The sequence below is a fragment of the Stappia sp. genome (genome assembly GCF_048268045.1).
Taxonomy (GTDB): domain Bacteria; phylum Pseudomonadota; class Alphaproteobacteria; order Rhizobiales; family Stappiaceae; genus Stappia.
Window position 1 is genome coordinate 1 of the sequence record NZ_JBLWWG010000006.1, and the last position, 55741, is coordinate 55741.

Genomic DNA, 55741 nt, shown 5'->3' on the forward strand with positions numbered 1-55741 from the left:
GCGCCAATGGTACTGCGTCTTAAGACGTGGGAGAGTCGGTCGCCGCCAGGCCCGCAAAACGCAATCGAATGTCTATGGTAAGACACTACATATCTTTCCGCGGGGTGGAGCAGCCCGGTAGCTCGTCAGGCTCATAACCTGAAGGTCGTAGGTTCAAATCCTACCCCCGCAACCAAAATCAAACGGCGATTTCAGATCGCACATAAAAGCCGCCCTTCGGGGCGGCTTTTTGCGTTTGGAGCTTGGTTGTTTGTGCTCTCGTGCTCTGATTTTCCCTCCGGCCGCTTAGGGGGGCTGTTACTGGATGTCGGCGGCACCTTCGCTTTCGATCGGGTAGAAGATGCGATGGAAGCGAGCCAGACGCGCCGGGCCGCGCCGGCAAGGTGATGCTGAAGCCTTGGTCGTGGGCTTGCCAGATCCGTTCGAATTCTCGTGGCTGCAGGTCTGGCGGCTGCGAGAATCTGTTCTCGGTCTTGTCGTGGCTTATGCAGTGCTTCTGACCTGATGGAGCTTGATGCGGCAGCGCTCTATCGGATGGCGCAGGCGTTGGATACCCCCGTTCGTTTCGCGGCCCATACCCCCGGGGCCGGTTATACCAGGGGCCTCAGCGCCATCTGAGCCCCCAAAAGCAGCAGGCAGATCAAGAAGATACGTCTGAAGGCGATCGGGCTGATGCGGTTGCGCAGGCGCTGGCCTGCCCACATGCCGACCAGTGCGGGGCCAAGCGCCAGCAGCGACAGGCCGGACGCCTCGACAGTAAATGCGCCCGTTGCGCCCAGTCCGATGGCCAGCGCGACGGTCGATACTGTGAAAGACAATCCCAGAGCCTGCACCAGTTCGTCGCGGGAGAGGCCGAGTGCCTGAAGGTAGGGCACGGCCGGAATGACGAAGACGCCGGTGCAGCCCGTGACAATCCCCGTTGCCCCGCCGATCAGCGGCGAAAGCCACCATTGTGCGCGTGCCGGCACGCGGAGCTGCCCGGCGAACAGGGTGTATCCCGCATAAAGGACGAGCGTTCCCCCGAGGGCGGCCGTTGTCAGATCGGTATCACCGCCCACCAGCCAGGATACACCCGTCACCGTGCCCGCGCAGATCGCCAGCATCATCGGCCACAGCTTGCGGAGCAGCGAGGAGACAGCCGGTCCCGCCAGCAGTTGCCAGAGGTTGGTGACGAAGGAGGGGACGAGCAGAAGGCTGGCGGCGGTCAGGGGAGAGATCAGCGCGCCGAGCACCCCCATGGCCACGGTGGGAAGCCCCATGCCCGTTACGCCCTTGACGATGCCGGCGAGTAAGAAGGTCGCGCAGATGACACTGGCGATAACCGGATCAATCATGATGCGCTCCCTCCTGCGTGTCCCATGCCGTAGTTACCCGCTCCGCTTCCGCGTGGCGGTCGCAGATCAGGATCAGCCGGTTCTGGTGGTCGGAATACTGGGTCACGATGTTGATGCCTGCATCCGCCAGCACCCGCGCGATGGCGCCGAGCTGGCCGGGCGTGCCTTGCTTCAGTTTTCGGATCAGCGGACGCTGCATGGCGACAACGCGGATGCCAGCCGCCTCGGCGGCCCGCCTTGCTCCAGCCCCGTCCTGGAACAGGAAGTGGGCGACGGCGCGCTCGCCCTGCCCGAAGACCGCACCTCCCTCGAAGGGGAGGCCCGCGCGGCCCATGGCCTCGCCCAGGTCCGCCAATGCCCCGGGGCGGCCGGCCAGGTCGAACTCAAGATCAAACATGCGCGATCCTTTCAGTGTGAACGCTGCGGCTGTCGGCCGGGGCTTCCTCGCGGGAGGTCATGCCGTAGTCGCGCTGGACGTCCGCGATCCGCAGGCGGTAGCCGGTAAAGACGCGATTGCGCCCCGCAGCCTGCACCTTGCGGTGCTCCGGCAGGTTGCGCCACTGCGTGATGGCTGCCTCGTCGCGCCAGAAGGACAGCGACAGGACCTTGCCCGGTGCGGTCAGGCTCTGGAACCGCTCGATGGAGAGAAAGCCGTCGATCTCCGCCAGCAGCGGCCGGAGCTCCGCGGCAAGATCCAGGTACTCGGCCCGGGCCTGCTCCGAGGTTTCCGCCTCGAAAATCACCGCGATCATGCGAGTACCTCGTGTGGCGCAGAGGCAAGCTTGACGAACAGGCGACTCTCGCGGCGGATAAACCCTTCCCGTCTGGCGAATTCGTAATTCTCGCGCCCCAGAGGGTCGGCCGCGAGGCGGGCGCGATAGGTCTCGTAATGGGCAAGCGAGGGTAGGGAGTAGATCCCATAGGCGGTGCTCGTCGTTCCCTCATGCGGGGCGAAATAGCCGATGAGGTCGGCGCTGCAACGCGGGCTGCACTGGCCCCAGTTGCGAGCATATTCCTCGAACAGCTCACGCCGGTTCGGGTCGATGTCATAGGTGATGATGCAGGTAATCATGCCGGATCCTTTCCTTCCGGCTTTCCCGATAGCCGATTGGTCCGAGCCGATGGTTCGGTTACAACCGAACCATGAGAGAAGGTCCCGACATTGCCCGTATCGCCGCATTGGTTGCCGATCCTGCCCGCAGTTCCATGCTGCTGGCGCTGATGGACGGGCGTGCCCTGACCGCGACCGAACTGGCAGGGGTTGGCGGGATCACAAAGCAGACGGCCAGTGGCCATCTGGCGAAGCTGGTCGAAGGAGAGGTGCTCTGCGTCGAAGCGCAGGGGCGACACCGCTATTTCCGGCTGGCGGGACCGCATGTCGCGTCGCTGCTCGAGGCACTGATGGTGTTTTCCAGCGATGCGGTGCCGCCCTTGCGTACCGGCCCGAAGGATCCGGCGTTGCGAAAGGCCCGCGTTTGCTATGACCATCTCGCCGGCGAGATGGGCGTCCTGATCTTTGATCGTGCGAAAAAGGGTGGCTGGCTGTCGGGTGACCTGACACGTCCGGATCTGAGCGTGAGGGATGACGGCTGGGCGAGGTTGGCGGAAATCGGCGTGACGCCCGATGATCTGTCCCGCAGCAATCGCCCTGTCTGCCGCGCCTGTCTGGACTGGAGCCAGCGGCGGCACCACCTGGCCGGACAGATTGGCAAGGCGATGCTCGACCGCTTGCTCGCGCTTTCCTGGGCGCGGCGGTTGCCGTCCTCGCGCGTGGTGAGTTTCTCGCCGGAGGGGGAGAGGCGGTTCAGGGACTGGCTGCGATAGGCTGTCTGCCCTTCCCGGGGCTGACTACACCAGCCCGCGCAGCAACCAGACGCCGCCCACTCCGGCCAGCATGGTCAGCGGCAGGTTGCGCGACCCCAGCGCCACGGTGAGGGCCAGCGCTGCGGCGCCCCATTCGGCAGGTCCGGCCTGCACGAGGATTACCGCCAGCAGCGCTGCGATCAGGCAACCCGGCAGGGCCTGCAGCGTGCGTGCCCAGGGGCCGCTCGAAGGCAGGGTCGAGCCCAGCAGATAGCCCCCGAAGCGTATTGCGAAGGTGCCGAATGCCAGTCCGGCTATGACGGGCAGATGTTCACCCATGGCGCCGCATCCCAGCAAAGCCGGCGCCCGCCACGGCTCCGGCGATCAGGCCCCAGGACGGGTCCAGCGGGAGCAGCAGCGCGCAGCCCCCCGCAATCACGGCCGAGACCACCCAGGGCGGCAGGCTGTCGTGCCCCTGCCAGAGGCTTGTCAACAGCAGGATGAAGGCGGCGGTGAAGGCGAAGTCCATCCCGCCCGCCGCCAGGTCGGGCAGGGTCCGGGCAAACGTGGCGCCCAAAGCCGTCGAGACGATCCAGACCGCGATCAGGCTGGTGCCGCCGCCGACCAGATACCAGTATCCGGCGGGCTGGCCCTTGTTGCGGGTCGCGTGCATCAGCACCCAGTTCTCATCTGAAGTCAGATGGACGCCCAGCACAATCTGCCAGAGTGGACGCCCGGCAAGCTCGCCGCGCAGGGACGCCGTCATCAGCAGGATGCGGAGGTTCAGCGCCAGCCCGGCAATGATCGCCATCAACGCGCTGGCACCGGCGGCCAGACGCTCGAGCGCGACGATCTGCGACGAACCGGCGAAAACGAGTGCCCCCATGAGGCCGGTCGCAAGGCCCCCCATTCCCTGTTGCGCGGCCAGCAATCCGAAAGCGAGGCCATAAACGGCGACGCCGAAGGAAAGCGGCGTGATGTCGCGCAGACCGTGCCGGAATTCATCGGCGCGCGTGCGGGCAGCGTCAGGGGAACTGGCGGACATGGGGCGGTACTGGCCTCGAAGAACAACGTTCGTTATAATGGACGCAGTGAGATCGTTCGTCAATTCGAACGATAGTTTATTGAAACGAACGAAATGACGCCGAACAGCATCATCGCCTCAGCCATCAGACGCGAGAGGGAGCTTGCGCAGATCAGCCTTTCCGCGCTGGCGGCAAGGGCGGGCCTTTCCAAGTCCACCCTGTCTCAGCTTGAGGCCGGCAAGGGCAATCCGAATGTCGAAACGCTCTGGGCCATTGCAACGGCGCTCGACATTCCGTTCAGCTCGCTGTTTGAGAACGCCTCCTCGCACAGCGCGCTTGTCCGTGCGACCGAGGGGGTTAGCCTGTCTTCGCAGACGTCGGGTTTCGCGGCGGTGCTTCTGGACAAATGTCCGCCCGACCGGCGGCGCGACCTTTACCGCATCTCGCTGAAACCAGGGTCCGCGCGGCAATCCGAGCCACACCCCAGGGGGACAGTCGAACATGCGTTCCTGTGCAGCGGGAGAGTAAGGCTCGGGCCGGTCGACGCGCCTGTCGAGATCGGGCCGGGAGACTATTTCCGTTGCTTCGGCGATGTGGCGCACTTCTACGAGGCGTTTGGCGAGGAGGCGCTGCTTCTGCTTGTCATGGACAGCCCCCGTTAGGCAGCGAACTCTGGCGGCGACTTCGTCGGGTGTGGGACACGCGCATGTTTCCTCAGGTCGCCGAATAGGGGGCGAACGAACTCCGCTCGTCATCGATGACGAGTTTCTTTGCAAGCGGAGGGAAGGCACGCTGGGCGCAGGCCGAGCGCTCGCAGACCTTGCAGCCGGCGCCGATCAGGGTTCTTGACGAAGGGGCATTCAGTGCGATGCCCTCGGAGTAGACCAGCCGCTCGGCGTGCAGCAGGTCGCAGCCCAGGCCGATCGCGAATGTCTTGGTCGGAGCTCCATAGCCGCCGCGCGAACTTTCGACCCTGCGTGCGATCCACAGATACGCCCGTCCATCCGGCATTTCCGCAACCTGGGTCAGTGTCTTTCCGGGATTGGAAAAGGCGTCGTAGACATTCCACAGGGGGCAAGTCCCGCCGACGCGGGAGAAATGAAAGTCCGTGGCCGACTGGCGCTTGGAGATATTGCCGGCCCTGTCGACGCGGACGAAGAAGAAGGGAACGCCGCGCGCGCCGGAACGCTGGAGTGTGCTGAGCCGGTGGCAGACCGTTTCGAAGCCCGTGCCGAATTCACTGCCCAGGAGGTCGATGTCGTAGCGCAGGCGTTCCGCCGACTGCAGAAAGGGCGTGTAGGGCAGAATGAGCGCGCCGGCGAAATAGCTGGCCAGGCCGATGCGCGCCAGCGACCGGGCTTCGTCGGTGGAGAAGGATCCGCCCGCGGCGAGTGTGTCGATCAGGTTGCGTTGTTCCAGAAACGCCAGTTGCGTCGCCATCTGGAAGGCGCGCTGACCCGGCCCGAGTCGAGGCGACAGGTGAAGGGTGCGACTTTGCGCATCGAACCGTCGCTGCATGCCGTATCCGTCTTCCTCGCGTAGCTCGGCGAGCCTAAGACCGTGCCGCGCCTCCAGCCTGTCGGCGATTGCCGGCGCCATGCGGCCGGGCGGCATGCCCATTTCCCGCGCTGCCGCCTCTGCTTGCCGGTCCAGATCGTCGATGTAATTGTGGTTGGCGTAGAAGAAGTCGCGCACCTCCTCGAACGGCGTCGACGGCAGGGCAGGGGAAGCGCCCTGGCGGTCTTCGCCGAGGCGGACCGCATAGGCGGCGATCTCGTCGGCCGCCTGCTTCAGCCTGCGGCTCTGGGACAGGAACGCGCGGGCGAGTGCCGGCATGTTGCCGGCCAGTTCCCGCATCTCGGCAAGCGAGATGGCCTCGCCGAAGGCCGGATCGGAGAGCGTCTCGCGCAGTTCGGCCAGCAGGCGCGCCTCGTCATTGTCCGAGAAGACCTGGACATCCGTGCCGAAGGCGGCGTTGAGTTTCAGCAGCACCGGGACGGTCAGCGGACGCTGGTTGTTCTCGATCTGGTTGAGATAGCTGAGCGAGATGCCAAGCGCATTGGCCAGCGCCTGCTGGGTCAGTCGCCGCTCCTCTCGCAACCGCTTGATCCGTACCCCCATAAAGGCCTTTTTCACGCCGCACCTATCGCTTTGATGACTTTGCAAAGTTTGCAAATTCACCGCCGGGTCTTCACAAAACTATTCAATTTCAGTCGTTTATCAATTTCATCATATGCGGATAATGCGAAATTGAAAAGGCGAAGGGGCTTGTGGGTGACGATGCCGGCAATCAAATCGGATCGAGGCGAAACGCACTTCCTGGAGGTGGTTCTGCCCGAGCAGGCCAACCACTACGGCACCCTCTATGGAGCCAATGCGCTGCACATGATGGGAAAGGCCGCCTTCGTTTGCGCCACGCGCCACGCCGGCTGCGCGGTCGTCATGGCCAAGGCTGACAACATCGAGTTCGCCCGCCCGGTCCGGCTCGGCGCGATTGTCGATGTTCGTGCCAGGGTGGTCTTTCAGGGGCGTTCGTCGATGACGGTCCTCGTCGAGGTCTCGCCTGAGGAATGGCGTGACGACGGCGACGGGGCACCTTCCATTTCCGGCCGGTTCATGATGGTCGCGGTCGACCAGAACGGCGTCCCGCGCGCCATCTCCGTTTCCGATCAACAGTGTTCAGGAGGAACGACTTCGTGAAATCGCACCGCGTTCGCACACACAAGTCCGTGGAGCACCTCGCCCGCGAGGATCAGCTCGCCTGGAAGCTCGCCTCGGTCGCCGTCGATGACGTGGCGCTCGAGCCGGAGGTGCCCGAGATGATCGGCAACCGGATCCTCGACAACGCCGCGGTGGCTGCGGCCTCGCTGGCGCGGCGGCCGGTCGCCAATGCCAGGTCCCAGGCGCTGGCCCATCCCTTTCAGCCCGGAGCGACCGTTTTCGGTGTTGGGCCGCAGCGGCGGGTCTCGCCCGAATGGGCGGCCTGGGCCAATGGCGTGGCGGTGCGCGAGCTCGACTTTCACGACACCTTTCTGGCGGCCGACTACTCGCATCCGGGAGACAATATTCCGCCGATCCTCGCCGTGGCGCAGCATTGCGGCCTGTCGGGAGCGGCGCTGGCGAAGGGGATCGCCGCCGGCTACGAGATCCAGGTCAATCTGGTGAAAGGCATCTGCCTGCACGAGCACAAGATCGACCACATTGCGCATCTTGGCCCATCGGCGGCGGCGGGCATCGGCGCTGCGCTCGGTCTGCCGGTCGAGACGGTCTATCAGGCCGTGCAGCAGGCGCTGCATGTGACGACCACGACGCGGCAATCGCGCAAGGGTGAGATTTCGAGTTGGAAGGCCTATGCGCCGGCCTTCGCCGGCAAGATGGCCGTGGAGGCCGTCGACCGGGTCATGCGGGGTGAGGGCGCGCCGTCGCCGGCGTGGGAGGGGGAGGACGGGTTCATCGCCTATCTGCTCGGCGGCCCCGGGAGCGAATACACGGTGCCCTTGCCGGAAAAGGGTGAAGCCAAACGGGCGATCCTGGATACCTACACGAAGGAGCATTCGGCCGAGTACCAGAGCCAGGCGCTGATCGACCTGGCCCGCCGCATGCGTGGACGGATCCGTGACCTTTCCAGTGTGAAGAGCATCGTCATCCACACAAGCCACCACACCCATAATGTGATCGGCACCGGTGCCAATGATCCGCAGAAGATGGATCCCGGGGCGAGCCGCGAAACGCTCGACCATTCGATCATGTACATCTTCGCGGTCGCTCTCGAAGACGGCGGCTGGCACCACGAGCGTTCCTATGCGCCCGAGCGGGCGGGGCGCGCGGAGACGATCGCGCTCTGGCACAGGATCTCGACCGTCGAGGATCCCGAGTGGACGCGGCGCTATCACAGCCGCGATCCCGGGGAGAAGGCGTTCGGCGGGCGCGTGGTCGTGACCTTGCAGGACGGGACGACGATCGAGGACGAACTGGCGGTTGCCGATGCGCATCCGCTCGGCGCGCGCCCCTTCACCCGTCCCGACTACATCAACAAGTTCCGCAGCCTTTGCGACGGCATTGTCGCCGAGGCCGAGCAGGCACGCTTCATCGCCACCGTCGAGCGCCTGGTCGAGCTTCGCCCGGATGAGCTTGCGGGGCTCACCTTCACGGTCGCCCCCGAGCGACTGGGCGAGGTGGCCGCTTTTGGCATATTCGACTGGAACCGTGGGTCAGGGGGGATGTCATGACCGCGCCAAAGCCCAAGAAGTCCGTTGCCCTGTCGGGCGTCATCGCCGGTAACACTGCCTTGTGCACAGTGGGGCGCACCGGTAACGACCTGCATTATCGTGGCTACGACATTGTCGATCTGGCCGAAGCCTGCGAGTTCGAGGAGATCGCGCATCTCCTCATTCACGGCACGCTGCCGACCTTGTCCGAGCTGGCCGCCTACAAGGCAAAACTGCGGGCCTTGCGCGGCTTGCCGCAGGCGGTGAAGCGGACGCTGGAACTGCTACCGGCCGCAACCCACCCGATGGATGTGATGCGATCCGGGGTTTCGGCGCTCGGATGCGTGCTGCCGGAAGCGGCGGACCACAATCACGCTGGCGCACGCGATGTCGCCGACCGGCTGCTCGCCTCGCTCGGCTCGATGCTGCTCTACTGGCATCACTTCGCCCACAACGGCCGACGCATCGAGGTGGAGACGGACGATGAAACCATCGGCGGTCATTTCCTGCATCTCCTTCACGGCGGCGTGCCCCGGGGCTCGCATGTGAGGGCGATGCACATTTCGCTCATCCTCTATGCCGAGCATGAGTTCAATGCCTCGACTTTCACCGCGCGCTCGATCGCGGGAACCGGTTCGGACATCTATTCCGCGATCACGGGAGCCATCGGCGCGCTGCGCGGTCCCAGGCACGGCGGCGCCAATGAGGTCGCCCTTGAGATCCAGAAACGTTATGCGTGGCCGGATGAGGCGGAAGCCGATATCAGGCGGCGTGTCGGGGCGAAGGAAGTCGTGATCGGCTTCGGCCATCCGGTCTACACGCTCGCCGACCCGCGCAACGCGGTGATCAAGAAAGTGGCCCGCGAGCTGTCGGTCGAAGCCGGTTCGACCCGGATGTTCGACATTGCCGAGCGCATCGAGGCGACCATGGCCGACGCGAAGCAGATGTTCCCCAATCTCGACTGGTTCAGTGCCGTCTCCTATCACATGATGGGGGTGCCGACGGCGATGTTCACGCCGCTTTTCGTCATTGCTCGGACAGCCGGCTGGGCGGCGCACATCGTTGAGCAACGACAGGACGACAAGATCATCCGCCCTTCGGCCAACTACATTGGCCCGGAAAATCTCGTATTCACGCCGATCAGGCACCGCGGCGGGGCCGCGGACGCCAACAAAGCCGCATAAGGAACGCCGCCATGTCCTATCTCGTTGCTTCCGATCTTCCCCAAGGGGCCGCCGGCGAGCGCTTCCGCGCGCTCGTCGAGCGCGGTGGCATCCTGGCGCTTCCGGGGGCGCACAACGGCATGGCGGCCTTGCAGGCAAAGGCTGCGGGCTTCGAGGCGCTGTATCTGTCCGGCGCGGCGATGACCGCATCGATGGGGCTGCCGGATCTCGGCATCATCACCGTCGACGAAGTCTCCTTCTTCATCCGCCAGATCGCGCGGGCGTCGGGCCTGCCGCTGCTCGTCGATGGCGACACCGGCTATGGTGAGGCGCTCAACGTGATGCACATGGTGCGCGCGTTCGAGGATGCGGGAGCGGGGGCTGTTCATATCGAGGACCAGCTCCTGCCGAAGAAGTGCGGCCACCTCAACGACAAGAAGCTCGCCGATGCGCGAGATATGGCGGCGAAGGTCGCGGCGGCGGCGAAGGCGCGGCGCCATCTCTATCTCGTTGCCCGTACCGATGCGGCCGCAAGCGAGGGGCTCGACGGCGCTGTTGCGCGCGCCAAGCTCTACATGGAGGCCGGAGCCGATGCCATCTTCCCGGAGGCACTGACATCGGCCGAGATGTTCCGCGAGTTCGCCGCGCGCATGCCCGGGGTTCCGCTGCTGGCCAACATGACCGAGTTCGGACGAACCCCGTTCTTCACGGCGAACGCGTTCGAGGAGATGGGCTATCGCATGGTCATCTGGCCCGTCTCGTCGCTGCGTGTGGCGAACCGGGCCCAGCAGAAGCTTTACGAGACGCTCCGGCGCGACGGCGCGACGCAAGCCATGGTCGGCGACATGCAGACCCGCGCCGAACTCTACGAGACCATCGGACTGGCCGCCTACGAGGCGCTCGATGCCTCGATCGTGAAAACCGTCGTGCCGGGGCAGGAGCGGGAAACAGACGCGACCTGAGCGGGGGGCGTGTCGTCCCGGCTGTTCGGGTCCTTGACGAGTTCTGCTGCGCCCGGTGCCGCGACATCTTCCGCCGCGCCTAAGGCGAAGGCTGACCGTGGTCATCGCGCCGTTGAAGACAGTCAGATAGACGGCGCCCGCGATGGTCGTTACCGGAAAGAGTTTAGAGAAGCTGCTTTCGTCAGGTAATTCGCACTTGGGACGGTACCTATCGCCCGAGGCGGAGTTGCCCGCGCGGCAAGCAGTTTGCGCGCGCAACTCCGCCGCTCTTGTTTTCGCCGCGCTCTAGCTCGCCCGTAACGGCGCGGCCATGTCGAAGAGCAGGACCTGGCCGTCGGTGGCCCACGACAGGTCGGGTACTTCCTCCCTGCCGAGTTGCAGGCCGTCGCCGGCGACCAGCCGCTCGTCGTCCATTGTCGCGATGCCTTCCACGACATGGACATAGAGGAGCCGGTCGTCGGATCGGGGCAGGCCGATCGCGTGTCCCGCACGCGGGTGGGCGATGGAGATCCGCGTTGGTGAGAGCAGGCGCAGAGGTGCTTCGCCCGGGTTTCCGCTTGCCAGCAATGTCCAGCCCTGCGCGTCCTCGCGCGCCGGCAAGGCGGCTTGCTGATACGTCGGCTCGCCGTCGAAGGTGTCCGGGATCAGCCAGATTTGCAGGAAGCGGGCCGCTTCCGTCGTCGAGGCGTTCATCTCCGAATGACGGACGCCCCGACCGGCGGACATCAGTTGCAGAGTACCCGGGGCGATTGTGGTCTCATTGCCGATTGTGTCCCGGTGGCGGAGTTTTCCCGAAAGCACCAATGTGAGGATGTCCATGTTGTCGTGATCGTGCTCGGAGAAGCCAGAACCTGGAATGATACGGTCCTCATTGATCACCCGGAGCGCGCCGAAACCCATCCGCGTCGGGTCCTGGAAGCCGCCGAACGAGAAGGTGTGGTAGCTGTCGAGCCAGCCGTTGCGCGTGTGGCCGCGGCTCATGTTCTCGTGGATCAGGGGCATTTTTCCATCTCCATGCCTGTGTCGGTCAGGAAGCCTCGCAAGGCGTCGATCTCGCCCTGACGCAACTCGTGTCCGCCGTTGTGCAACACCAGTTCGAGCCGCGCGTCCTGCGCGCGGAAATAGTCGAGAAGCGCGCCGGTCTGCTCCGGCGGGCAGATCGGATCGCGCCGGCCGCCGGTGACCAGAACCCGCTTTCGCGAAAGCCCGGCGCTGGGCTCTGGCGTCCAGGGGATCAGCGGATGCAGAAGGGCGATCCGGTCGAAGAGGTAGGGGTGGCGAAAGGCTACGGCGGCGAGGATGTTGGCGCCGTTGGAATAGCCGAACCCGTAGACCGGGCGGTCTGGGTTTTCGGCTCTGTGGGCCGCGACGAACTCCGCCATCTTCCGCGTGCGCAGCGCGAGGTCCTCCATGTCGTAGATGCCTTCGCCGGTGCGGCGGAAGAATCTCAGCGCGCCATGTTCGCAGACGTCTCCGCGCGGGGCCACGAAACCGGCTGCGGGCAGGATGTCGGCCGCAAGGGCGGAAAACTGGTGCTCGTCGCCGCCGGTGCCGTGGAAGGCGAAAACCAGAGGCGCGCCGCCTGAGGGCGCGCGGGTCAGGGCGTGGTAGGATGCAACGGTCATATTCGGTCTCCCTGGAGAAGCCGGTTGTGCGCGACGGGGCGGTCTTGCGCGCAACCGCGCCGGTCAGTCGGCGATCGGGGTCAGGATCCGCTCGATCTGCGACCTGTACGGCTCGTAGCGGGACGGCAACTTCAGAGCTTCGCCGAGGTGGGCGGTATCCTCGTCGCGGTCAAAGCCCGGCTCGTTGGTGGCGATCTCGAACAGGATGCCTCCGGGGGTACGGAAGTAGATCGCCCAGAAATAGTCGCGGTCGATCACCGGAGTGACCTGATACCCGGTGTCGAGCAGTGCCTGGCGAACCTCGAGCTGTGCCGAGCGGTTCTCCACGGCAAAGGCGATGTGGTGGACGGAGCCGGAGCCCTGTCGGGCCGGATCGGCGGAAGAAAGCGTCTCGATGTCGATGAAGTCGGCGCCGTTGCCGCCCGCGACGGCGAAGCGCACCCAATTGTCCTTCCGCTCGACCTGCTGGTAATTCATGAAGGCCAGCAGTTCCGCCGTCGCCCCGGCGTCCCGCAGGCGCAGGCTCGCACCGCGGAAGCCCTGGATCGCCTGCGACGATCCGATGCCCTCGCCCGTCCAGCCCTTGCGGTCGTCGTTTGCGGTCTCGACAAGGGAGAAGCCGTCCTGGTCCGGCCCCTCGAAGCGCAAATGCTTCTCGCCGAACAGATCTCGCTCGCGAAGGTCGCGGAGCCCGAGGCCGGAGAGGCGCTCCTTCCAGTAGCCGAGCGATCCGTCAGGCACGGCGAAATAGGTCTCGCCGACCTCGCCCGTTCCCTTTCGCCCGGGAGCAATATGGGGGAAGGGAAAATAGGTCATGACCGAGCCCGGAGTTCCAGCTTCGTCGCCATAATAGAGGTGGTAGACCTCCGGATCGTCGAAGTTGACCGTCTTTTTCACCCGCCTCAGGCCAAGGACCTTCGTGAAGAAGTCGCTGTTTTCCTGAGCGCTGGCCGCCATGGACGTCACATGGTGCAGACCCTTGATCTGTTTCAGCATGGTGGGTTCCTTTCCCGAAGTCCGCTGGTGTCTGTCTGGACAGAAAAATGGGCTTGCGAACTGCAAAAGAGAATTGAATTAGTTTGTCGGATATTATTGCGATTTGTGAAATAGTGAGGTCATGATCAATCTCGACCATGTCCGGATTTTCCTGAGCGTCGCGGAGCATCGCAGCTTCGTCGCCGCCGCGCGGCATCTGTCCATGACCGCACCGACGGTGACGCGGGCGGTCGGCAGCCTGGAAAGCCAACTCGGCATCCAGCTGCTTCTGAGGACGACCCGCCATGTGTCTCTGACATCGGCGGGGGCCGTCTACGCGGCGCGGATCGCGCCGCTTGTCGACGAGTTCCAGCGGGCAAGCGACGAACTGCGCGAGCAGCATGGCGACGTGGCAGGCTCGATCAGGATCAACGCGCCGATGTCGCTGGGCCAGCAGATCCTGCCGGATGTCGTCTCGGGCTTTCGCACGCAGTTTCCGGCGACGGTTCTGTCGCTGACGCTGACCGACAGGTTCATCGACATTGTGTCCGATGACTTCGATCTCGCGATCAGGATCTCGGAGGCGCCGAAGGATAAGTCGACAATCTGGCGCAAGATCTGCCTGGTGCGGCGGGTGATGGTTGCCTCGCCTGCCTATCTCGCCATCCACGGGGAACCGGAAACGCCCGACGATCTGGCGTCGCACAGCTGCCTGGCCTACGACGAGCGCTCGCTCAACGAGACATGGGAGCTTCGCAGCGAGGGCAGGGCGCGCAAGGTCCGGGCCGGGCAGACGCTTGCGGGAAACAACGGAGACCTGATGGCGCGGCTTGCCGACAATGGCGAGGGCATTGCGCTGCTGCCGCATTTCATTGTCGAGGACGGCCTCGAGGACGGGCGCCTGCGACAGGTCCTGCCGGCCTGGGAGCCGCCGGATATCTGGCTGACGCTCTATTATCCGCCCTACGAGCGGTTACCCATGCGGGTAGCGAAATTCTCCGACTTCTTCGAGAAATACGTCACGCAGACGCGGCCGCTATAGTGGGTTCCGGGCCTACTTCGGAGGGTACCAAGGGCGAGCGGCTTCCGCGCCACGCTCGATGAGAACGGCCTGATTGGCGAAGACGCGGTAGCCGTGGCTCCAGGATCCGTCCGGCCAGCGCACCCGGATGACGGCACGTTCGGCGACCCCGAGGCCGATGTGGACGAAGCCTGCCTGGCCCGAGGCATGACCGCCTCCGACGGCAATGTCCCGTGTCAGGCTGCGCGCGCCGACGCGGATGCTGAGCCTGGCCCCGACCGCATTGCGGTTCGCGCCGTCCTGGGCGAGCCCAACCGCCAGCCAGTTGCCGAGCGGCACGGCGGGGCGGTCGTCCGCATGCGCGCCACCGAGATTGCGGAACAGGCTTGTCGGCGCGGCGCGGTTGACGACGACGAGATCGAGCAGACCATCCATGTTGAAATCGGCGAGGCCGGCGCCGCGTCCGCGCCGGTCGAGCCCGATGCCGGCGTCCTTGCCGGCTTCGGCGAAACGGCCCGACCATTGCCGGATCAGCAGGTTGTCGGGATCGAAGGCGGCGAAGTCCGGCATCGCCTCGACATTTCCCTTGGCGATGAAGAGGTCCGTCAGCGTGTCGTTGTTGACGTCCTGAAACTCCGCGTGCCAGCCGGTGGAGGGGCGCATGTCGGTGCCGGTGTAGGGGCGATGCGCCGTCGCGCCGAGGTCGAAGGCGATGTCGCGATAGACCGGCAGCAGATCGTCGCCTTCCTGGTCGATGGTCTGGATCTTCGTGTCGCCCATGCTGGTGAGGGCGAACTCGGGCAGGCCATCGCCGTCGAGGTCGGTGCTGGCGATGCCCATGCCCCAGATCTTGAGGTGTCGCCATCCGTCGGCGCGGCGATAGGGGCGGGGCGGACGCCCGGGCGGCAGCGCCCAGAGCTGTTCCTCGCCGCCGCGATAATAGTGGCGGTCGTTGGAGACGCGCAGCGCCGGCTCGCCCGAACGGTTCCAGTCGGTGAAGAGCATGGACAGCGCGCAATAGCCGGGCGTCAGGCGGTTGGTCTGGGAATAGTCCGGCCTGTCTGCACCTTGCGGGCGGTGAAGCACGTTGTCGTCGCAGGTGCCCCAGGGCGAGCCCGGGGCGGAGCGGTCGACATAGTTTCCAAAGGCAAGCGTTGGAAAGGTGGAGCCTGGTTCGAAGATCGCGGCGAAGCTTGTGGTCCAGCCGCGTCCGCCATCGAAGGAGAAGCGCCGGTTCGCCGCTTCGAAGCGACACTGCCCGGTGCCGCGCAGAAGGATGTTCTCGCCGACGCGCAGCAGCACGAGATCCATCAGACCGTCGTTGTCGATGTCGAGCGGATAGGCGCCGGTCACCTTCGTGAGCAGCTTTTCCGAAACACCGGGGTCGCGGCGCTCGAAGGCGAGTGGCCCGCCGGCGTGCGCGGTGTTGCGGAAAAGGGCGGCCGGCCCCGCGCCGCCGGCCAGGAAGAGGTCCGGCATGCGGTCGCCGTCGCAGTCGAGGATCGCCGCGCCACCGCCGACGAAATACTCCCAGGGGCCGTCGTAGCGATGCGAAACGCCGGCCTGTTCCGCCTCCTCCGCGAAGCGGGGGACAGGTGCGCGCGCCGGCTCCGACGCTTCTTCCGCCGCGCCTGCGGGGAGCGGTGCACCGGAAAGCGCGAGCAGGGCTGCGAGAAGCAGGAAGCGGCGCGCCGTCATCGGGCGATCTCCAGGCTGCGGAGGAAGGCGATGATCGCCTGCCGCTCCTTGTCGGCGCGCCCGACATAGGCGGAGCGCGCCTCCGACGCCTCGCCGCCATGAGCGCGGATTGCCTCGTCAAGCGTCGTCAGGTCGCCGCGATGGCCGTAGGGCGCAGTTGAGCCAATGCCCCACAGCTCGGCGGTGATGAACACATCCCTGTCAACGAAACGCTGGCCGAGCAATTCGTTGCCGAAGGCCGGGTTGCGCGTATCGGCGATCCGGTGGCGCTTGAGATCGCCGAAGAGCGGCACAAGGATGGCTCCGCTCTCGTCGCGCGGCAGCGCCTTGACGAAGGCGAGGCGCGACAGGTCGATGGAAAGCGGTTTTCCGACATCGACGCCGCGCAGGGTTCCTGCCGTCTCGAAGGGTGCCGGATCCTGAAACACCGCCGAATTGAGCGGCAGGGCCGGCTTGTGGCAGGTGGCGCAGCCGATCTCGGCGAAGAGGCGCTCGCCCCTGCCGGCCGCCTCTCTCCAGCTTGCCGGCAGGTCCGTCTTGCGGGTTGGTGCGGGCAGGGTCGCCTGCCAGACAACGAGCGCGGAGACATCGCCCGCGCCGATTTCGTCCGGGAAGCCATCGGCATCGAAATCGTCGGTTCCCGTCCATTGTGCGCCGAAACGCTCGACGGGCTGGATGCCGTGATGCTGGTTGAGCGCGTTGACCGTGAACTGGCGCAGCGACCCGAAGACACCCTTTTGCGAAAAGGGGCGCAGAACCAGATCCGGGTCGATGCCCTCGATCCCGGCAATGTCGAGGCTGCCGTCGGGATGAGCGGTGATCGCGCCGAAGGAGACGCCCTTGCTGGCAAGCGCGCGCTCGACCGGCCGGCCGGAGGCGCGCGCCCGGGCGAGGGCGTCATCGCGGGTATCCTGAAGCTCGACGGTCATCTCGCGCGCCAGCAGTTCGATCAGCCCGGAGCCCTGAAGCGCGTTGGTGCCGCGTTCGTTGGAGAATTGCGGGTCGATGGTGTCGAAGTCGGCGCTTTCAAATCCTTCCGAGACGAAGACATTGGCGGTGAAGGCGCCGGCGCCGCCGGCAACAGGCTCGTTGTGGCAGGATGCGCAGGCGTTGGCGTCGGGGCCGGCGAGGCGCTGGAACTCCAGCGCGGCCGGCCGGCGGCGTCTGGTCGGCACGATCGCCTGCGTGGCCTCGGGCCGACCGACCCCGTCCTCGCGCACGAACTTGCCGACGAAGAGCTTTTCACCCCGCTCCGTCAGGCGGGCGCGTGCCTTGTCCTGTGGCAGGCGGGCGATCTCCTCGAGCGAAAGCGGGGTTTCCAGAAGCCGCTCGCTCCAGGGGAGCGGGTCGTCGGCGCGCAGCGGCCCGGCAAAGGCTGTGAGAGCCAGGGCGCAGGCCATGACCTGCATCCTCGTCGGCCCCCCCGCCTCGCACCGCGCCCGCGTCATGCCGTTCCCTCCAGCGTCGCCGCCGTCGTCGCGGCAGCCGGTTCGGCAAAGACCCGGGTATCGAGTTCGTGCAGGCCGCGCGCCACCGTGCCGCGCAGGGCGAGGTCCTCCTCCCAGTCGACGGGCTCGATGATCACATGGCAGCGCAGGTCCTCCACCAGCGCTTCGCGAAGGGCGGCGTGCACGGAGGCTTGTATCAGCGGCCAGGCGGGTATCGCGCCGCCGGTGACGACGATCCGCCCGGGGTCGAGGCTGGCGACGAGGCGTGCGATGGCATAGCCGAGCGCCTCTCCGGCCGCGGCAAACGCCTGGCGTGCACGGGCATTGCCGCGTTCCGCCTCGTCGATCAGCCGTGCGATGGTGTCGGGGGGCATGGGAATGTCGGCCGGCGGTGTGGCCGGGTCGAGCCCCAGGGCATGGCGCTGGATGGCGTAATCGGCGAGATAGGCCTCCAGGCAGCCCCGTCGTCCGCAGCGGCACAAGGCCCCGCCGGGCATGTGGTTAGCATGGCCGATTTCCGCCGCCGCTCCCGTCTCGCCGACGAACAGGCGGTCGTTGACGAAAAGGCCCATGCCTACGCCATAGTCCATGAAGATGACCGCGAAGGTGCCGCCATAGCGCGCCGGGTCGCTGCGATGAAGTGCCTCGGCGATCATGTTGGTGTCGTTCGACAGCCGGCAGGCAACGCCGAGCGCGGCGACCAGTGGCCCGACCACCGGGACGTGGCGTACGACGAAGGCCGGAGACCATGTGACGGTGCCGGCGGCGTCGTCGACCACGCCTTGCGCGGCGACGGAGACGATGGCCGGACGCGCGCGGCGCGCGTCTTCGTCCAGAAAGCGCAGTGTCGCGGCGACAAGCGTGCGGCCGAAATCCTCGGCGGTCGCCGTCGCGCTGTCGAAGAGCGCACGGGCGCGAGCGATGCGCAGGCCGCGATAGTCAACGAGAGCCAGGTCGATGGTGTTGACGGAAATCTTGATCGCCAGCACGCAGGCCGCGTCGGCGTTGAGGCTGAGCAATGCACGCGGCCGTCCACGCGCCGCCTTTGTCTTCTGGCCAGTGTCCTCGACGCCGGTGACGATGTTCTCGGCGATCAGGTCGGAGGTGATGGACGTGACGGTGGCCGGGCTCAGGTGCGTCTGGCGGCCGAGGTCGATGCGGGCGCGTGTCCCGGTGCGCCGCAGCGCCTGCAAGATGATCGACCGGTTTTGCCGCCGGATCTGGTCGCGATCAGCCTTCTGGTGCATGAAAATCCCGCGCTTTGGCGTCCTCCTCGCCATCCACCCGGATCGCTCGCGCTGCCAGGCGACGGCACGCCCGGGTCTTGGTGGCGATTATCGTTTCTCACACGAAAGTTCAAGAAACGGTGCCGCCCGGTGTCGCGAAACCATGTTGACAGTGCAGTCCGATTGGAGCAACTTTTTTTCGGACGTCAAAAAAAATAACAATAGGACGTTTGCACGACTGGTGTGAGAGGGCGCTGGTCAGCAACAGATTGCCGTCCTTCGTTCGCGCTGCCGCTGAACGGGGATGAACGGGAGGAGAGACACATGCGCAGCTATTTTCCGCTTTTTGCCGGGGCGATGTTCGCCGCGATGACCTTGTCCGCGTCTGTCCAGGCGCAGGACATCACCGTCGGCGTGAGCTGGTCCAACTTCCAGGAGGAGCGCTGGAAGACGGATGAGGCCGCTATCAAGTCCGCCCTTGAGGCCGCCGGCGCCAAATACGTTTCCGCCGATGCGCAGAGTTCGTCGGCCAAGCAGCTCTCCGACGTCGAGGCGCTGATCGCCCAGGGCGTCGATGCGCTGATCATCCTGGCGCAGGATTCCCAGGCCATCGGCCCCGCCATCCAGGCGGCGGCCAACGAGGGCATCCCGGTCGTCGGCTATGATCGTCTGATCGAGGACGGGCGCGCCTTCTACCTGACGTTTGACAACGTCGAGGTCGGCCGCATGCAGGCCCGAGAGGTGCTGAAGGCCGCTCCCGAGGGCAACTACGTGATGATCAAGGGATCGCCTACGGATCCCAACGCCGACTTCCTGCGCGGCGGTCAGCAGGAGATCCTGCAGCCGGCCATCGACGCGGGCAAGGTCAAGATCGTCGGCGAGGCCTATACCGACGGCTGGCTGCCGGCGAACGCGCAGCGGAACATGGAGCAGATCCTGACCGCCAGCAACAATGCGGTCGACGCGGTTGTCGCCTCCAATGACGGTACCGCCGGCGGCGTCGTCGCGGCGCTGACCGCGCAGGGCATGGAAGGCATCCCGGTGTCCGGCCAGGACGGCGATCATGCCGCGCTCAACCGCGTTGCCAAGGGCACGCAGACCGTGTCCGTGTGGAAGGACGCCCGCGAACTCGGCAAGGTGGCCGGCGAGATCGCCGTGTCTCTGGCCAAGGGCGGAACGATGGACAGCGTCGAAGGCGCGGGCAAGTGGACATCGCCCGCCGGCACGGAGCTGACCGCGCGCTTCCTGAAGCCGATCCCGGTCACCAAGGACAACCTCTCGGTGGTCGTCGATGCCGGTTGGATCACGAAGGACGCGCTGTGCCAGGGCGTCACCGAGGGTCCGGCACCCTGCAACTGAGCCAGAACCGGATGAAAAGCGCTGCTCCGGCCCTCGCCGGGGCAGCGCCCACGCGCTGGCGGACGATGTCCGCCGCTCCGGTGTGAGCGTCGACAGGCGTGATTGCCTCCAGGCAGGAGCTTCCCATGTCAGATACCGCGGTGCCCGAGCCGAAGGCCCCGACGCGCAGATCCCTTTTCTCCGCGCTTCAGATCGACACCCGTCTGCTCGGGATGATCGGCGCGTTCGTCGTCCTGTGCCTGGTGTTCAACGTGTTCACAGGCGGAAATTTCCTGACGCCGCGCAACATCTTCAACCTGACGATCCAGACCGTGTCCGTCGCCATCATGGCAACGGGCATGGTCTTTGTCATCGTCACCCGCCACATCGACCTGTCGGTGGGCTCGCTGCTGGCAACCGTCGCGGCGGTGATGGCGATGGTGCAGACCCAGGTGCTGCCCAATGTGTTCGGTCTCGGCCTTGGCCATCCTGCGATCTGGATCCTCGCCATTCTGGCCGGCGTCGCGGTCGGCGTCGTGATCGGCGCCTTCCAGGGCTATCTGATTGGCTACCTGGGCATTCCCGCGTTCATCGTGACCCTCGGCGGCCTGCTGGTATGGCGCAACGCCGCCTGGTTCATCACCGACGGCCAGACCATCGGCCCGCTCGATGCGCGGTTCACCATGATCGGCGGCATCGGCGGCACGCTGGGCGCGGCCTGGTCATGGACCTTCGCCGCTGTCGCCGTCGCCGCCGCGCTTGCCATGCAGATCGCCTCGCGCCGGCGCAAGGCCCGGCACGGGTTTCCGGTCAAGCCGGTGTGGGCGGAGACGACGCTGGCGGCGATCGTGGCCGCTTCAATCGTCGGTTTCATCGCCGTTCTCAACGCCTATGAAGTGCCCTCCCGGGTGCTCAGGCGCGACTTTGCCGCGCGCGGGCTCGAGGTGCCGGAAGGCTACACGGCGGCCTATGGTCTGCCCTATTCGGTGCTGCTGCTCATTCTCGTCGCCGTGTGCATGTCGGTGGTGGCGCGGCGCACCCGGCTTGGCCGCTATATCTTCGCCGCCGGCGGCAATCCGGATGCGGCCGAGCTTTCGGGCATCAACACCCGGCTGCTGACGGTGAAGATCTTCGCCATCATGGGCGGGTTGTGCGCGCTCTCGGCCGCCGTCGCGGCCGCGCGTCTCGGCTTTTCGACAAACGACATCGGCACGCTGGACGAATTGCGCGTCATCGCCGCGGCGGTGATCGGCGGTACGGCGCTGTCGGGCGGCCTCGGCACGATCTACGGGGCCATTCTCGGCGCGCTGATCATGCAGTCGCTCCAGTCCGGCATGGCGATGGTCGGCGTCGATGCGCCGCTGCAGAACATCGTCGTCGGCGTGGTGCTGGTTGTGGCGGTGCTCGTCGATATCCTCTACCGCAAGCGCACGGGAGACTGAGCCATGGCGACCCCCCTCGTGCAGATGAAGGACATCTGCATTTCCTTCGGCGGCGTGCATGCGGTCGACAACGTCAGCATCGACCTTTTTCCCGGAGAGGTGGTCGGGTTGCTCGGCCACAATGGCGCCGGCAAATCGACCTTGATCAAGGTTCTCTCGGGGGCCTATCGCGCCGACAGTGGCGAGATCCTGATCGACGGCGCGCGGGTGACGATCCAGAGCCCGCGCGACGCGCGCCAGCACAACATCGAGACGATCTACCAGACGCTGGCGCTGGCGGACAATCTTGATGCTGCCTCCAACCTCTTCCTGGGCCGGGAGCTCGTCTCGCCGCTCGGCTTCGTCGATGACGATGCGATGGAGGCCGAGACCCGCAAGATCATGGGCAGGCTCAATCCGAATTTCAGGAAGTTCCAGGCGCCGGTGAAGGCGCTGTCGGGCGGCCAGCGGCAGTCGGTGGCCATCGCGCGGGCCGTCTATTTCAACGCGCGCATCCTCATCATGGACGAGCCGACGGCCGCGCTCGGGGTCCAGGAGACCCAGATGGTCTCCGAACTGATCCAGGAGCTCAAGAAGCAGGGCCTCGGTATCTTCCTGATCAGTCACGATATTCACGATGTGTTCGACCTCGCCGACCGGGTTGCGGTGATGAAGAACGGCCAGCTTGTCGGCTCGGCGCGCACGCAGGACGTGACCAAGGACGAGGTGCTCGGCATGATCATCCTTGGAAAGTGTCCCGAGGGCGCGACGCCGGGGCCAGGCGCCTTCGTCGAGCGCTCCGTTGCATGACGCGGTGCGGGATCGTGCTCAGCTAGCGTGACTTTTTTCTTCATGGGTTCTCATCCTGCATGAGTTCCCCTAAGCTTGAGGTCATGAACGCGCCGCCACCCGTCTCCGACGATTTCGCGTTGTTCCTCGATTTCGACGGAACGCTGGTGGAGATCGCCCCGACGCCGGATGCGGTTTCTCCCTCACCGTCGATGATTGGCCATCTCCGGCACCTGATCGACCACCTGGACGGCGCGGTGGCCATCGTCAGCGGGCGTCCCATCCACGAGATCGACGCGTTTCTCGCGCCGCTGCGGCTGCCCTGCGCCGGGCTGCACGGGCTCGAGACCCGGTTCCTTCCCGACGACGAGGTCGTGCGCACGCCGGTGGGGCCGGAGCTGGCCACGCTCAAGGCCGCACTCGAGGGTAGCGGCCTGCTCGGTCGTGGCGTTTCCATCGAGGACAAGGGCGCGGCGCTGGCCGTTCACTACCGCATTGCGCCAGACTGCGAACGGGCGGTCGTGGAGGTGATGGAGGAGGCGGTGGGTGCCTTGCCCGACCTTCACCTCATCCACGGCAAGATGGTCGTCGAGGCCAAGCCCGCTCATCGCGACAAGGGATGGGCTGTGTCCCGCTTCATGGAGTTGGCCCCGTTTCGCGGGCGGACGCCGGTCTTCATTGGCGACGATGTGACCGACGAGGACGGATTGCGCGCGGTCGAGGCCGTGGGCGGCTTCGGCATCAAGGTCGGCGAGGCCGACAGTTGCGCGCGCTTCCGCATCTCCGACGTCGCCGGGGTACATGACTGGCTGGCGCTCGACATCTCCTCCCACGTTCATCGCCGGAGCCCGTCCGAATGACCGACACCGCCGCAATGTCCGCCGGATCCCAGTCGCTCGATCTGGCGATGATCGGCAATTGTTCTTTCGCCGCGTTGATCGACAAGATGGCGCGGATCGTCTGGTGCTGCCTGCCGCGTTTCGACGGCGACCCGGTGTTCCACGCGCTGCTCGGCACGCGCGGGGAGCCCGGCGACGGGGCCTTCGCCATCGAGCTTCCGGGGACGGTCCGCAGCGAACAGGAATACCTGGAAAACACCGCCGTCGTCGTGACGCGCCTGTTCGACGAGGCCGGCAACGGCATCGAGATTTCAGATTTCGCGCCGCGGTTCCAGACCAAGGGGCGGATGTTTCGTCCCAACGCCATCGTGCGCCGGGTGCGCCCGATCGCCGGCCACCCGCGCGTTCGCGTGCGCTGCCGGCCGCGGTTCGGCTACGGCACGCGCGATCCGGAGATGACCTTCGGCTCGAACCACATGCGCTTCGTCGGCAACGGCATGGCGTTGCGGCTGACGACCAATGCCTCGATCACCTATGTGCGCGACGAGACGGCCTTCCTTCTCGATGCTCCCGTTTCATTCTATCTCGGCCCGGATGAAAGCCTGACGCATCACCCGGAGGCGATATGCCGGGAGTTCGAGGACGAGACGGTGCACCACTGGCGTGCATGGACGCGCCGGCTTGGCCTGCCGCTCGAGTATCAGGAAGCGGTGATACGCGCGGCGATCACGCTGAAGCTCTGCACCTTCGAGGAAACCGGGGCGATTGTCGCCGCCGTCACCACGTCCATCCCGGAGGCCGCGAACACGCAGCGCAACTGGGACTACCGCTACTGCTGGCTGCGCGATGCGTTCTTTGTCGTGCGGGCGCTGAATTCGCTCTCCGAAATGGAGACGATGGAGAATTATCTCCGTTACATCAATAATATCGCTTCCATGACAAACGGCAGCCACGTTCAGCCGCTGTGGGGCATCGCGCTGGAAAAGACGCTGGTGGAAACGACCGTCGACCTGCCGGGGTATCGTGACATGGGGCCGGTGCGCGTCGGCAATCAGGCCTATGAGCATTTCCAGCACGACGTCTACGGCAACATCGTGCTCGGCGCCTCCCAGGCGTTTTTCGACAAGCGACTGCTGCATCAACCGGGCATCGACGACTTCGAGCGGCTCGAGGTGATCGGCGAGCGGGCCTTTGCCATGCATGACCAGCCGGACGCCGGATTGTGGGAGCTGCGCACGCGCGCGCGCATCCACACTTCGTCGTCGCTGATGTGCTGGGCCGCTTGCGACAGGCTTGCCAAGATCGCGCTGCAGTTCGGGCTGACGGAGCGGGCCGCGCGCTGGCGGGCACGCGCCGACGAGATCCACGCAACGATCCTCGCGCGCGGTTGGAACGACAAGGTCGGCGCCTTCGTGGAGAGTTTCGAGGGGCACGATCTCGACGCCAGCCTGCTGCTCATCGCCGAGGTCGGCTTTCTGCCACCGAAGGACCCGCGCTTCGTCGCAACGGTCGAGCGGATCGGCGAAAGCCTGCGGCGCGGCAACCACCTGTTCCGCTACCACGCCGCCGATGATTTCGGAGCGCCGGAGAACGCCTTCAACATCTGCACCTTCTGGTACATCGATGCGCTGGCGCGGATCGGTCGCAAGGAGGAAGCGCGAGAGATCTACGAGACGATGTTGTCCTGTCGCAACCATGTCGGGCTGCTGTCGGAGGACACCTCGCCCGCCACGGGCGAAATGTGGGGCAACTTTCCGCAGACCTATTCGATGGTCGGCATCATCAATGGCGCGGTCCGGCTCTCGCGGCGCTGGGAAGATCTCGTCTGAGGCACGGGACCCGCGCCCGGGAAGCGGCGCGCTGGAACCGGAGCCTCGGTGTCGACGTTGTTGCCACGAAGCGGTCTGCGCCGCACCGCAGGCGTGCGGTCCGCCGTCGCCATGACGAGTGCGTCCGATCCCGCCCTCCGTCCCGCGGGGGCGTGAGCGGCCGCAGCCCGCCCGCATCAGCCCGTCTGGAGGAACCAGCATGTCGCGTCTTGTCGTCGTCTCGAACCGTGTCGGCCCGCTGAAGGATACAGGCCGGGCGGGAGGGCTGGCGGTGGCGCTGGTCGACGCGCTGACCGAGACGGGAGGGCTCTGGTTCGGCTGGAGCGGAGAGATCTCCGAGGAAGGCACCTTCGCCAACCTCAAGGAGGGCGGCACCCGCAAGGTGGCGATGCGCACCGTCGACATGACCCAGGCGGACTACGATGAGTTCTACGTCGGGTTCGCCAACAAGACGCTCTGGCCGGTGCTGCACTACCGTCTCGATCTTGCGGTGTTCGACCGGCGGGCGGAGGAGGGCTATCGGCGGGTGAACGAGCGTTTCGCGGTGCGCCTGCGGCCGCTGCTCAAGCCGGACGACATGATCTGGGTGCACGACTATCACTTCATGACGCTTGCCGCCGAACTCAGGGCAATGGACCTGGCCAATCCGATCGGTTTCTTCCTGCACATTCCCTTTCCCGCACCCGAAGTGCTCGCCGGCTTGCCGAGTGCCGCAACGCTTGTCCGCCGGATGCTTGCCTATGACGTGATCGGCTTTCAGTCGAAGCGGGACGCGTCCAACTTCCGGCGGTTCGCGGCGGAGGAACTGGGCGCGGTCGAAAGCGGCGACGGCGAGCTTGCCATCGGCGGGCGCAAGGTCATCGCCCGGGCCTTCCCGATCGGTATCGACGCGGCCGGCTTTGCCCGCATGGCGACGACACCAGACGCGCGTCGTGCGGTGTCGCGCACCGAAAAGCTGCTCAACGGCCGCTCGCAGATCATCGGCGTCGACCGGATTGACTATTCGAAGGGGCTGCCGGAGCGCTTCCGTGCGTTCGAGCGGCTGCTGGAGGACTACCCCGAGAACCGCGGGCGGGTGAGCCTGATGCAGGTCGCCCCGCCGTCACGTTCGGAGCTCGACGCCTATGCCGACATCCGCCGCGAACTGGAGGAGCTGACCGGCCACATCAATGGCCGCTTCGCCGATCTCGACTGGGTGCCGATCCGCTACATGACCCGCTCCTTCACGCGGCGTTCGCTCGCTGGCGTCTACCGCGCAAGCAAGGTCGCGCTGGTCACCCCCTTGCGCGACGGCATGAACCTTGTCGCCAAGGAATATGTCGCCGCACAGCGGGCGGAGGATCCGGGCGTTGTGGTGCTGTCGCGCTTTGCCGGCGCGGCCGAGGGCATGCCGGAAGCGTTGATCGTCAATCCGCATTCGGCCGAAGGCGTCGCCTCGAGCCTGCAGACCGCGCTCAACATGCCGCTCGACGAGCGCCGCCATCGCTGGCAGGCGATCTTCGACCGGCTTTGCCGGGAAGATGCCGCCGCATGGTCGCGAAGCTTCATCGCGACGCTGGGCGGCGTCGAGCGGCAGGCGGTGAAGGCCGTGTGAGAAGGCCGGCCGGTCCCGGCGGGTCAATGAAAGCCGGGTGATAAAAAATGCCCCGCCGCGGCTTCGCGACGGGGCACCGTGCCGCAAGCGGGCGGTGAAGGACCTATTCGGCCGCGTCGGTCTTGAGGACACCGCGACGGATCTGGTCTTCCTCGATGGATTCGAACAGGGCGCGGAAGTTGCCTTCGCCGAAGCCCTCGTCGCCCTTGCGCTGGATGAACTCGAAGAAGATCGGGCCGATGACGGTCTTGGAGAAGATCTGCAGCAGGATCTTGGTCATGCCGCCGTTCACCACGCCCTCGCCGTCGATCAGGATGCCGTGCTTCTTCATCCGCTCGATGGGCTCGTCGTGGCCGTGCACCCGGTCGCGGGACATCTCGTAGTAGGTGTCCGGCGGACCGGGCATGAACTTCAGGCCGTTGTCGGCGAGAAGATCGGTGGCATTGTAGATGTCGTCGGTGCCAACGGCGATGTGCTGGATGCCTTCGCCCTTGTACTTCCTGAGGTATTCCTCGATCTGGCTGGTGTCGTCCTTGGACTCGTTCAGCGGGATGCGGATCTTGCCGCACGGCGAGGTGATGGCGCGGCTGACGAGGCCGGTAATGCGCCCGTCGATGTCGAAATAATGGATCTGCGAGAAGTTGAAGAGATCCCGGTAGAAGTCCCACCACTTGTCCATGTTGCCGCGAAAGACGTTGTGGGTCAGGTGGTCGAGATAATAGAAGCCGACGCCCTTCGGCGTCGGGTTGCGCTCGCCCGTCCACTCGAAGTCTGCGTCATAGGCCGAACCCGCCGCGCCGTAGGTTTCGACGAAATAGATCAGCGAACCGCCGATGCCGACGATGGCGGGGACATCGAGGACCTTGTCCTCTCCCTCATAGGGCGACGCGCCGAGCGAGACCGCGTGGTCAAAGGCGTGTTTCGCGTCGACGACGCGCCAGGCCATGGAGGGGGCGCAGGGGCCGTGCTCGTCGACGAAGCGCATGCCGTGCGAACCGGGCTCGGCGTTGAGCACATAGGTCACATCTCCCTGGCGGTAGAGCGTGATCGCCTTGTCGCGATGACGGGCGACGGGCACGTAGCCCATGCGGCGGAACAGCGCGTCGAGCTTCTCCGGCTCGGGGTGGGCGAACTCGACGAACTCGAAGCCGTCGGTGCCGGCCGGGTTCTCCTGCGTGATCTTTGCCGGCGGTGCGTCGTGCGGAAACGGTCCCATGAAGTCCTCCTCGAATGCTGTCGCATGTGTCTGCGGCGATGACCGGGCGTTGCCCGGTCCGTGAGGACCAGTATGCGCCCGCCCGCATGCAAGGTGTGTGCAAAGTGCGAGCTTCAGTGATAGGACTTGCAAGAAACGTGCATGGTAGATGGGTTGGGTGCGTGCGATGAGTGATCTGGATCAGTTCGATACAAGGCTTCTGACATTCCTGCAGGATGATGCCGGTCTGACCAACCAGCAGCTTGGCGAGCGTATCGGGCTTTCGGCTTCCCAGGTGTCGCGCCGGCGACAACGGCTCGAGCAGGCCGGCGTCATCCGTCGCTACAGGGCCGACCTCGACGCGGGCGCGGTCGGCTTCTCGGTCATCGCCTATGTCGGCGTCGCGCTCCAGGCGCACAGCCGGCAGAACGCGCGCCGCTTTCGCGAGCTCGTGCGCGCGCTGCCCGAGGTTCAGGAGGCGCACGCCCTGACCGGCGATGTCGATTACATGCTGAAGGTTGCTGTCACCGACCTCCCGGCGCTGTCGCGCTTCATCAATGATGAGCTGTTGCCGCATGACTCCGTGCGCAACGTGCGTTCCTCTATCGCCATGGAAACTCTGAAGGACGACAACCGCCTGCCATTTCGCACGGCTGACGGCTAGGACCACCCCGGGCAGGTGCCGCGTGCGGGCGCTTGCGCCGGAGCCCGGCTCTCCCCATCTCCCTTGCGAGCCATTCGACGCAAGATCCAGGAGCGTGCCAGATGTTCGATGCGAAATCCCTTCTCGACCAGTTTCTCGGCGCCGGCGCACAGGCGCGCGGCTCGGGGCAGGGCGCAGCCTCCGGCCGCGCGTCGGACGACCTGATGGGACGTGGGCGGGATTTCCTCTCATCGCAGGGCGGCGGTCTGGCGCTGGGCGGCCTCGCAGGCCTCCTGCTCGGCTCCAAGACGGGCCGCAAGGTCGGCAAGAAGGCGCTGACCTATGGCAGCATGGCGCTTGTCGCCGGCCTTGCCTACAAGGCCTATCAGGGTTATCGCGCCAATCAGGACGGAGGTGCGCGTCCGGCCTATCCGGCGGATGCGCCGGAGGCGCTGGAGGCTCCGCGCGGCACGTCTTTCGACCCAGCGCGGGCGCCAGGCGGCGAGCACGGTTTCGCCGTTTCGCTGCTGACGGCGATGATCGCGGCCGCCAAGGCGGACGGGCACATCGACGCCGAGGAACAGGCGCGCATCTTCGACAAGATCGACGAGGCGGGGCTCGATTCCGACGCCAAGGCCTTCCTGATGGACGAATTGCGCGCGCCGCTCGATATCGACAAGGTGGTGGCCGCTGCCCGCACGCCCGAGACCGCGCTCGAGATCTACGCCGCCTCGCGTCTGGCGGTCGACCCGGACCATCCGGCGGAAAAGGCCTATCTCGACATGCTCGCCGCGCGTCTTGGCATCGAGCCCGACCTCGTCGCGGAGGTGGATTTGGCCGTGCGCGAGGCGCAGGCCTGAGGCAGGTTTCCGCCCCGCTCTTGCCATGAGGCGATGCGCGGGGCATCGTTCCGTCAAAAAGGCCCCCTTGTTGGGGCGGCGGAGGAACGATGCAGGATCTGGGCGAGTGGGACTACGTGATCGTTGGCGCCGGTTCGGCAGGCTGTGTGCTGGCCAACCGGCTGTCCGCGGATCCGGACATGAAGGTGCTGCTGCTGGAAGCTGGCGGCAAGGACGACTACCTGTGGATTCACATCCCGGTCGGTTATCTCTACTGCATGGGCAACCCGCGCACCGACTGGGGTTTCAAGACGGCGCCCGAGCCGGGGCTTAACGGCCGGTCGCTGTCCTATCCGCGCGGCCGGGTACTCGGCGGCTGCTCGGCGATCAACGGCATGATCTACATGCGCGGCCAGGCGCGCGATTACGACGGCTGGCGCCAGATGGGGCTTGCGGGCTGGGGCTGGGACGATGTGCTGCCGCTGTTCCGCAAGGCGGAGGATCACTACAGCCTCGATGACGGCGTTCATGCGCGCGGCGGCGAATGCCGGGTGGAGGAGCAGCGGCTCTCTTGGGACATCCTTGATGCGGTGCGCGATGCCTGCGAGGAAATCGGCATTCCCAAGATCCCCGATTTCAACCGGGGCGACAATTTCGGGTCCTCCTATTTCCAGGTGACGCAGCGCGGCGGCGTGCGCTGGACGGCGGCCAAGGGCTTTCTGAAGCCGGTCGCCGACCGTCCCAACCTGCGGATCGTGACCAAGGCGGAAGCGCACCGCATCGTGCTGGAAGGCGGGCGTGCGCGTGCCGTCGAGCTTGCCGTCGACGGTGTGCCCTCGGTGGCGCGGGCGCGCGGCGAGATCGTGCTTGCAGCCGGGGCCATCGGATCGCCGCAGCTTCTCGAGCACTCCGGTATCGGCGACCCGAAGGTGCTTTCGAAACACGGCATCGACGTTCGCGTCGAGGCCGCCGGCGTCGGCGCCAATCTTCAGGATCACTTGCAGATCCGTACCGTCTTCAAGGTGGAGAACGCGGTGACGCTCAACGAGCGCGCCGGCTCGCTTGTCGGCAAGGCGCGCATCGCGCTCGAATATGCGTTGACCCGCTCGGGGCCGATGTCGATGGCGCCCTCCCAGCTCGGTGTCTTCGCCAGATCCGATCCGGCCTTCGAGACGGCAAACGTGGAGTTTCATGTCCAGCCGCTGTCTCTCGACAAGTTCGGCGACCCCCTCCATCCGTTCCCGGCGATCACGCTCAGCGTCTGCAACCTGAGGCCGGAAAGCCGTGGCAGCGTCCATGTCACGGGCCCGGGACCGGAGATCCGCCCGGAGATCAGGCCGAACTATCTGGCGACCGAGGGCGACCGCAAGGTTGCCGCCGACAGCATCCGTCTTGCGCGGCAGGTGATGGCGAGCGAGGCCATGCGCCCCTTCTCGCCGGTCGAGCATCTGCCCGGTCCGCTCGTGCGGAGCGAGGAGGATCTGGCGCGGGCCGCCGGCGACATCGGCACGACAATCTTCCATCCCGTGGGCACCTGCCGGATGGGCATCGACGATGCCTCGGTGGTCGACGAGCGGCTGCGGCTGCGCGGCGTCGCCGGTCTTCGCGTCGCCGATGCCTCGGTGATGCCGACGATCACCTCCGGCAACACGGCCGCGCCGACCATGATGATCGCCGAGAAGGCCGCCGCCATGATCCGCGCCGACAGGATTGCCGGCGACGCGTCGCTCAAGGTTGCCGCAGGCGATTGAGGCGGGAGCCGGCGTCGGCTCCCAGCACCCGGGCGGGACGAAAGGGGCAGGGCGGTGAAAGCCAGGCTGATGCGCAAAGCGCGCCGCAACGTGGCCCATGTGCTGGTGGTCTGCATCGCTCTGCCGGCGACGGTGCTGGTCGGCTGGATCACCTGGGCGGTGACCGGCCGGCTGTTTGGGGCCGAAGTCGCGACCCGTGCCGAGGCGATCCTTTCCGTCCAGTCCGCGACGCTCGAGCGACAGCTTGACAAGTTCCGCCTGCTGCCGCCGATCCTGGCGCTGCGGCCGGATGTGCGCGCGCTTATCGTCGAGCGTGATGGGGCCTCGGGCGAGCGCACCGCGGCCATCGCCGCCGGCATGGCGGGCGCCGGCGAGGTCGCTTTCTTCGACCGGGACGGCGGGCTCATCGCCTCCAGCCACCTGGTGCCGCGTCTTGCCCTCGATTATCCGCATGACATCGGCCTCGTGCCCTTCGCGGAGGCACTGCAGGGGCGGCTCGGCCGGGCGTACAAGTCCGGCACCGCCAGCATGCCGGGAAGCTACGTGTTCGCCTCCGCCGTACGCGACCGGACGGGCGTTGTCGGCGTCGTCGCGGTGCGCATCAGCCTTGCCGAGGTCGAGCAGGCCTGGGCGCTGACAGCCGCCCCCATCGTTGCCTTTGATGCGGAGGGGCGGATCGTCGCCTCCAACCGCGCCGACTGGCGCGGCCGGGCGTTGGCGGGGCGGATCGATGCGCGCGACGTGCCGTCCCGCCTGCAGCCGGCGCCGGTCGGAAGCCCGGAGGCAGCGGACGCCCCGGTCCGCGGGGCGCAGGCGTTGGTGCGCTTTCGCGGCGAAGAGCAGCACGGCCCTTATCTGATGGTGCAGCGCAGCCTGCCGGTTCTCGACTGGCATATCGCCGCCTTCGCCGACACTTCCGATGCCCGCTCCCAGACTCAGAAGGCGACGGCGATCGCCATTCTCGCCTGCCTGCTGTTGAGCGGCACGGCCTGGATTGCCGCCGACCGCCGGCAGGCCGCGCTCAGGCGCATGCGCGAGGACAGGCTCTCCGCGCTGCGGCTCGAGCGCCGGGTGCGCTCGCGCACCCGCGATCTGTCAAAGGCCAATGCCGATCTTGCCCGTGAGGTGTGCGAGCGTGAGGCAGCGGAAGCGGAGCTGCGGCTGATGCAGGCGGATCTCGTGCAGGCGGCGAAGATGGCGACGCTCGGCCAGATGTCGGCGGCGCTGTCGCATGAGTTCAATCAGCCGCTCGCCGCGATCCGCTCCACGGCCGACAACGCCAAGCTGTTCATCGAGCGCGACAAGCCGGAGCGCGCCGCCGCGGGGCTTGAACGGATCATCGCCATGGTCGAGCGCATGGCCGAGATCTCGCGGGTTCTCAAGGGCTTCAGCCGACGTGCCGGGGTCGAGTTGAAGCCGACGCCGGTCAAGCCGGTGATCGACGAGACCTTGATGCTGCTGTCGCCGAAGCGCAAGCAGTCGGGCGCCCGCGTCGAGGTCCGGCCCGTCGATCCGGATCTGATGATCCTCGGCGGTCATGTGCGGCTCGAACAGGTGATCCTCAACCTCGTCGCCAATGCGCTCGACGCGGTCGAGGGGCGCGCCGACGGTGTGGTTGTTCTCAGCGCGCAGGCACGCGATGGTCAGGTGGTGATCGAGGTGCGCGACAATGGTCCGGGGATCGCCGAGGAGCTTCTGACCTCCGTCTTCGACCCCTTCTTCACGACCAAGGATGTCGGCAAGGGGCTGGGACTTGGGCTGTCCATCGCCTACAAGATCGTCCACGACTTTTCCGGCACGCTCGCGGTGACGGCCGCCGAGGGGGGCGGGGCGCTGTTTACGGTGCGCCTGCCGCTCGCGGGCGAGCGGCGCAGCGCGGCCGAGTAGGGCGGGCTCGCGAACACGGCGCGGGCGGGTGGCGCAGGGAGGAACAAGCGGGCGATGGAAACGGCAAAGGTACTTCTCGTCGACGACGAGCCGGATCTGCGCGAGGCGCTTGCCGAGGGGCTGGAGCTCGCCGGCTTCGATGTGGCGGCCTTTGCCGCGCCGTCCGGCGTGCTTGGCCATCTCGGACGCGATTTCAACGGCGTCCTGGTCACCGACATCCGCATGCCCGGGGCCGATGGTCTCGATCTGATGCGCAAGGTTCTGGAGATCGACGCAGCACTTCCCGTCATCCTGATCACCGGCCATGGCGACGTGCCGCTGGCGGTGCAGGCCATGCGCGCGGGAGCCTATGATTTCATCGAGAAGCCCTTCCCGGTCAGCCGTCTCGCCAATGTGATCGAACGGGCGCTGGAGAAACGCCGGCTGGTGCTTGAAAACCGCATCCTTCGCGAGGAGCTGGAAAGCCGCAGCGGCATCGAGAGCAGGCTCGTCGGGCGCTCGGCGGCGATGGAGCGCCTCAGGGCACTGGTCGCAGCGCTCGCCGACACGGATGCCGACGTGCTCATCATGGGCGAGACGGGGGCGGGCAAGGAGGTGGTGGCGCGCGCACTGCACGAGGAGGGCCACCGGCACGGCGGGCCGTTCGTTGCGCTCAACTGCGGCGGATTGCCGGCGGAGATCATCGAGTCGGAGCTTTTCGGCCATGAACAGGGCGCCTTCACGGGGGCGGCGCGCCAGCGCATCGGCAAGCTGGAACATGCCCAGGGCGGCACGGTGTTTCTCGACGAGATCGAATCCATGCCGCTGGACCTGCAGGTCAAGCTGCTGCGGGTGATCGAGACGCGCACCATCGAGCGGCTTGGCTCGAATGTGTCGATCCCGCTCGACGTACGCTTTCTCGCCGCCACCAAGGAGGACCTGGAGGCGGCGGGCAACCGCGGGCAGTTCCGCAAGGACCTCTTCTACCGGCTCAATGTGATCACCATCGAGGTTCCGCCGCTGCGGGCGCGCAAGGAGGATGTTCCCCTCCTCTTCCACCATCTGGCGCGGGAGGCGCGGGCGCGCTACCGTCGGGAGATACCGGACGTAACGGAAGCGCATGTGGCGGGGCTGATGGCCCGCGACTGGCCCGGCAACGTCCGCGAGTTGCGCAATGCCGCCGACCGCTTCGTGCTCGGGCTCGAAAGCGCTGCGATCGCGGCGGAGAGCGCGGAGGGAGCGTCGCTTGCCGGACGCGTCGCGGCCTATGAGCGGGCGGTGATCGCCGGCGAGCTGCAGCGTAACGACGGGCGGATGAAAGAGACCTACGAGCGCCTCGGCCTGTCGCGCAAGGGGCTCTACGACAAGATCCGCAAATACGGTCTCGACCGCGACGGACGCTACGGCGACGACGCCGCGGACTGACTGCGCGCCGGCATCGGCGGCGGCGTGTGTCGTTTTCTACCCATTCGCGGGAGGGTGTGGGTAGTCCTCGAAACATCGCTGCATTCTGCCCGTCCCGGGTGGCACGCGAAAATGGCGGGTCCGTGCTGCAGGCGACGGGACGCGAGATCTGGCATGGCGCTTGCTAAAGGGCTGACATGGCGCTTGTTGAAGGCGTTGTGTGACTGACCGGGCGGGGGGCGAACGGTTTTCCCGGCCGGCACAATCGGCGCGTCGGTGCATCCGGCGCAGCCAGACATGTCTCTGGGAGGACATCCATGAAGAAATTTGCCATGGCGGCCGTCGCGGCCGCGTCTTTCGCCTTTGTGTCCCCGGCGCTTGCCGAGGATTGCCAGGACGGCGAGATGATCATCAAGTTCAGCCACGTCGTCGCCGCCACGGGTCACCCCAAGGGCGATGCCGCGACGATGCTGGCCAAGCGCGTCAACGAGGAGATGAACGGCAAGGCCTGCATGCAGGTGTTCCCGAATTCGCAGCTCTTTGATGACGACAAGGTGATGGAGGCTCTGCTTCTCGGCGATGTGCAGCTCGCTGCCCCGTCGCTGTCGAAGTTCGAGGCCTACACCCTCAAGTACCGCCTGTTCGATCTGCCGTTCCTGTTCACGGACCTGTCCTCCATCGACCGCTTCGCGGCGAGTGAGAAGGGCAAGGATCTGCTGAACTCCATGACGGATGTCGGCTTCGTCGGCCTGGGCTACTGGAGCTCGGGCATGAAGCAGTTCTCGGCCAACAAGCCGCTGCTGGTTCCCTCCGATGCCAAGGGGCTGAAGTTCCGCATCCAGACGTCCGATGTCGCCGAGGCGATGATCGAGGCAATGGGCGCCAACCCGCAGAAGCTTGCCTTCAAGGAAGTCTACGGGGCGCTGCAGACGGGCGTTGTCGATGGGCAGGAGAACTCCTGGTCGAACATCTACACCCAGAAGTTCTTCGAGGTGCAGGACGGCATCACCGAGACCAACCACCAGCTCCTCGCCTATCTGCTGGTCACCTCGGATGAGTGGCTGAACGGCCTTGATGCGGATGTCCGCGAGCAGTTCCTGACCATCGTCGATGAGGTCACCAAGTCCGCCAATGCCGCGGTCGCCGACAAGGAGGCGATGAACCGCCAGCGCATCCTGGACGCCGGCAGCACCATCCGCGAGCTGACGCCGGAGCAGCGCAAGGCCTGGGTTGACGCCATGAAGCCGGTCTGGACCAAGTTCCAGGACGACATTGGCATGGACCTGATCGAGGCCGCCCAGGCGTCCAACGACTCCTGATCGCGAGCGCGTGAAACGGCCGGAAGCCGGGGCGGTGCCCCGGCTTCCACCCGCCCGTGCCCTGTCGGGGCATGGCGCTCAAAACGACAAGAAAATTCGATTGGGGGGGCCAGATGCACCGCATCGACAATTGGGTCACGCGGTTCGAGGAGAACGTGATCGCGTTCCTTCTCGCGCTGATGACCATCGTTTCCTTCACCCAGGTGGTGGCGCGCTACGTGTTCAACTCCGGCTGGACCGGCGCACTCGAATTCACCAGCATCCTCTTCGCCTGGCTGATCCTGTTCGGCATGAGCTACGGCGTGAAGATCGGCAGCCATCTTGGCGTCGATGCGGTGATCCGCCTGTTTCCCAAGCCCGTCTTCCGCGTCTTCGCCGTCTTCGGCGCGCTTTGCGGCGTCGCCTATGCGGTGATCCTGCTGCAATCCGACTGGCTACAGATCTTCGGTGCGGATGCGCGCGGCGGGGCCATCGACTACTGGATGAAGATGTACAAGGTCGGCATCGGCCTTGATGACCTCAGGTATCCGGAAGTGATGCAGGAGATGTTCGGCGTGAAGGAGCGCGTGCAGCGCTGGATCGCCTACCTGATCCTGCCGCTCGGTCTTGCCCTGTTCGGCTTTCGTTGCCTGCAGGCGACCTGGCAGATCATCACCGGCAAGCGCGAGCTGATGATCGCCGCCCATGAGGCGGAAGATCTCGTTGCCGAAAACAAAGACGTCCTGAAGGACTGAGGGTAAGCCATGGAAGCCGGTGTTCTTTTCGTCCTGGTCCTGGGGCTGCTCTTCCTCGGTGTGCCGATCGCCATCGCGCTCGGCCTGTCGAGCGTCCTGACCGTTGCCTTTTTCTCCAGCGATTCCGTGTCGTCCGTCGCGTTGCAGCTGTTCAACGCCTCGCGCAACTACACGCTTCTTGCCATCCCCTTCTTCGTGCTCGCCTCGGCCTTCATGTCGACCGGTGGCGTTGCCCGGCGCATCATCCGCTTCGCCATTGCCTGCGTCGGTCACATTCGCGGTGGCCTGGCCATCGCGGCGGTGTTCTCCTGCATGCTCTTCGCGGCGTTGTCCGGCTCGTCGCCGGCCACGGTGGTCGCCATCGGCACGATTGCCATCGCCGGCATGCGGCAGGTGGGCTACACCAAGGAGTTCGCCGCCGGCGTCATCGCCAATGCCGGCACGCTGGGCATCCTCATCCCGCCATCGATCGTCATGGTCGTCTACGCGGCGGCGACCGATGTGTCCGTCGGGCGCATGTTCCTGGCCGGCGTCATTCCCGGTCTTGTCGCCGGGCTGATGCTGATGGTGGCGATCTACATCAACGCGCGTATCAAGAACATGCCGAAGCAGCCCTTCGTCGGGATTGGCGAGGTTGCCGCGGCGGCGTGGGAGGCCGGCTTCGGCCTGCTGCTCATCGTCATCATCCTGGGCGGTATTTACGGCGGCATCTTCACGCCGACGGAAGCGGCCTCGGTCGCCGCGGTCTATGCGTTCCTGATCGCGATCTTCATCTATCGCGACATGGGGCCGCTCAAGGACGTGCCGATGCGCAAGCCCGGCGAGGCCGTCGGAACAGCGATCCTGCGCAATCTCTGGCTTACTGTCGTCGCAGCGATCCCAGCCTGCTTCCATGCCGATACCCGCAAGGTGCTGGTTGACGCGGGCAAGACGACGATCATGCTGATGTTCATCATCGTCAACGCGCTGCTCTTTGCCCACGTGCTGACCTCGGAGCGGATCCCGCAGGCGATCACCGACTGGATGGTGGGCGCCGGCTTCACCTGGTTCACCTTCCTGATCGCGGTCAACATCATGCTGCTGATCGGCGGCCAGTTCATGGAGCCCTCGGGCCTGCTGCTGATCGTCGCTCCGGTGGTCTTCCCGATCGGCATCGAGCTTGGCGTCGACCCGATCCACCTTGGCATCATCATGGTGGTGAACATGGAAATCGGCATGATCACGCCGCCGATCGGGCTCAACCTGTTCGTGACATCAGGGATAACAGGGATGAGCCTTGTCCAGGTGGTGCGGGCATCGGCGCCCTTCGTGGTGATCCTGCTGATCTTCCTGGTGATCGTGACCTATGTCCCGGCTCTCTCCACCTGGCTGCCCTACTCGCTGATGGGGCCGGAGATCATCACCAACAGATAGGCGCGTCCCGCCCCACGAACCGGAGCCGTCCGGTGCCTTTCGCGCAAGTCGCGGGTGGCGCCGGGCGGCTTTTTTCGTTGGCGCCCTGCCAGGCGCGCGCCCGGCAGGTGTTGCCGCGTTTCGGGAGGCTTGCGAAATCTTCTTTTTCTCAAGCGTGAGACGGGAGGAATTTCATCTGCTTCAGGGCGATTTTGCGGGCGCCTTCGAAAGCACATTCGGTGCCGGAAATTGTATGACTTTCAAAGTTGTATTGTTTCATCGGGAGGGTTCGCCATGCGGCTTGAGAAGACGCCGGCGCGTGCGCGCCTGCTGTTTCATCCGGGACGCTTCAATCCGGTCAGGATCAACAGTCTGGGGGCATCGTCCGCCCGCCACGCGCGGCTTGCGCTGGCGCCCGGCCGTTCGCTTTACGAGGCCATCGTCGGGCCGCTCGCCGAGGCTGGCATCAGCAATGCCTCGCTGACCATTCTCGGCGGCGCCTTCGCGCAGCTTTCCTATTGTGTCGCGCCGCCGGACCCCTCGGGGCAGGCAGTGATCGCCTACACCAGTCCGATCGACGCGGGCGCTGCCTTCATGATCTTCGGCAACGCGACGCTCGGCGTCAGCCTGAAGGACACGCCGCTGGTCCACTGCCACGCGGCGATCCGAACCGCCGACGGCGAGCTGCGCGGCGGCCATATCCTCACCGAGGACTGCATCATCGGGGCGACGCCGATTTCGGCGCTGGTCACCTCGCTCGATGGATTCTCGCTGCGGCAGGCCTACGATCCGGAAACCAACATCCCCCTGCTTCAGCCCATGAAGGAAAACGCATGACGGGCATTTCGACCCCGGTCGACACCACTGTCGTCGAGAAGGGCACGATGGGGCGCGTCGCCTATGCGCGCATTGCCCCCAATGAGGATCTCGTTCACGCCGTGGAGAAACTCTGCCTTGCCGAGGGGTTCCGCAACGCCTTCGTGCGCGGGGCTCTGGGCAGCCTGGTGGACGCAAGCCTCGAGACCGCCGCCGGCGGCGTGCAGCAGATCCGCGGGCCTGCGGTCGAAATCGTCAGCATCGCCGGGGAGGTTCGCGCGCAGGATGACGGTTCTCTCTGCGCCCGGCTTTCCGGCGTCGTCGCAGACACGGACGGAAAGGTCTACGGAGGCCCCTTCGTCCCCGGTGGCAACCCGATCTGCATGACCTTCGAGATCACGCTTGAGGAATGGCTTCCCGACGCGACGCATTGATCCGGGCGTATCCGGGCATGAAAAAAGGGGCGGCTCCTCGTGGGGCCGCCCCTTTTTCGTTTCGCATTCGTGGCAGCGTCAGCCGACGATCAGAAGCTCGAAGGTAACGCAGACAGGGTTCGCGCTGTGCACGAGGACGCCGGCGCTGATATCGCCATCCATGCCGACAAGGGCAATGTCGAGGCTGGCGCGCGGGCCTTCCGGCGTGGCTGCAACGCGCCCGTCGCGCACGAGCACTTCGGTGGCGTAGGACGACACATGGCTACCGTCGGCGTAGTCAGCCCCGATCAGGCTGCCAATGCCGTGGACGGTCGCCGTATCGAGGCCGTTCTCGGCGCAGATGCGCTCGATCGCCTCCGAGATATCGCCATTGGGGCGAACGGTCGCGAGCACCGCCTTGCGTCCGGCTTCGGCAGCCATCGCGTGCGAGGCCGTCTCCTGCGAGGCACGCGGCGCGAAGAGGCGGAAATTGGTCTCCGCGTCATCGGCGACATCCAGGATCGCGCCGGCAAGCGCGAAGGCCTCGACCTCGACCGACTCCTTCACTTCCGCCTCGAATGGCAGCAGGTGTCCCATCCGCACGCCCTCGCCGGGAACCTCCCACGAGCCGTGGCAATGCAGGAAAGGCTCGCCGTCGCGCCGGCCCATGTGAAGGCCGGCCCGCAGGATCGTGCCGCCCGTCTCCGGGGCGCGGGTGTCGCTGTACCAGGCGGCATGTTCCGCGTCCGGGCTGCCGGCGGGGATGACGTAGTTCATCCGCCGCATGGGCACGTCCTTCAGCAGCACGTAGCCGCCCTCGAACCCCTTCGCCGCGAAAGCCTCGGCGATGGCCGCATTGATCGTGCGGCCAGGCTCGAGCGTCAGCGTCACCGGCACGACGCTGCAGGCAACGGCGGCGTGGCGTTTTTCGGCGGTCGGTCCGGGATGGCGGATCGTGCGCTGGCTCATGTCGCCAGGCCTGCCGTGACGAAGCCACCGTCGACGGCGAGGATGTGGCCGTTGATGTAGCTCGCCTCGTCGCAGATCAGAAAGGCAACGGCATTGGCCACTTCCTCCGGCGTGCCGTAGCGGCGCAGCGGAACGCGCTGGTTCCACTGGTTACGCACGTCGTCGGTGTGGATCCGGCGGGCCAGCGGCGTGTCGATCGGGCCGGGGGCGACCGCGTTGACGCGGATGCCGTCCTGTCCGAGCTCATTGGCCATGACCAGCGTCATCGTGTTGACGCCGCCCTTGGAGCCGCCATAGGCACTGCGCCCCTTGTTGCCGGTAATGCCTGAGACCGAGCTGATGTTGACGATGGAGCCGCTCTGGCCATTGGCCTTCCAGATGCGCGCGGCGGTGCGCGCCACCAGAAAGGTGCCGATGAGGTTCACGTCGACGATGCGGCGGAATTCCTCGAGACCCATCTCGACCGCCGGCTTGTCGCTGCCGATCCCGGCGGAGTTGACGACGCCGGCAAGGCGCATCTCGCCGGCGATCTTCTCGAGGGCGCCGGTGACCGAGGCTTCGTCCGCGACATTGCAGACAATGCCATTGCCGGCGGGAAGGCCCAGCTCGGCGCAGGCGGCGGCAAGCGCTTCCGCCTGCAGGTCGAGCAGGTAGGGGGTGAAGCCCTTGCGCTTGAGGACCTCGGCGCTGGCCAGTCCGATGCCGGAGGCACCGCCGGTGATGGCCACCGCGCCGCGTGTTTCGGCGGTGGTTTCTGTCATGTTGCTCATTGCGTCTCAGGCCCCCGTGGCTTCCTCGAAGGCGGGCATCTCGCCGCGCCGTTCCAGCTCCTCGCGCACCATCTTCTTGGTGATCTTGCCATAGGCGGACTTGGGCATCGCCTCCCAGAAGATCACGAGCTTCGGCAGCTTGTAGCGGGCCATCTTGCCATCGAGCCAGGATCGCAGGTCGATCTCGGCGGTGTTGGCGCCGGAGCGGGCGATGCAGACGGCGACGCCGACCTCGCCCCAGACCGGGTCGGGCACGCCGAGCACCGCGGTCTCGCTGATGTCGGGATGCAGCAGGATCTTTTCCTCGATCTCGCGCGGGTAGATGTTCGACCCGCCGGAGATGTACATGTCGGAGGACCGGCCGGTGATGTAGACGAAACCCTCGTCGTCCATGCGGCCGAGATCACCGGTGCGGAACCAGCCGTCACGGAACGATTTGGCGTTGGCTTCCGGGTTGTTGTAGTAGCCGGCGAAGACGGCCGGGCCGATGACGCAGATCTCGCCGGTGTCGCCGGTGGGGACCTCGTTGCCGTCGTCGTCCTGGATCTGCACCTGCATGCCCGTGCGTTCGAAGCCGCAGGTGCCAATGCGCGCGGCCTCGTCATCTTCCGCCGAATGCAGCGCCGGCGGCAGCACGGTGATGTTGCCGGTGACTTCGCCAAGGCCGAAATACTGAACCAGCACCGCGCCGATGGTGGCGAGCGCGCGCTTCTGGTCGGCCCGATACATGGGCGCGCCAGCGTAGATCACGTAGCGCAGGGTCGAATGGTCGTAGCTCTCGACGGACGGGTCCTCGACCAGCATCTTCAGGATCGTCGGGACCGTGAAGATGTTCGTCACCTTCCACTTCTCGACCAGCGACCAGACCATCGGCACGTCGAGCCTGTCGGAGCCCGGCAGGATCGTCTTGGCGCAATGGGCGACCTGCACCAGCTGGTGGACGCCGGCGCCATGCGACAGCGGCGCGACGACGACCGAGGCGTCGCCGGCCGTGGTGCCGGGCATCAGGTCACACAGGTGGTTGGTGATGACGAAGGCCATCTGGCCATGGGTCAGCACCGCCGCCTTCGGCCGTCCGGTGGTGCCGGAGGTGAAGAAGTACCAGCACGGGTCGTCGCGGTCGACGGCGACGCTGGCAATGCGCTTGCCGGCGTTGCGCTCGACGATCGCGTCATAGTCCTCGCCGAAATCCGCCGCGCCGATGGAGATGACGAAGTCGAGTGCGGGCGACGTGCTCCGGCATTCGGCCACATGCTCGGGGAAGGCCGCGCCACAGATCATGCCACGCGCGCCGCTGGCCTCGGCCAGATAGGCAACCTCGGCGGGCGACTGGCGGTAGTTGGTCGGCACCCACACCGCGCCAAGGCGGAAGCAGGCGAACATGGATTCGAACATCTGGTTGCAGTTGGAGGACTGCACCAGGATCCGGTCGCCCTTGGTCACGTCGAATTCGGTGGCCAGTGCATTGGCCATCGCCTCGACGCGCGCTTCCATCTGCGCCCAGCTCCATTCCGCCTCGCCCCAGACGAAGCCCGTCTCGCCGGGATGGCGGCGGGCTGCCTGGGTGAGGAAGTTGGCGAGGTTCATCACCCGGGTGGTGCAGGGGGCCACGCCCCCCTTCGGGTCAGTCGTCGTCATTATTTCACGCGCTCCAGAATCGAAACGTAGTTGGCAACCGCAGCGCCGCCCATGTTGAAGACGCCGGCAAGCTCCGGGTTCGCCAGCTGGATGTCGCCCGCCTCGCCGGCAAGCTGCATGGCCGCCATGACGTGCATGGAGACGCCGGTGGCGCCGATCGGATGGCCCTTCGACTTGAGGCCGCCCGAGGGGTTGACCGGCAGCTTGCCGTCGCGCGTGGTGAGGCCCTCGCGGATGACCTTGTGGCCCTCGCCCGGCTTGGCGAGGCCCATTGCCTCGTATTCGATCAGCTCCGCGATGGTGAAGCAGTCGTGGGTCTCGACGAAGGACAGGTCGGTGACCGCCAGGTTCGCGTCCGCGAGCGCGCCGGCCCATGCGCGACGCGCGCCTTCGAAGGCCAGCATGTCGGCCCGGTGGCTGAGCGCCAGGATGTCGTTGACGTTGCGACGGGCGCGGAAGGCGATGGCGCGTTCCATGGTCGCTGCCGTCTCCTCGTCGGCGATGATCAGCGCGGCGGCGCCGTCGGAGATCAGCGAGCAGTCGGTGCGGCGCAGCGGCGCGGCGACATAGGGGTTCTTCTCCGAGATCGTGTTGCAGAACTCGAAGCCGAAATCCTTGCGCATATGCGCGAAGGGATTGCGCGCGCCGTTGGAGTGGTTCTTCGCCGCGATCATGGCGAGCTCTTCCGAGCGGTCGCCGTAGCGCTGGAAATAGGTCTGGGCGATGCGGCCGAAGAGACCGGCGAAGCCGCCATCCACATCCGCCTCTTCCTTGCGGTAGCTGGCGCACAGCAGGATGTCGCCAACCTCCGACGTCGGCGTCGCGGTCATCTTCTCGGCGCCGACGACAAGGGCGATGCGGCCGCGGCCGGCCTCGATGAAGTCCATGGCGCTGTAGAGCGCCGCCGATCCCGTGGCGCAGGCGTTTTCCATGCGCACGGCCGGGACGTGGGCCAGTTCCTCACTGCCCATGGCGACGAGCGCGCCCTGGAAGTCCTGCTTGGAGAAGCCGTTGTTCATGACGCCGACGAAGATGCCGTCGATGTCGGACAGGCCGATGCCCGCATGTTCCACCGCCGGTCCGACCACGGAGGCCATCAGCGTCTCGGTGTCTTCCATCTCGGACTTGCCAAAGGGCGAGTGCGCCCAGCCAACGATCCGTGCTTTCGTCATTTGACGATCCTCCGCGTTTGCGACCTCTCCGGGGCACCGTTGCGCCGGGAAAAAAGGGTCGCGAGTTTCTCCTCGACCTTCTCCACCTCCTGTCGAAGGCAGTCGGCCAGTTCCTTCTGCCGGTCCTCGCGCATGCGGCTGTCGATGGCCGCGATGCTGAGGGCGCCGGCAATACGTCCGTCCGGGAAGCGGAACGCCACGCCCACTCCCCAGGAATTCGCCACGATGAGCCCGGGATTGAGCGAATAGCCCCGCTCCCGGGTCGTGCGGACATCCGAGCGGATGCGCTCCGGCGGCAGGCCGGGATAGCGCGCGCGGATGCTCTCCTCGTTCGTCGCCAGGGTCTCCTCGACCTCCGCGTCGGGGAGGGCGGCGAGCATGGCAAGCGAGCCCGCACCGATGCCGAGCGGATGTTCGAAGCCGGCCTGCAGCGCATGGGTCCGCACCGGATAGGTGCCTTCCTCGCGGTAGAGGCACAGCGACTGGGCGTCCCGGCGCACCGACAGGAAGCTTGTGTCCTGGGTCCGGTCCGAAAGCCGCGTCAGGCTCGCCCGGCAGATCTCGACAAGGCCGAAGCGCTGGCCCGCGAAGGTGCCGAGCACGTAGGTTTCCTCGCCAAGGAAATAGAGGCGTGAGGTCTCGTCCTGCTCGACCATTCCGCCACGGATCAGGGCCAGAAGCAGACGCCGCACGGTCGGCTTGTTGAGGCCGCTGTCGTCGACAAGCTGAGTCAGCGAAGCTCCCCGGCCGGCGTGACGCCCGACCAGGGACAGGAGCGCGAGCGCCCTGTCGACGCTCTGGGCACCGCTCAACGCTGACACGAAATGACACCTCCCAAGGGTCCATAATATGGATCTAAATAATAATATCAGAGAGGCGGTTTTGTAAAGTCAGGCGATATTTCTTGCGATATCTGCGGAGAAATGCCAATTAGGTCATTGACGATATCGGAAATTGATCCACAATGTGGACCGGTAATCGGGCATGATGGAGGTCATGCCATCATCCCGCCCGGCCGGTTCGGCGCGGGCTCTTGAAGACGGAGGAGATGTAAGATGGTTACAAAGCTGGGCGCGCTTGCCCTGTCCACCGCGGTCGCATGTTTTGCCATGTTTGGCCCGGCGTCCGCCGAGACGCTTCGCCTGTCGCACAACACCGGTGACACCACCTCCTGGCACAAGGGCTCGGAGAAGTTCAACGATCTGCTGAGCGCGGCGACGGACGGCGACATCAAGGTTCGCGTGTTCCCGAATGCGCAGCTCTCTGGCGGTGACCAGATGAAGCAGGCCGAGATGGTCAGCCGCGGCGTGCTCGACTTCGTCGTCACCTCGGCGATCAACGTGACGCCGCTGGTGCCCGAGATGGCCGTGTTCTCGCTGCCTTATCTCTACAGCAACTATGATCAGGTCGACGCCACCACCCATGGCGCGCCGGGCGAGAAGATGACCGAGATCATGGCCGGTCACGACATCATCGTCCTGGCCTGGGGCGAGAACGGTTTCCGTGAGGTGACCAACAACGTCCGCCCGATCAAGACGCCCGAGGACATGAAGGGCCTCAAGATGCGCGTCGCCGGGCCGATGTACATCGACGTCATGAATTCGCTGGGCGCCAACCCGCAGCAGATGCAGTGGACCGAGACCTTCCCGGCGCTGCAGCAGGGCGTTGTCGACGGTCAGGAAAACCCGATCGGCGCGGTGATCATCCCGCAGCGCGTCTACGAGGTGCAGAAGTACCTCACGACCTGGCACTACTCCTATGACCCGATCTTCATCGGCGTCAGCAAGAGCCGCTGGGACTCCTTCGACGACGCAACCAAGGCGAAGGTCCGCAAGGCCGCCGAGGAGGCCATGGACTACCAGCGCGAGATCACCCGCCAGTCGACCGCGGAAGGCATCGCCTTCCTGCGTGAGAAGGGCATGGAGGTCTATGAGCCGACCGCCGAAGAGCTGCAGGCGTTCCGCGTGGCGACCAAGCCGGCGTTTGACACCTGGGCGGCCAAGGTCGGTCCCGACCTGGTGAAGACCTTCCAGGACACGATCGCCGAAACCAAGTAAACCTTGGTGGCAATGTCAGGACCGGCCGACAGGCCGGTCCTTTTCTTTCTGTACGAAAAGACGGGATCGGGAGGAGCGCGATGACCTTCATCCTGCGGGATGCGGAAAAGATCGCCTGCGCGGTGATCTTTCTTGCTATGACGGCGCTTGGCTTCGTCAATGTGGTGGTCCGTTACACCACGAGCTATTCGCTCGCAGCGTCCGAGGAGCTGCTGACCAACGGCTTCCTGCTCCTGACCGTGTTCGGCGCGGCGATTGCCGCGCGCAGCGGTGACCATCTGGCGGTGACGCTGTTCTACGAGATGCTGCCGCGCCGCTTTCGCAAGGTCGCGCTGCTCATCGCCGGCGGGCTTTCGGTCCTGCTGCTGTCGCTGTCGGCCTGGTTCTGCCTGGAGCTCGTCACCAACCAGCTCTCGAGCGGCATCAAGTCCTACGCGCTGCAGGTTCCTGCCTGGTATTACAGCATCGCCATTCCCTTCGGCTTCGCCCTGATCACCATCCGCTACATCCAGCACGTCCTGGATAACTGGAACGAATTGTCCGGCGACACGGATGCCGGCCGCAAGGAGGCGGGCAATGCTTGACCTGGGCGCCGGCACGCAGATGCTGCTGCTGTTCTTCGTGCTGCTGTTCCTGCGCGTTCCCGTCGCCTTCGCCCTTGGGCTGTCGGCGATCTACGCCATGTGGATGCTGGGCTTCGGCCTCGATCTGGTCGGCGACCTGATCACCGCGGGGATCACCAAGTTCTCGCTGCTTGCCATTCCCTTCTTCATCCTCGCCGGAGCGCTGATGGGCTCGCTTGGCATCGCCGAGCGGATGATCCGCTTCTTCCGGGTGATGATCGGCGGCCTGCCGGGCGGCATGGGCGTCGTGGGTACGGTGGTCTGTCTGTTCTGGGGCGCCGTCAGCGGCTCGGGCCCCGCTTCTGTCGCGGCCATCGGCCCGCTGATCATCAAGGGCATGGAGGAGGACGGCTATTCGCGCGGCTTCGCCGCCGGCCTCGTGTGCACCGGCGCGGCGCTGTCCATTGTCATCCCGCCCTCGATCGGGCTTGTGATCTACGGCGTCATCGCCGAGACCTCGATCTCCGACCTGTTCATCGCAGCCATCATCCCCGGCTTCTTCATGGGCGCCCTGATGCTGGTGACGCTCCCCTTCGCCAAGAAGAGCAAGCCGGTGGCCGGCGCGCCGAGCCTCGACAAGCTGATGCCGATGCCCGACGCGGAGCTCGCCTACGGTCCGCGCCTGTGGAGGTCGTTCCTGTCCTCCTTCTGGGGTCTGATGACGCCGGTGGTCATCCTCGGTGGCATCTATTCCGGCGCCTTCACGCCGACCGAGGCGGCGCTCGTCGCCACCGTCTACGCGCTTGCCGTCGGCGGCCTTGCCTATCGCACGCTGACCCTGGCCGGGCTCTACCGCTCGCTGACGGAGGCGGCCGCCTCCTCGGCGGTGGTGATGCTCGTCGTCGCCTATGCGAGCCTCTTCGGCTGGGTTGTCACCGTCGATGACGTGATCGGACAGTATTCGGCCTATCTGCTCGGCATCAGCGACAATCAGTGGGTCATCCTGATGGTGATCATGCTGGTGCTGCTTGTCGCGGGCATGTTCATGGACGCGGTCACGATCATGTTCATCTGCCTGCCGATCTTTCTGCCGGTGGCGCGCGAACTCAACTGGGACCCGGTGTGGTTCGGCATCGTCGTGATGATCAACCTGGCGATCGGCCTGTTCACCCCACCTGTGGGCATCAACCTCTATGTCGCGGCCAATGTGACGCGGTTGCCGCTCGAACGGGTCGCGCAAGGGGCGATCCCGTTCCTGATCTCGTCGCTGATCGGACTTGCCGTCGTCGCCGGCCTGCCGGAGATGTCGCAGTTCCTTGTGGCGCTGCTGAAGTAGCCTGACCAGGCGCGCGCTACGGCGAGAACGCGAAGAAATACAGGGCGCGGCCTGATCGGCCGCGCCCTTTTTCGTTCCTTGAAGGCCGTCGGCTTGCGCCTAGAGGATTGCGACGCTGCCGAGCGTGACGAACATGTAGGTGTAGAACACATAGTCGGCGACGACGTCGCCGCCCGACGACTGCGGCGTCGATCCCTGGTTCACGGTCCAGTTCGACGTCGCCGGATCGGCGATCGGCTGTCCGGCGAAGTCGAAGTTGGTCACCTGATCGCCGCCGTCCTTCTGCGACCATGCGCCTGTCTTCTGGTCGTAACGCACCCAGTGGTAGTCGCCGGGCCAGCCAAGCGCCGTGTCGCCGGCGGAGATCAGCAGCGCCACGGGATGTCCGTTCGAGGCGTTGAGATAGGCCGATGGGTAGCCGGCGCCGAGGTCGACAAGCCCGTCCGCCACCGCCCCGGCGACAACGGCGGATCCCGTTGGCGGGAAGTCCAGAAAGATGCCGTTCTGGCGACCGGGCTGGGCGAAGGAGTTGGTCGCGATGTCGCAGCTGTAGTTGTAGCAATTGTTGTTGGGCTGGAACTTGTAGGACATGTAATTGCCGGCGACGTCGGTTGCCGGTGCGTAGACCGTCGGCCCGTTGTTGGCGACCGTGGGGCCGTATTTCTGGACGTAGCGGGTCTGCCCCGTCGCCTTGTCGACCACCGGGATCGACTGGGGCGCGATCACATGGGCCTGGTCGAGCACGGCTGCCAGCCGTTCGTCGTCCGGATGCGGCATGCCAGAGAATTTCAGATAGCGAGCCATGGTCGTTCCTTTCGTTGAGGAAGCGGTCTACATGCGCATTAAATTTGTGGAATATTCTATCTTAGATATGTAATGTGAAAATTCATACACGAAATACGTGCAGGCAACAAGTCGCCAATATTCGCGGTTTCACGTCTTTCAATTCTGGCTATCAGAGCATGGTCTTCGATGTGTTTGATAATTTTTGAATGCCTCTAGGGAAAGTCCGGAGGGCGGCAGGTGTGCGGCAGATAGCCGGTGATGGGTGCGGCCGGTGGCTTGGCATCAGCGAAGTCGGCGACTAGACACGACGCGACAGCCTCGAGCCGTGGCGGCGGGCGGGATACAGCCGGAAGTCGGTCAGTGGCGACCGAGCCGGGCAGGAGGGAAGTCCATGTCGTTCAACATCCGCGTTCTCTACACCGGCGGCACCATCGGATCGGTCGACGCACCGCTTGCGCCGCTGTCCGGGCAGGATTTCTGCGCCGCCTTCAGGTCGCTGGTCGAACCGACCATCCTGGCGCGCTACCCCGGGGCGGTCGTCAGCTACGACTGGCTCGATCCGACCCTCGACAGCACCAACCTGCAGCCGGGAGACTGGTGCACGATCGCGCAGCGCATCGTCGGCGCGCCGGGTGACAGCGCGACCTATCCAGGCAATGACGCCTTCCTTGTGCTGCACGGCACCGACACCATGGCGTGGACCGCGTCGGCGCTTTCGTTGCTGCTGACGGGCATCGGCGCCGACGGCTATGCGGATGCCATCCTGACCAAGCCGGTCGTTGTGACCGGTTCGCAGCTGCCGCTTTTCTACCGCACGACGCCGACGTCGCCGCTGGCGATCAACTACGACACCGACGCCTTGCGCAATGTGCTCGGCGCGATCTGGGCCATGCGCGCCGGCCTCCCGGCCTCCATGCTTTTCTTCGATGACACGCTGATGCTCGGCAACCGCACGCTGAAGACCGACGCCTCGCTGTTTGATGCTTTCTCCACGCCGGACTGGCCCGATCTCGGGGTGATCGGCATCGAGAGCTATCTGGTCAGCCGCATGGCGCCTCCGGCGCCCTATCTCTCCTCGCTCGCCATCGACAATCCGACGGCGCTGGCATCCCTTCAGGCGCAGCTCGCCCATGTCGTCACGACGATCGACAACGCCGATGTGCTGGTCTTCCCGGCCTTTCCCGCGCAGTACAATTCGGCTGCCGGCACGAGCGCGCTGGCCAGCATGCTGAAGGCGGCGCTCGCCGCCGACAACGGCAGGGTGAAGGGGGTGTTCCTGGAGGGTTATGGCGAGGGCAATTTCCCGTCCGGCAATCCGGCCGACGCCGAGGCCGGGGCCGTCTATGCGGTGCTCAAGGCAGCGCATGACGCGGGCGTGGTGATTGTCGCCGGCACGCAGGTCATCGCCGGCATCGTCAATTCCACTGCCTACGCCTCGGGCTCCTGGCTGGCGGATGCCGGGGCCATCGGCAACTACGACATGGCCGGTCCCGCGACCCAGGCGAAGCTGCTGATCCTGCTGGCGCTTGCCGACTATCAGGGGCGCGCCTGGTCGCAGTCGGACATCGAGACCCTGATGCGCACGCCGCTTGCGGGGGAGATGACAGGCAGCAACCGGCTCGATTGCCGCGCTCCGGGCCTGCTGTTGCCGGGGCAGTCGATTGCCGCCTTCGACGGCAGCGCCACGCTGGTCAATGATCCGGATGAGGGACCGGTGCTCTCGAACGCATCCGGCACGGTCCTGTGGAAGCCTCTGACCGGGGCGGCTCTGCTGCCGGTCAGGCTGATCATGCAGGACGACGGCAATCTGGTGATCTACGACCGCACCAACGCCCCGATCTGGGCAACCCAGGACCACTCGGTCGGTCAGGCCTATTCGGTGCTCATTCTGTCCGGCTCCGCGACGGACGGCACGCTGGCGCTCTATGTCTACGATTATCACAACAAGCGCGTTACGGCCGAGCTCTACGGCACCGCCGGGTGATGTGCATTCCGGCTCCGGCCTCATCGAGGCCGGAGCCGGGATCCGGGCGTTCTCGGGCTTGCGCCGCGCGGATGGGTCAGCGGGATCTGGGCTTCCAGCGGCGCAGCAGCCCGGCGTTGGTGACGACGGAGACCGAGGACAGCGCCATGGCGGCGCCGGCGATGGCCGGGGTCAGCAGGCCGAAGGCCGCGAGCGGCACTCCCACGACATTGTAGATGAAGGCCCAGAACAGGTTCTGGCGGATCTTGCGTACAGTGGCGCGGGAGACGTCGAGGGCGTCGGCGACAAGGTCGGGCCGCGAGCGCATCAGCGTGATGCCGGCTGTTTCCATCGCGACCTCTGAGCCCGAGCCCATGGCGATGCCGATGCTGGCGGCGGCCAGCGCCGGGGCATCGTTGACGCCGTCGCCAACCATGGCGACGATGCGGCCCTCATTCATCAGTTCCGAGATGCGCTCTGCCTTTCCCTCCGGCGGCACTCCGGCGACGATTTCGCCGAGCGGCAGTCCCTGGGCGACGGCGCGGGCCACGGTTTCCGTGTCGCCGGTCAGCATCACGGTGGCGACGCCCATGGCCTCGAGACGCTCCAGCGCGGCGGGCGTCTCCGGCCGCAGCGTATCGGCCATCGCGAGCACGCCGACGGCGCGGCCGGCGATGGCCATCGTCGAACAGGTCTTGCCCTGCCCCTCCAGTTCACGGGCGATCTGCTTGGTCAGGAAAGTGTCGATGCCGTTGGCATCCATGAGCCGCGTGTTGCCGATGAGCACGGTTTCTCCGGCGATCTCGGCGACGATGCCCTGACCGGCGATGGCGCGGAAGGAGGTTGGGCGCGACAGCTCCAGCCCGCGTTCCCCGGCTGCTTCGACGATGGCGCGGGCCAGCGGATGCTCGCTGGGAAGCTGGGCGCTGGCGGCGATCCTCAGCAACCGGTCGTCATTGCGGTCGAAGGCGCGCAGGTCGGTCAGGCGCGGTTCGCCGACCGTCAGGGTGCCGGTCTTGTCGAAGACGACGGTGGTGACATTGTGAGCCACTTCCAGCGCCTCGATGTCGCGGATCAGGATGCCGGCGCGTGCCGCCGCGCCGGTTCCCGCGACGAGCGCGGTCGGCGTGGCAAGGCCAAGGGCACAGGGGCAGGCGATGACGAGGACGGCCACGGTCGCGCCGATTGCCGCGTCGAGGCTCGCACCGGTGAACCACCAGCCGGCGAAGGTCGCGGCGGCGATGACAAGAACCACCGGCACGAAGATCGCCGATACCTGGTCGACGAGCTTCTGCACCGGCGCCTTGGCGGTCTGGGCGTTTTCCACCAGGCGGATGATCGCGGCAAGCTTGCTGTCGGCGCCGAGCGCGCTGACGTCGATGGTGAGTGCGCCGGACCCGTTGATGGTGCCGCCGGTGACTTCACCGCCGGGCGCGCGCGCCACAGGCATGCTCTCGCCGGTGATGAGGCTCTCGTCGAGCTCGCTTTCCCCTTCGACGACCACACCGTCCGCCGGCACCCGCTCGCCCGGCTTCACAAGGATGCGGTCACCGGGAAACAGCGCTTCGATGGCGATGGTCTCGACCGTGTCGCCGACAATCCGGTGGGCGGTCTGCGGGCGAAGCTCGGAGAGCGAGCGGATCGCGGCGGTGGTACTGCGCTTGGCGCGCGCTTCCATCAGCTTGCCGAAGAGGATCAGCGTCAGGATGACGGCGGAAGCCTCGAAATAGAGGTGGCCGGGGTGACCGGGCCAGGCGAGCACCGTCAGCGCCAGACTGTAGAAATAGGCGGCGGAGGTGCCAAGCGCGACAAGCACGTCCATGTTGGCCGAGCCGGCGCGAACGGCCTTGAAGGCGCCAACATAGAACCGGCTTCCGACCATAAACTGGACGATGGTGGCAAGCACCGCCTGCACGACCGGTGGCGGCATCAACGCGAGACCGAAGGGCATTCCCGCCATGCCGACGATCATCGGCGCGGTAAGCAGGGCGGAAAGGACGAGGATGAATGTGGTCCGCTGTTCCTCCGCGTGCGCGCGCTCGTCCGCCTCTTCTTGGCGCTGGCGTTCGGCCTGCCAGCCGCCGCTTCGTTCGCTGGCGCTGTAGCCCGTGGCGGCGACCTTGTCCTCGATGTCATCGGCCGACAGGCTGCCGTCGGTCTCCACCACCGCCGTTTCCAGCGGCAGGTTGACAGAGGCGCGCAGCACGCCGGGCGTCCGCGAAAGCACCTTCTCGATGCGCGCCGAGCAGGCGGCGCAGGTCATGCCGCCGATGTCGAAATGCAGCACGTCGCGCCGGTCGGAGGCGGCTTCGCCTGAAGCGCCCTGCTGATCGGGCGCGGTGATTGCTTGCTGGGACATTCGCAGGGAACTCCGGGAACAGGTCGCGCGTTTCGAGCAGCACCTTGCGGCGGCAGTGTGGCCGCGGCTGGGCCGCCCGCCCACCCGGTTTCGAGGGGGCGCGGCATTCGGTTATCCCGATATAGGCGTTCCAGCGACTGGAAGGTCAAGGGCCGCCCGGTCGGGGCGGCCCGTTTCAGTCAGCTTGTGTTGGAAAGGGCGCGTGGCCGGTCGCGTCAGACCTCGCCACGCCCTTCCTCGACGGCGTGGCAGGCGACGCCGGTCTGGCCTTTTCCGAGAAACTTCGGCTGCTCGCTGGCGCAGCGTCCGTTGGCCAGCGGACAGCGCGGGTGGAAGGCGCAGCCCGTCGGCGGATTGATCGGATTGGGGATCTCGCCCTCGACGGCGCGGCGCGGCTTGCCGGACATCTCCAGGTCGGGGATCGCTGCCAGCAGCATGCGCGTGTAGGGGTGGAGCGGATTGGCGAAGAGATCGTGGGAATCCGCCACCTCCACCAGCCGGCCCAGATACATGACGCCAATGCGCTTGGCCATGTGGCGCACCACGGCGAGGTCGTGGCTGATGAACAGATAGGTCAGCCCGAACTCGTCCTGAAGATCGCGCATCAGGTTGAGGATCTGCGCCTGCACGGACACGTCGAGGGCCGAGGTCGGCTCGTCGCAGACGAGGAACTCGGGCCGCGAGGCGAGCGCGCGGGCGATGCAGATGCGCTGGCGCTGGCCGCCGGAGAACTCGTGCGGATATTTGGCGCCGTCACGCGGATGCAGGCGGACGAGCTCGAGCAGCTCGGCAACGCGCTTTTGGATCGCCGCCTCGGAGGTTTCCAGGTCAAAGGCGCGGATCGGCTCGGCGATGATCCGGTCGACACGCCAGCGCGGATTGAGGCTGGCGTAGGGATCCTGGAAGATCATCTGGATGCGCCGCCGCAGGTCGCGCATGTCGGCGCCCGCCTGGTCCTTGCGGCGCATGTCGATGCCGTCGATGCGGATGTTGCCGGCGCTCGCCTGCAGCAGGCCGACCACCATCTTGGCGACCGTGGACTTGCCCGAGCCGGATTCGCCGACCAGCGCGAATGTCTCGCCGCGCTCGATGGAGAAGGAAATGTCCTGGGCGGCTCTCAGGAAAGCCTTCGGCGAGCGCTCCAGCACCCGGTTCAGCCAGGGCTTCGACACGTCGAAGACGCGCGACAGGCCGCTGACCTCGACGACCGTCTCCGCCGTTTCTTCGTTCACGGGCTCGGCCACGACGCTCATCGGGCGGCTCCTTCCGTTTCAAGGACTTTCCAGCAGGCCGCCCGGCTTTCGCCGGCGTCGATCAGGTCGGGTCGCTCCTGGCGGCAGCGATCCATCACCAGGGAGCAGCGCGGGTTGAAGGCGCAGCCCTTGGGGATGCTGTCGAGGCGCGGCATCGAGCCCGGGATCTGGGTGAGGCGCTCCTCGGAGCCGTAAAGCGAGGGAATCGCGCCCATCAGCCCGATGGTATAGGGGTGCTTCGGCCTCTTGATGACCTCGCGCACCGGCCCGATCTCGGCGATGCGGCCGGAATACATCACCGCCACCCGGTCGGCCGTTTCGGCGATCACGCCCATGTCGTGGGTGATCAGCATCACGGCCGTGCCGTGGTCGCGGCAGACGCGCTGGAGCAGGCGGATGATCTGCGCCTGCACGGACACGTCGAGCGCGGTGGTCGGCTCGTCGGCGATGACGAGCTCGGGCTCCGCGCACAGTGCCAGGGCAATAACCACACGCTGACGCATGCCGCCGGAGAACTGGTGCGGATAGGCGTCGAGCCGGTCGGCGGCGGCGGGGATGCCGACCTCCTCGAGCAGGGCGACAGCCCGGTCGCGCGCCTGCCGCTCGCTCACCGGCAGGTGCGTCATGATCGTCTCGATGATCTGCTGACCGATGGTGAAGAGCGGGTTGAGGCTCGTCAGCGGATCCTGGAAGACCATGCCGATGCGCTTGCCGCGGATGCGGCGCATGGCGGCGGGCGAGATGTTGTCGATGCGCTCGCCCTTGAGGAGGATTTCGCCGCCGGCGATGCGGCCGGGCGGTTCGAGCAGACCGATCACCGCAGTGCCTGTGATCGACTTGCCGGCGCCCGACTCGCCGACCATGCCGAGCACCTCTCCGGCGCGCAGGTCGAAGGAGACGCCGTCGATGGCGGTGAGCACGCCGCGGCGTGTGGGAAACTCGACCCGGAGGTCGCGTACGGAAAGGAGAGGAGCCTGCGTCATTGTCCGTCGTCTCTCGGTCGCGTCCGCGTCAACGGAGCTTCGGGTTCAGGGCGTCTCGCAGCCAGTCGCCGAGCAGGTTCACGGCAAGAACCAGGATGGCGAGGGCGAGGCCGGGGAACATGGCGATCCACCATTCGCCGGAGAACAGGAAGTCGTTGCCGATCCTGACCAGCGTTCCGAGCGAGGGTTGGGTGGGCGGAATGCCGACCCCGAGGAAGGAGAGCGTCGCCTCGGTGATGATCGCCAGGCCGAGGTTGATGGTGGCGATGACCAGCACCGGCCCGACCACATTGGGCAGCACGTGGCGAACCATGATGAGGAATGGGGGAATGCCGATCAGCCGGGCGGCCTGAACGTATTCCTTGTTGCGCTCCACCAGCGTCGAGCCGCGCACTGTCCTGGCGAACTGCACCCAGAACGACAGGGCGATGGAAAACACCAGGATCCAGAAGGCGAAGCGTTCCCGGTCGAGATTGCCGAAAACGGCGCGCGCGACGCCGTCGACGAGCAGCGCGATCAGGATCGCGGGAAAGGTAAGCTGAACCTCGGCGATGCGCATGATCAGCGCGTCGACCTTGCCGCCGACATAGCCGGCGATGAGGCCGAGCAGCACGCCGACGACCGCCGCGAAGGCGACCGAGACGAAGCCGACGGCGAGCGAGATGCGCGCGCCGTAGAGAATGCCCGACAGGATGTCGCGGCCCTGATCGTCGGTGCCCAGCAGATAGCGCGGATCGGCGCCGTCGAGGCCGACCGGCGGCAACTGGGAATCGAGGATCGACAGGGAGGCGAGGTCGAAGGGATCGTGCGGCGCGATCCAGGGGGCCAGGGCGGCCCCGAGCAGAAAGGCGAGGGTCACGATCGCCGAAACGATGGTGATCTTCGAGCGAAGGAATGAGTGCAGGATGTCGCTGTCGAGCGCGCGCGCGAGGAGGCCTTTGGGTGCCTCGTCTCGCTCGTCGGTCTTGCTCTCAGCTTCCGTTCCGGTGGCGAGCGGCATTTACGGTCTCCGTCAGTGGACGGCGCGTTCGCCGCGCAGGCGCGGGTCGACGACGAAATAGAGGATGTCGACGATCAGGTTGATCGTCACGAACAGGAAGGCGATCAGCATCAGGTAGGCCGCCATGATCGGGATATCGACGTTCTGCACCGATTGCAGGAACAGCAGACCCATGCCCGGCCATTGGAACACCGTCTCGGTGATGATCGCGAAGGCGATGAT

General features: G+C 66.0%; 52 protein-coding genes and 1 tRNA gene (1 of these 53 cut by a window edge). 28 read left to right on the forward strand and 25 right to left on the reverse strand.

Annotation, left to right across the window (positions count from 1 at the left end; translation table 11 throughout):
• Positions 1-98 precede the first annotated feature (98 nt).
• A tRNA-Met gene (locus ACN0WF_RS10895) sits at positions 99-175 on the forward strand.
• Positions 176-590: 415 nt separating this feature from the next.
• Here the strand turns inward: ACN0WF_RS10895 and ACN0WF_RS10900 are convergent.
• From ACN0WF_RS10900 to ACN0WF_RS10915, 4 genes are read right to left on the reverse strand one after another with little or no spacing between them, the layout of a single operon-like run.
• On the reverse strand, positions 591-1334 hold the full coding sequence (locus ACN0WF_RS10900) for a sulfite exporter TauE/SafE family protein (protein WP_417772847.1): 744 nt from the start codon (positions 1332-1334) through the stop codon (positions 591-593).
• On the reverse strand, positions 1327-1731 hold the full coding sequence (locus ACN0WF_RS10905) for an amino acid-binding ACT domain-containing protein (protein WP_417772848.1): 405 nt from the start codon (positions 1729-1731) through the stop codon (positions 1327-1329). Before ACN0WF_RS10905 ends, ACN0WF_RS10900 begins: the two co-directional genes overlap by 8 nt.
• On the reverse strand, positions 1724-2086 hold the full coding sequence (locus tag ACN0WF_RS10910) for an antibiotic biosynthesis monooxygenase family protein (RefSeq protein ID WP_417772849.1): 363 nt from the start codon (positions 2084-2086) through the stop codon (positions 1724-1726). Before ACN0WF_RS10910 ends, ACN0WF_RS10905 begins: the two co-directional genes overlap by 8 nt.
• On the reverse strand, positions 2083-2406 hold the full coding sequence (locus ACN0WF_RS10915) for an NIPSNAP family protein (RefSeq protein WP_417772850.1): 324 nt from the start codon (positions 2404-2406) through the stop codon (positions 2083-2085). Before ACN0WF_RS10915 ends, ACN0WF_RS10910 begins: the two co-directional genes overlap by 4 nt.
• A gap of 71 nt (positions 2407-2477) precedes the next feature.
• Between ACN0WF_RS10915 and ACN0WF_RS10920 the strand changes: the two genes are divergently transcribed.
• Positions 2478-3158, forward strand: coding sequence for an ArsR/SmtB family transcription factor (locus ACN0WF_RS10920; protein ID WP_417772851.1), 681 nt, complete (start codon positions 2478-2480; stop codon positions 3156-3158).
• A gap of 24 nt (positions 3159-3182) precedes the next feature.
• On the opposite strand, the gene ACN0WF_RS10925 is transcribed toward ACN0WF_RS10920, so the two are convergent.
• On the reverse strand, positions 3183-3476 hold the full coding sequence (locus ACN0WF_RS10925) for an AzlD family protein (RefSeq protein WP_417772852.1): 294 nt from the start codon (positions 3474-3476) through the stop codon (positions 3183-3185).
• On the reverse strand, positions 3469-4245 hold the full coding sequence (locus ACN0WF_RS10930) for an AzlC family ABC transporter permease (protein WP_417772853.1): 777 nt from the start codon (positions 4243-4245) through the stop codon (positions 3469-3471). Before ACN0WF_RS10930 ends, ACN0WF_RS10925 begins: the two co-directional genes overlap by 8 nt.
• Positions 4246-4275: 30 nt before the next feature.
• Here ACN0WF_RS10930 and ACN0WF_RS10935 point away from each other — a divergent pair, with 30 nt between their 5' ends.
• Positions 4276-4824: a helix-turn-helix domain-containing protein gene (locus ACN0WF_RS10935; RefSeq protein ID WP_417772854.1), complete on the forward strand. Its 549-nt coding sequence runs from the start codon at positions 4276-4278 to the stop codon at positions 4822-4824.
• A 52-nt stretch (positions 4825-4876) separates the two neighbouring features.
• Here the strand turns inward: ACN0WF_RS10935 and ACN0WF_RS10940 are convergent, their stop codons facing one another.
• Positions 4877-6298 (reverse strand): short-chain fatty acyl-CoA regulator family protein, encoded by a 1422-nt coding sequence (locus ACN0WF_RS10940; protein WP_417772855.1) that lies wholly within the window; start codon positions 6296-6298, stop codon positions 4877-4879.
• 144 nt (positions 6299-6442) lie between these two features.
• Here ACN0WF_RS10940 and ACN0WF_RS10945 point away from each other — a divergent pair, with 144 nt between their 5' ends.
• The 4 genes from ACN0WF_RS10945 to prpB are packed head-to-tail and all read left to right on the forward strand — an operon-like array spanning position 6443 to position 10495.
• A complete protein-coding gene (locus ACN0WF_RS10945) occupies positions 6443-6862 on the forward strand; it encodes an acyl-CoA thioesterase (RefSeq protein ID WP_417772856.1) in 420 nt (139 codons plus the stop codon).
• Complete coding sequence (locus ACN0WF_RS10950) at positions 6859-8391, forward strand: MmgE/PrpD family protein (protein ID WP_417772857.1); 1533 nt, start codon at positions 6859-6861, stop codon at positions 8389-8391. Before ACN0WF_RS10945 ends, ACN0WF_RS10950 begins: the two co-directional genes overlap by 4 nt.
• Complete coding sequence (prpC, locus tag ACN0WF_RS10955) at positions 8388-9554, forward strand: bifunctional 2-methylcitrate synthase/citrate synthase (protein WP_417772858.1); 1167 nt, start codon at positions 8388-8390, stop codon at positions 9552-9554. Before ACN0WF_RS10950 ends, prpC begins: the two co-directional genes overlap by 4 nt.
• Positions 9555-9565: 11 nt before the next feature.
• Positions 9566-10495, forward strand: a complete 930-nt coding sequence (gene prpB / locus ACN0WF_RS10960) for a methylisocitrate lyase (RefSeq protein ID WP_417772859.1) — start codon at positions 9566-9568, stop codon at positions 10493-10495.
• 285 nt (positions 10496-10780) lie between these two features.
• On the opposite strand, the gene ACN0WF_RS10965 is transcribed toward prpB, so the two are convergent.
• The 3 genes from ACN0WF_RS10965 to ACN0WF_RS10975 form a co-directional block, all read right to left on the reverse strand.
• Positions 10781-11497 carry a pirin family protein gene (locus ACN0WF_RS10965; RefSeq protein WP_417772860.1) on the reverse strand — a complete coding sequence of 239 codons (717 nt, stop codon included), beginning with the start codon at positions 11495-11497 and terminating at the stop codon, positions 10781-10783.
• Positions 11488-12120 carry an alpha/beta hydrolase gene (locus ACN0WF_RS10970; RefSeq protein WP_417772861.1) on the reverse strand — a complete coding sequence of 211 codons (633 nt, stop codon included), beginning with the start codon at positions 12118-12120 and terminating at the stop codon, positions 11488-11490. Before ACN0WF_RS10970 ends, ACN0WF_RS10965 begins: the two co-directional genes overlap by 10 nt.
• Positions 12121-12183: 63 nt before the next feature.
• Positions 12184-13116 carry a VOC family protein gene (locus ACN0WF_RS10975; RefSeq protein WP_417772862.1) on the reverse strand — a complete coding sequence of 311 codons (933 nt, stop codon included), beginning with the start codon at positions 13114-13116 and terminating at the stop codon, positions 12184-12186.
• Positions 13117-13237: 121 nt separating this feature from the next.
• Here ACN0WF_RS10975 and ACN0WF_RS10980 point away from each other — a divergent pair, with 121 nt between their 5' ends.
• Complete coding sequence (locus tag ACN0WF_RS10980; protein ID WP_417772863.1) at positions 13238-14137, forward strand: LysR substrate-binding domain-containing protein; 900 nt, start codon at positions 13238-13240, stop codon at positions 14135-14137.
• 12 nt (positions 14138-14149) lie between these two features.
• On the opposite strand, the gene ACN0WF_RS10985 is transcribed toward ACN0WF_RS10980, so the two are convergent.
• Genes ACN0WF_RS10985 through ACN0WF_RS10995 form a run of 3 tightly spaced genes read right to left on the reverse strand, consistent with a single transcriptional unit; the run spans position 14150 to position 18509 of the window.
• Positions 14150-15814, reverse strand: coding sequence for a CRTAC1 family protein (locus ACN0WF_RS10985; RefSeq protein ID WP_417772864.1), 1665 nt, complete (start codon positions 15812-15814; stop codon positions 14150-14152).
• Positions 15811-17214 (reverse strand): di-heme oxidoredictase family protein, encoded by a 1404-nt coding sequence (locus ACN0WF_RS10990; RefSeq protein WP_417772865.1) that lies wholly within the window; start codon positions 17212-17214, stop codon positions 15811-15813. The genes ACN0WF_RS10985 and ACN0WF_RS10990 overlap by 4 nt, the downstream gene beginning before the upstream one ends.
• A gap of 44 nt (positions 17215-17258) precedes the next feature.
• The gene (locus ACN0WF_RS10995) at positions 17259-18509 is read right to left on the reverse strand and encodes an ROK family protein (protein WP_417772866.1); all 1251 of its coding nucleotides are present in this window, start codon (positions 18507-18509) and stop codon (positions 17259-17261) included.
• A gap of 303 nt (positions 18510-18812) precedes the next feature.
• Between ACN0WF_RS10995 and xylF the strand changes: the two genes are divergently transcribed.
• The 6 genes from xylF to ACN0WF_RS11025 all read left to right on the forward strand — a co-directional run bounded on the left by xylF (position 18813) and on the right by ACN0WF_RS11025 (position 26298).
• Positions 18813-19847, forward strand: a complete 1035-nt coding sequence (gene xylF / locus ACN0WF_RS11000) for a D-xylose ABC transporter substrate-binding protein (protein WP_417772867.1) — start codon at positions 18813-18815, stop codon at positions 19845-19847.
• A gap of 125 nt (positions 19848-19972) precedes the next feature.
• Positions 19973-21268, forward strand: coding sequence for a sugar ABC transporter permease (locus ACN0WF_RS11005; RefSeq protein ID WP_417772868.1), 1296 nt, complete (start codon positions 19973-19975; stop codon positions 21266-21268).
• A gap of 24 nt (positions 21269-21292) precedes the next feature.
• Complete coding sequence (locus ACN0WF_RS11010; protein ID WP_417773121.1) at positions 21293-22057, forward strand: ATP-binding cassette domain-containing protein; 765 nt, start codon at positions 21293-21295, stop codon at positions 22055-22057.
• A gap of 59 nt (positions 22058-22116) precedes the next feature.
• Positions 22117-22896, forward strand: a complete 780-nt coding sequence (gene otsB / locus ACN0WF_RS11015; protein ID WP_417772869.1) for a trehalose-phosphatase — start codon at positions 22117-22119, stop codon at positions 22894-22896.
• Positions 22893-24704, forward strand: a complete 1812-nt coding sequence (locus tag ACN0WF_RS11020) for a glycoside hydrolase family 15 protein (protein ID WP_417772870.1) — start codon at positions 22893-22895, stop codon at positions 24702-24704. Before otsB ends, ACN0WF_RS11020 begins: the two co-directional genes overlap by 4 nt.
• 199 nt (positions 24705-24903) lie before the next feature.
• Positions 24904-26298 (forward strand): alpha,alpha-trehalose-phosphate synthase (UDP-forming), encoded by a 1395-nt coding sequence (locus ACN0WF_RS11025; protein WP_417772871.1) that lies wholly within the window; start codon positions 24904-24906, stop codon positions 26296-26298.
• A 103-nt stretch (positions 26299-26401) separates the two neighbouring features.
• Here ACN0WF_RS11025 and hppD read toward each other — a convergent pair whose 3' ends face one another.
• Positions 26402-27514 (reverse strand): 4-hydroxyphenylpyruvate dioxygenase, encoded by a 1113-nt coding sequence (gene hppD / locus ACN0WF_RS11030; protein ID WP_417772872.1) that lies wholly within the window; start codon positions 27512-27514, stop codon positions 26402-26404.
• A 166-nt stretch (positions 27515-27680) separates the two neighbouring features.
• On the opposite strand from hppD, the gene ACN0WF_RS11035 reads away from it, so the two are divergent.
• The 10 genes from ACN0WF_RS11035 (at position 27681) to ACN0WF_RS11080 (ending at position 38691) form a co-directional block, all read left to right on the forward strand.
• Positions 27681-28157, forward strand: a complete 477-nt coding sequence (locus tag ACN0WF_RS11035) for an Lrp/AsnC family transcriptional regulator (protein ID WP_417772873.1) — start codon at positions 27681-27683, stop codon at positions 28155-28157.
• A 101-nt stretch (positions 28158-28258) separates the two neighbouring features.
• Positions 28259-28996 carry a tellurite resistance TerB family protein gene (locus ACN0WF_RS11040; protein WP_417772874.1) on the forward strand — a complete coding sequence of 246 codons (738 nt, stop codon included), beginning with the start codon at positions 28259-28261 and terminating at the stop codon, positions 28994-28996.
• Between the two features lie 89 nt (positions 28997-29085).
• Positions 29086-30726, forward strand: a complete 1641-nt coding sequence (locus ACN0WF_RS11045; RefSeq protein WP_417772875.1) for a GMC family oxidoreductase — start codon at positions 29086-29088, stop codon at positions 30724-30726.
• A gap of 69 nt (positions 30727-30795) precedes the next feature.
• Positions 30796-32613: a sensor histidine kinase gene (locus ACN0WF_RS11050; RefSeq protein ID WP_417772876.1), complete on the forward strand. Its 1818-nt coding sequence runs from the start codon at positions 30796-30798 to the stop codon at positions 32611-32613.
• Positions 32614-32667: 54 nt separating this feature from the next.
• Entirely contained in the window at positions 32668-34017 is a 1350-nt protein-coding gene (locus ACN0WF_RS11055; RefSeq protein WP_417772877.1) for a sigma-54-dependent transcriptional regulator, read from the forward strand.
• A gap of 296 nt (positions 34018-34313) precedes the next feature.
• The gene (locus ACN0WF_RS11060) at positions 34314-35315 is read left to right on the forward strand and encodes a DctP family TRAP transporter solute-binding subunit (RefSeq protein ID WP_417772878.1); all 1002 of its coding nucleotides are present in this window, start codon (positions 34314-34316) and stop codon (positions 35313-35315) included.
• 113 nt (positions 35316-35428) lie between these two features.
• A complete protein-coding gene (locus ACN0WF_RS11065) occupies positions 35429-36049 on the forward strand; it encodes a TRAP transporter small permease (RefSeq protein ID WP_417772879.1) in 621 nt (206 codons plus the stop codon).
• 9 nt (positions 36050-36058) lie between these two features.
• Entirely contained in the window at positions 36059-37462 is a 1404-nt protein-coding gene (locus ACN0WF_RS11070; protein WP_417772880.1) for a TRAP transporter large permease, read from the forward strand.
• Between the two features lie 273 nt (positions 37463-37735).
• Positions 37736-38278: a PPC domain-containing DNA-binding protein gene (locus ACN0WF_RS11075; RefSeq protein WP_417772881.1), complete on the forward strand. Its 543-nt coding sequence runs from the start codon at positions 37736-37738 to the stop codon at positions 38276-38278.
• Between the two features lie 47 nt (positions 38279-38325).
• Complete coding sequence (locus ACN0WF_RS11080) at positions 38326-38691, forward strand: PPC domain-containing DNA-binding protein (protein ID WP_417773122.1); 366 nt, start codon at positions 38326-38328, stop codon at positions 38689-38691.
• A 78-nt stretch (positions 38692-38769) separates the two neighbouring features.
• On the opposite strand, the gene ACN0WF_RS11085 is transcribed toward ACN0WF_RS11080, so the two are convergent.
• From ACN0WF_RS11085 to ACN0WF_RS11105, 5 genes are read right to left on the reverse strand one after another with little or no spacing between them, the layout of a single operon-like run.
• Positions 38770-39639: a PCC domain-containing protein gene (locus ACN0WF_RS11085; RefSeq protein WP_417772882.1), complete on the reverse strand. Its 870-nt coding sequence runs from the start codon at positions 39637-39639 to the stop codon at positions 38770-38772.
• Positions 39636-40400, reverse strand: coding sequence for an SDR family NAD(P)-dependent oxidoreductase (locus ACN0WF_RS11090; RefSeq protein WP_417773123.1), 765 nt, complete (start codon positions 40398-40400; stop codon positions 39636-39638). The genes ACN0WF_RS11085 and ACN0WF_RS11090 overlap by 4 nt, the downstream gene beginning before the upstream one ends.
• A 15-nt stretch (positions 40401-40415) precedes the next feature.
• Positions 40416-42047, reverse strand: coding sequence for an acyl-CoA synthetase (locus ACN0WF_RS11095; protein ID WP_417772883.1), 1632 nt, complete (start codon positions 42045-42047; stop codon positions 40416-40418).
• A complete protein-coding gene (locus ACN0WF_RS11100) occupies positions 42047-43219 on the reverse strand; it encodes an acetyl-CoA acetyltransferase (protein WP_417772884.1) in 1173 nt (390 codons plus the stop codon). Before ACN0WF_RS11100 ends, ACN0WF_RS11095 begins: the two co-directional genes overlap by 1 nt.
• Positions 43216-44040: an IclR family transcriptional regulator gene (locus tag ACN0WF_RS11105; protein ID WP_417772885.1), complete on the reverse strand. Its 825-nt coding sequence runs from the start codon at positions 44038-44040 to the stop codon at positions 43216-43218. The genes ACN0WF_RS11100 and ACN0WF_RS11105 overlap by 4 nt, the downstream gene beginning before the upstream one ends.
• 234 nt (positions 44041-44274) lie before the next feature.
• Here ACN0WF_RS11105 and ACN0WF_RS11110 point away from each other — a divergent pair, with 234 nt between their 5' ends.
• The 3 genes from ACN0WF_RS11110 (at position 44275) to ACN0WF_RS11120 (ending at position 47175) form a co-directional block, all read left to right on the forward strand.
• Positions 44275-45276 carry a DctP family TRAP transporter solute-binding subunit gene (locus ACN0WF_RS11110; protein WP_417772886.1) on the forward strand — a complete coding sequence of 334 codons (1002 nt, stop codon included), beginning with the start codon at positions 44275-44277 and terminating at the stop codon, positions 45274-45276.
• Positions 45277-45356: 80 nt separating this feature from the next.
• The gene (locus tag ACN0WF_RS11115; protein WP_417772887.1) at positions 45357-45860 is read left to right on the forward strand and encodes a TRAP transporter small permease; all 504 of its coding nucleotides are present in this window, start codon (positions 45357-45359) and stop codon (positions 45858-45860) included.
• Positions 45853-47175, forward strand: coding sequence for a TRAP transporter large permease (locus tag ACN0WF_RS11120; RefSeq protein ID WP_417772888.1), 1323 nt, complete (start codon positions 45853-45855; stop codon positions 47173-47175). The genes ACN0WF_RS11115 and ACN0WF_RS11120 overlap by 8 nt, the downstream gene beginning before the upstream one ends.
• Positions 47176-47274: 99 nt before the next feature.
• Here the strand turns inward: ACN0WF_RS11120 and ACN0WF_RS11125 are convergent, their stop codons facing one another.
• Positions 47275-47979, reverse strand: a complete 705-nt coding sequence (locus ACN0WF_RS11125) for a hypothetical protein (protein WP_417772889.1) — start codon at positions 47977-47979, stop codon at positions 47275-47277.
• 373 nt (positions 47980-48352) lie between these two features.
• Here ACN0WF_RS11125 and ACN0WF_RS11130 point away from each other — a divergent pair, with 373 nt between their 5' ends.
• Positions 48353-49945 (forward strand): asparaginase domain-containing protein, encoded by a 1593-nt coding sequence (locus ACN0WF_RS11130; protein ID WP_417772890.1) that lies wholly within the window; start codon positions 48353-48355, stop codon positions 49943-49945.
• A 76-nt stretch (positions 49946-50021) separates the two neighbouring features.
• Here ACN0WF_RS11130 and ACN0WF_RS11135 read toward each other — a convergent pair whose 3' ends face one another.
• The 5 genes from ACN0WF_RS11135 to ACN0WF_RS11155 form a co-directional block, all read right to left on the reverse strand.
• Positions 50022-52283, reverse strand: coding sequence for a heavy metal translocating P-type ATPase (locus tag ACN0WF_RS11135; protein ID WP_417772891.1), 2262 nt, complete (start codon positions 52281-52283; stop codon positions 50022-50024).
• Positions 52284-52498: 215 nt separating this feature from the next.
• The gene (locus tag ACN0WF_RS11140; protein WP_417772892.1) at positions 52499-53536 is read right to left on the reverse strand and encodes an ABC transporter ATP-binding protein; all 1038 of its coding nucleotides are present in this window, start codon (positions 53534-53536) and stop codon (positions 52499-52501) included.
• Positions 53533-54519: an ABC transporter ATP-binding protein gene (locus ACN0WF_RS11145; protein WP_417772893.1), complete on the reverse strand. Its 987-nt coding sequence runs from the start codon at positions 54517-54519 to the stop codon at positions 53533-53535. Before ACN0WF_RS11145 ends, ACN0WF_RS11140 begins: the two co-directional genes overlap by 4 nt.
• Before the next feature lie 28 nt (positions 54520-54547).
• Complete coding sequence (locus tag ACN0WF_RS11150; protein WP_417772894.1) at positions 54548-55519, reverse strand: ABC transporter permease; 972 nt, start codon at positions 55517-55519, stop codon at positions 54548-54550.
• 12 nt (positions 55520-55531) lie between these two features.
• Positions 55532-55741: the end of an ABC transporter permease gene (locus ACN0WF_RS11155; RefSeq protein WP_417772895.1), read on the reverse strand. The gene runs 768 nt beyond the window's last position; 210 of the gene's 978 nt are visible here — the last part of the coding sequence; its start codon lies beyond the right edge, outside the window; its stop codon occupies positions 55532-55534.

What these genes read in the sequence shown, in the direction of transcription:
- ACN0WF_RS11055 (WP_417772877.1), top strand. Translation starts at nt 32,668, where the DNA reads ATGGAAACGGCAAAGGTACTTCTCGTCGACGACGAGCCGGATCTGCGC.
- ACN0WF_RS11125 (WP_417772889.1), bottom strand. Translation starts at nt 47,979, where the DNA reads ATGGCTCGCTATCTGAAATTCTCTGGCATGCCGCATCCGGACGACGAA.
- ACN0WF_RS10970 (WP_417772861.1), bottom strand. Translation starts at nt 12,120, where the DNA reads ATGACCGTTGCATCCTACCACGCCCTGACCCGCGCGCCCTCAGGCGGC.
- ACN0WF_RS11040 (WP_417772874.1), top strand. Translation starts at nt 28,259, where the DNA reads ATGTTCGATGCGAAATCCCTTCTCGACCAGTTTCTCGGCGCCGGCGCA.
- ACN0WF_RS11100 (WP_417772884.1), bottom strand. Translation starts at nt 43,219, where the DNA reads ATGACGAAAGCACGGATCGTTGGCTGGGCGCACTCGCCCTTTGGCAAG.
- ACN0WF_RS11020 (WP_417772870.1), top strand. Translation starts at nt 22,893, where the DNA reads ATGACCGACACCGCCGCAATGTCCGCCGGATCCCAGTCGCTCGATCTG.
- ACN0WF_RS10910 (WP_417772849.1), bottom strand. Translation starts at nt 2,086, where the DNA reads ATGATCGCGGTGATTTTCGAGGCGGAAACCTCGGAGCAGGCCCGGGCC.
- ACN0WF_RS10935 (WP_417772854.1), top strand. Translation starts at nt 4,276, where the DNA reads ATGACGCCGAACAGCATCATCGCCTCAGCCATCAGACGCGAGAGGGAG.
- ACN0WF_RS11025 (WP_417772871.1), top strand. Translation starts at nt 24,904, where the DNA reads ATGTCGCGTCTTGTCGTCGTCTCGAACCGTGTCGGCCCGCTGAAGGAT.
- ACN0WF_RS11140 (WP_417772892.1), bottom strand. Translation starts at nt 53,536, where the DNA reads ATGAGCGTCGTGGCCGAGCCCGTGAACGAAGAAACGGCGGAGACGGTC.
- ACN0WF_RS10980 (WP_417772863.1), top strand. Translation starts at nt 13,238, where the DNA reads ATGATCAATCTCGACCATGTCCGGATTTTCCTGAGCGTCGCGGAGCAT.
- ACN0WF_RS11085 (WP_417772882.1), bottom strand. Translation starts at nt 39,639, where the DNA reads ATGAGCCAGCGCACGATCCGCCATCCCGGACCGACCGCCGAAAAACGC.
- ACN0WF_RS10915 (WP_417772850.1), bottom strand. Translation starts at nt 2,406, where the DNA reads ATGATTACCTGCATCATCACCTATGACATCGACCCGAACCGGCGTGAG.
- ACN0WF_RS11005 (WP_417772868.1), top strand. Translation starts at nt 19,973, where the DNA reads ATGTCAGATACCGCGGTGCCCGAGCCGAAGGCCCCGACGCGCAGATCC.
- ACN0WF_RS11060 (WP_417772878.1), top strand. Translation starts at nt 34,314, where the DNA reads ATGAAGAAATTTGCCATGGCGGCCGTCGCGGCCGCGTCTTTCGCCTTT.
- ACN0WF_RS11010 (WP_417773121.1), top strand. Translation starts at nt 21,293, where the DNA reads ATGAAGGACATCTGCATTTCCTTCGGCGGCGTGCATGCGGTCGACAAC.
- otsB (WP_417772869.1), top strand. Translation starts at nt 22,117, where the DNA reads ATGAGTTCCCCTAAGCTTGAGGTCATGAACGCGCCGCCACCCGTCTCC.
- ACN0WF_RS10920 (WP_417772851.1), top strand. Translation starts at nt 2,478, where the DNA reads ATGAGAGAAGGTCCCGACATTGCCCGTATCGCCGCATTGGTTGCCGAT.
- ACN0WF_RS11070 (WP_417772880.1), top strand. Translation starts at nt 36,059, where the DNA reads ATGGAAGCCGGTGTTCTTTTCGTCCTGGTCCTGGGGCTGCTCTTCCTC.
- ACN0WF_RS10945 (WP_417772856.1), top strand. Translation starts at nt 6,443, where the DNA reads ATGCCGGCAATCAAATCGGATCGAGGCGAAACGCACTTCCTGGAGGTG.
- ACN0WF_RS11095 (WP_417772883.1), bottom strand. Translation starts at nt 42,047, where the DNA reads ATGACGACGACTGACCCGAAGGGGGGCGTGGCCCCCTGCACCACCCGG.
- prpB (WP_417772859.1), top strand. Translation starts at nt 9,566, where the DNA reads ATGTCCTATCTCGTTGCTTCCGATCTTCCCCAAGGGGCCGCCGGCGAG.
- ACN0WF_RS11110 (WP_417772886.1), top strand. Translation starts at nt 44,275, where the DNA reads ATGGTTACAAAGCTGGGCGCGCTTGCCCTGTCCACCGCGGTCGCATGT.
- ACN0WF_RS11080 (WP_417773122.1), top strand. Translation starts at nt 38,326, where the DNA reads ATGGGGCGCGTCGCCTATGCGCGCATTGCCCCCAATGAGGATCTCGTT.
- ACN0WF_RS10905 (WP_417772848.1), bottom strand. Translation starts at nt 1,731, where the DNA reads ATGTTTGATCTTGAGTTCGACCTGGCCGGCCGCCCCGGGGCATTGGCG.
- xylF (WP_417772867.1), top strand. Translation starts at nt 18,813, where the DNA reads ATGCGCAGCTATTTTCCGCTTTTTGCCGGGGCGATGTTCGCCGCGATG.
- prpC (WP_417772858.1), top strand. Translation starts at nt 8,388, where the DNA reads ATGACCGCGCCAAAGCCCAAGAAGTCCGTTGCCCTGTCGGGCGTCATC.
- ACN0WF_RS10985 (WP_417772864.1), bottom strand. Translation starts at nt 15,814, where the DNA reads ATGACGGCGCGCCGCTTCCTGCTTCTCGCAGCCCTGCTCGCGCTTTCC.
- ACN0WF_RS11150 (WP_417772894.1), bottom strand. Translation starts at nt 55,519, where the DNA reads ATGCCGCTCGCCACCGGAACGGAAGCTGAGAGCAAGACCGACGAGCGA.
- ACN0WF_RS10995 (WP_417772866.1), bottom strand. Translation starts at nt 18,509, where the DNA reads ATGCACCAGAAGGCTGATCGCGACCAGATCCGGCGGCAAAACCGGTCG.
- ACN0WF_RS11045 (WP_417772875.1), top strand. Translation starts at nt 29,086, where the DNA reads ATGCAGGATCTGGGCGAGTGGGACTACGTGATCGTTGGCGCCGGTTCG.
- ACN0WF_RS10965 (WP_417772860.1), bottom strand. Translation starts at nt 11,497, where the DNA reads ATGCCCCTGATCCACGAGAACATGAGCCGCGGCCACACGCGCAACGGC.
- hppD (WP_417772872.1), bottom strand. Translation starts at nt 27,514, where the DNA reads ATGGGACCGTTTCCGCACGACGCACCGCCGGCAAAGATCACGCAGGAG.
- ACN0WF_RS11090 (WP_417773123.1), bottom strand. Translation starts at nt 40,400, where the DNA reads ATGACAGAAACCACCGCCGAAACACGCGGCGCGGTGGCCATCACCGGC.
- ACN0WF_RS11050 (WP_417772876.1), top strand. Translation starts at nt 30,796, where the DNA reads ATGCGCAAAGCGCGCCGCAACGTGGCCCATGTGCTGGTGGTCTGCATC.
- ACN0WF_RS11145 (WP_417772893.1), bottom strand. Translation starts at nt 54,519, where the DNA reads ATGACGCAGGCTCCTCTCCTTTCCGTACGCGACCTCCGGGTCGAGTTT.
- ACN0WF_RS11075 (WP_417772881.1), top strand. Translation starts at nt 37,736, where the DNA reads ATGCGGCTTGAGAAGACGCCGGCGCGTGCGCGCCTGCTGTTTCATCCG.
- ACN0WF_RS10975 (WP_417772862.1), bottom strand. Translation starts at nt 13,116, where the DNA reads ATGCTGAAACAGATCAAGGGTCTGCACCATGTGACGTCCATGGCGGCC.
- ACN0WF_RS10900 (WP_417772847.1), bottom strand. Translation starts at nt 1,334, where the DNA reads ATGATTGATCCGGTTATCGCCAGTGTCATCTGCGCGACCTTCTTACTC.
- ACN0WF_RS11120 (WP_417772888.1), top strand. Translation starts at nt 45,853, where the DNA reads ATGCTTGACCTGGGCGCCGGCACGCAGATGCTGCTGCTGTTCTTCGTG.
- ACN0WF_RS11115 (WP_417772887.1), top strand. Translation starts at nt 45,357, where the DNA reads ATGACCTTCATCCTGCGGGATGCGGAAAAGATCGCCTGCGCGGTGATC.
- ACN0WF_RS11130 (WP_417772890.1), top strand. Translation starts at nt 48,353, where the DNA reads ATGTCGTTCAACATCCGCGTTCTCTACACCGGCGGCACCATCGGATCG.
- ACN0WF_RS11035 (WP_417772873.1), top strand. Translation starts at nt 27,681, where the DNA reads ATGAGTGATCTGGATCAGTTCGATACAAGGCTTCTGACATTCCTGCAG.
- ACN0WF_RS11135 (WP_417772891.1), bottom strand. Translation starts at nt 52,283, where the DNA reads ATGTCCCAGCAAGCAATCACCGCGCCCGATCAGCAGGGCGCTTCAGGC.
- ACN0WF_RS10990 (WP_417772865.1), bottom strand. Translation starts at nt 17,214, where the DNA reads ATGGCCTGCGCCCTGGCTCTCACAGCCTTTGCCGGGCCGCTGCGCGCC.
- ACN0WF_RS11065 (WP_417772879.1), top strand. Translation starts at nt 35,429, where the DNA reads ATGCACCGCATCGACAATTGGGTCACGCGGTTCGAGGAGAACGTGATC.
- ACN0WF_RS10925 (WP_417772852.1), bottom strand. Translation starts at nt 3,476, where the DNA reads ATGGGTGAACATCTGCCCGTCATAGCCGGACTGGCATTCGGCACCTTC.